Genomic DNA, 57,671 nt, shown 5'->3' on the forward strand with positions numbered 1-57,671 from the left:
CTCTCGGTGTGCAGGCTGCCGTTATTGTGTCGCCTGCCCTCTGTGGAATGTTGGCAATGAAAGCCTGGCACTGGGGTTTTTTGACTGCTGGTCTGGGGATGCTGACTGGGTTGGTTGTCTATCTCTTCGGGCGTCGCTGGCTGCCAGAAGATACGGTTTTCAAGGCTTCATCCCCTCGCCCGCGCCTGACATCCCGCGAGAAAAAAACGAGCGTCCTTCTGCTGGCGTTGCTGCCGGTGCTGGCTTTAGGTGCGCTGCCAAATGATGAGATCTTTGACGGATATCTGTTGTGGGGGCGTGAGCATTATCAACTGACGTTCTTCGGACATCTGTTCCCTGTCAGCAGTCTCGTCTCGTTCGATGGTTTCATCAGCACTTTGATGACAATTTCCGTACTGTGGTTCTGGCGAATATATGCCCGACACAGGCCAGACCCGGCAGAAATCACCAAAGTGGCCATAGGCACTTTTATTGCCTCGTCAGGCCCGGCTGTTCTGGCGCTTGCATCATGGCTTTATCCTGAGCCTCATCAGATCAGCCTATTCTGGGGGCTGGCTTTTCATATTATCAACGATATCGGCTTTAGTATGAGCTATGCCATTGGAATGGCAATGTATTCCCGTGCTGCGCCGGTGAGCTTGAATACGATTTTCGTAGCCTGTTTCTCGCTTCATCTTTTTATGGCCAATCTGACCATCGGTAAGCTCTCAACCCTGATCGGACATATTGGAGATGTTCCTTTCTGGCTCCTTCACAGTGGAGCCAGCTTGGTTGCGGGGGTGATTTTGTTGATGTGCTCAATTGTGTTCCGGAGCCTTTTGGCCCCGGAAAATGTGCCTTCAGGGCGAGACAATCCGTCTCATATCCTGTGACGGAGCCAATCTGACGCCTTCTGCCGTTTGCAGGACGTAAGGGTCCAGCAGTCCGTCTGCCCGCTTATTGCTGCGAGCGATAATAAGCCGTTGGACAATCGGGTAGTCGTGGATCAGACGCTCAAAGACAGGCTTGGGAATGGCCAGCAAGTGGCTGAACTGAAGGGCGCGCACTGTACCGGGCATACGCTCGCTCCGAATGACGCTGGCCGCACCAATAAGATCCCCGCTCCCGAACAGGATTTCCCTTTCAGGTAGGTGAACTTCCGCCAGTCCTGCCACCTGAGCGTAAACGGTTCGGACTTTCTGTCCGCGCTTGAACAGCACTTCCCCTGGAGACACGAAACGCATCGCCACCTTGCGGGAGAGTGTGTGTAAAACACTATCGGGCACGCCATTGAACGCCGGAAAAGCCCTCAAACGTTGCTCGATGCCGCTTTTCAGGTTGAACCGCAAAGGCGCTTCGAGGCGCGCGCTCCGACGTTCGATATCGCGATGGAGTTCCCTATGAAGTTCTTCGGAAATCAGGTTGTCCGCCTGGAGTGCGTCGTACTCCTCGTCTTCGAGACGAAGGGCGATCTGGCGCAGAATCCGGCTCTCCAGGGCTTCTGAGTACCCGGAATAATGGAGACGCAATGTTTCCAGTGCATCGTCGAGCAGCTTGCGCTGACGACCAAGAACTTCAGACACGATTTCCGTAATGCGTGGACCCAGTGTTGGTTCCATGCGCTGACGGACGAAGCGTTGCAGCGACAGGGAGACCAGATGTGCGATGATGAGCATTTCGAAGCGCTCCATCATTGCATACATCAGTGGCTCATCGAAATGGAAGCGACTGTGCAGATCCTGAGCAATTCGGAAGCGTAAAGGTGGCTGGAGGCGGCGCTTCAGGGCTTTGACGTATCCATACCGTCCTTCAAGACGGGCGCCATCAGACATGGCCTCGGCAGTGCGGAGAAGCGTCTCCATCACACGACGTGACAGGCCCTGGATGCGGAAGAGATCCAGAAGTAGAGAGCGTTCCTGATTGGCTATTGTGATAAGCGCGATATTCACGCGGGCCCGGTCACTCAGGGCAGATTCAAAATTATTGGCCGCCCTCTCCTTTTCTGCGCGCTTTTCAATGCGGCTGATGACGCCAATGCGTGTTTGCTCACTGAATCCCAGTTCGTCGGACATGACGCGGGTACGTTCTGCAACTTCGCCCAGACCAATGCCCAGAATTTGCTGACGAATAGCTTGATCAATTGGTGAAAGCTGATCGAGCTTCAGGAACAACACAAGAGAACGCAGCGTCGTGCCATTGACCAGCAGCGTGATCAGAACGAAGCCCGTTGCGATGATACCGATGAAGTGGGCAACCGGGCTGGAGACGCTCTGGTTCTCCGTCACGGCCAGCGCCAACGCCAGCGTGATGGCGCCGCGTAGACCGCCCCAGACCATGGTAGCCTTGAACGGTGTTGGTACTGGTGGGGAAAGCTTTGTGAAAGCAAGGATGGGCAGCAGGCCGAACACAACGGCGCCGCGAGCCAGTAGCCCGGCCACACTGGCGATCAGGATCAGTACACAGTCCCAGCGGGTCATGCCGATCAGCAGGCGTGGTACCAGCATGGACGCCAGCAGGAACACGAGTGAACCGGCCCAGAAGACCAGTTGCTGCCAGAGGTCGTTGAGAAACCGCCAGACCTGCGGACGGAATGTCGAGGGTCCGTAAGCAGAGACTGTCAGGCCAGCAGCAGCTGTTGCCACCACGCCGGAGAAGCCGAGCATTTCGTCACACAGGATATAGACCGTGTAGGGCAAAGCGAGTGTGAGTGTGATTTCTGCGGCAGGTGCGCCACCCAGACCTGCGATCAGGAGCAGTGTCAGCCGACCCAGGCAGACACCCACAACGATTGCGCCGCCGAAGGCAGACGCGAAATCAACAACGGCCTCACCCAGATGGATGTGTCGGTGTGAGGTGACCGAGGCCAGCAGGATGGCGAAGATTGCGATGGCCGCTGCATCGTTCAGGAGTGCCTCGCCTTCAACAAGACGCGTCAGTCGTGACGCAGCGCCGATTTCCCGGAAGATGCCGGCCACTGCAGATGGGTCGGTCGTGGCGACGATAGAGCCTAGTAGAAGACAGACAACAAGGCTCTGACCAGCAAACGGGTAGAGCGCGAAGCCGATCGTCGCGGTTGAAACCACAACCGCGACAACGGCCAGTAGAAGAACAGTGGCCGTTTCATGCGCCAGACGTCTTACGTCAATGGCCATGGCACCCTGAAAGACCAGAATGGGCAGGAAGATCAGTAGGAAGGCTTCGCTGTTGATCGGAAAATAGATCAGGGCTTCAGCCGCTCCATCCAGCAGGTCTGTGGCGGATGAGCGCACAATGAGCGATGCCGCCCCGCCCAGAACAATACCAGCGAGGGCAAGCAGGACCGTTTCGGAAATCTCAAGCCGTTTGGCCAGAGGCTGAATGATGCTGACGAGCGTGAGCAGGAACGCAATTGCGAGAAGAACGGCTGCAAGCCCTGTCACCATCATTGTATTCCGTACCCTTTTAGTTCGAATACCATCCTAGAGAGCGTTTCCGCTGTAAGATAGCGTTGTCTTCAAATTATGTGTCAGCGGCTGCAAGCCACTGTTTCACCTGACTTTCCGGGTCGTCTACGCGAATAAAATCACTGACGGCCGCCACGCTGTCCGCTCCGGCCTTCAGGCAGGATGGCAGACGTTCGAGCGTTATGCCGCCGATGGCGACCAGAGGAACGTCACCGCACAGTTCCCGCCATTCTGTCAGACGTTCAATGCCCTGAGGACCAAACGCCATTTTCTTCAGTTTCGTTTCCCAGATTGGACCAAGCGCAACATAATCCGGCTTGCAGGCCAGAGCGCGTTGCAACTCTTCATGGCTATGGGTCGAGATACCAAGGCGGATGCCTGTCTGTCGGATGGCATCAAGATCAGCGGTATCAAGATCTTCCTGTCCCAGGTGCAGCCATTCATAGCCAAGTTCGATTGCTAGTTCCCAGTAATCGTTCAGCACGAGGGCGACATTATGGCGTACGGCGAGTTCCTGCGCGGTTTCGATCTGGGCGCGTAATTCTTCGGGTGGAAGATCCTTGAGGCGAAGCTGAATGAAGCGTGCACCCGCCCCCCCAAGACGCTCAACCCAGCGGGGATGGTCAACAACCGGATAAATCTTCGAAGGCAAACGGGACATCAGAGCATTTCTCCACCAAGAGTGCGGGCCAGACCCAGTGTCGGGGTCGAGGGCACCGCCATATCACGTTCTTCCATAAGGTCTGCCGCATACCCTGCCAGACCGGCTTCACACGCCAGACGAAAAGCTTTTGCCATCTCTGCCGGATTGCCAGCCTTGGCGACGGCTGTGTTGATCAGTACGGCATCGAACCCCAGTTCGAAGGCGGCGGTCGCATGGGATGGCTTACCGATCCCGGCATCCACGACCATGGGCACATCCGGGAAATGTCCACGCAGAGCCCGCAGGCCGAAAAGGTTGTTCAGGCCCCTGCCCGAGCCAATCGGTGCGCCCCAAGGCATGAGAACTTCCGCACCAGCTCGTAGAAGGCGTTCCGCAACGACCAGATCTTCCGTCGTGTAGGGGAATACCTGAAACCCGTCTTCCGTCAGAATGCGGGTTGCTTCCACAAGTCCGAACACATCTGGCTGGAGCAGGTCGCCCTGCCCGATGACTTCGAGTTTGATCCAGTTGGTTCCAAAGACATCGCGGGCCATCTGGGCCGTTGTGACCGCTTCACGGACACCGTGGCAGCCAGCCGTATTGGGCAGAACGGGGACATCCAGACTTTGGATCAGGGACCAGAACGCCTGCCCCGCCTGAGCGCCCGCAGACTCACGGCGAAGGGATACGGTCACGACGCCAGCCTGAGCGGCTTTAACCGCATCGGCAAGAATGGCCGGACTGTCATATTGTGCTGTCCCCAGCATCAGGCGTGAGGACAGTTCGGTGCCATAGAATTTCATGCGTCAGCCTCCCTGCATCGGGGCCAGAATTTCGAGGACGGCCCCCTCGTCCACAGCCTTGACACTGCGCTGCGTTGCAGGAACGAAAAAACCGTTCAGAGCCGTAGCGACACGGGCTTTCCCGTAGCCGAGTTCATCAAGAATGGCTCCAAGGGTCCGGGCATGAACCTCTCTGGGTTCGTCATTGACGGTGATCTGCATGATGTCTCTCCCATCCAGGGCTGTATGAGGAAGAAAGGGTTCAGGCCCGATCTGTTCCGAAAATGATCTCACAGACTTCCCTTGCACGCGCAGGAGATAACAGGAACCCGTGACGGTACATGCCATTAAGGGAAATCCTGTTGCCCTCTCGCCGGACGCGGGGAACATTATCCGGATAAGCCGGTCTCAGTCCGGCATTGGCTTCCAGCAGTTCAGCCTCGGCGAAGGCTGGATGAAGCGTGTAGGCGGCATTCAGAAGGTCCGTAATGGCGCGGACGGTGATGGCTCGGGTATCATCGCTTTCCACCATCGTTGCGCCGACCATAAAGACCGAATTGTCACGCGGAACGATATAAACCGGAATACGCGGATGCAGCATTCGGATCGGACGGTGAAGTGTGATCTCGGGGCAGCGCAGAAGCACCATCTCTCCACGCATTCCTCGCAGATCTTTCTGCGTCTCCCGTGCGGCGACACCTGTGCAGTCGACGATCCAGTCAAAAGAGGCCGTATTAATCGCAGCGTTGGAGACGATTATTCCACCATGGTGAGCCAGCTTGTCTCCAAGGGCTACCAGCGCTTTGCGCGGATCAACATGTCCTTCTTCCGCGAAAAACAACGCTCTGTCGAAGCGATCTTCCAGATCGGGTTCAAGGGCTCTGATGCGCTCAACGCCGATTGTCTCGAAGTGACTCGTTCTGCGCCCGAAGCGCGTAAGTTCAGGGGTGTCACGCGGAGGAGCTACTACGAGACTCCCGGCCTGCACTACATCCGGGACATGGGTTTTCCACCAGTCTAGCGAGGATAAGCTGTCTTGGGTGACTTCATCGGGAGCTGACTCTGCCTCGCACCATGGAGCAAGCATCCCGCCCGCAAACCAGGAGGCTCCCGCCCCTATGCGACCACCAGCATCATACACAGTGACCTGGGCGCCGCACTCGGCAAGAGCAACGGCGGTGACCATGCCGGCCACCCCGGCTCCACGAACCAGAATGTGAGGTTCTGTCATGTTTGCCCCCTCAGAAAAACCGCGATGGGTGTAACACACCTCTTACGGACGGTCAGGAGGCTCGCGCAGGAAGGTGATCGGCGTTGTAAAGCAAAATGGTGTATCGGCCCTCTGTGACACGGGCTGCGGGAGCGCCGAAAGTTTTGATGGCGCCGGCCTCGTTGAAGGTTTCCTCGGGATGGGGGATGACGATGAAGAACGCTTTGCCATCCAAAGAGTGCCAGTCCATGTGTTTGCGAATATGTACGAATGGAGCAATCGTTCCGTTGCCCTGTATCATCGCCGGATACACATGAATTTTCCCCAGCGATGCCACTTCGAGATTGCCTGAACTCCACCAGGTGCCAATTCCATCAGGAGGGAAGTCTTTTTCCAGCCGGCTGAGAAGCTGGTTATCTTCCGTGCTGAGGATCCCTGTCGAGTATGGTGGGAGAGTTCGGTAATCTGTGATGAGCGTTACCGCCAGCACGGCTATCGAAATACTGATGGCCATACGTCGTGTGGGCCAGACAAGTGCGGTAATGCAGGCTAGATCAAGCCAGAGAGGGAAAAGGTAGCGCGCTATAGCTACCGGGCTTCCGTCAAGCGCAATACGGTTGCTGACGGCCAGTGCGATAAAGTCCAGCAGTGCGGATACAACCAGGAAAGAGCAGAAGGGAGTATTCCGGCCCCCACTCGCCCAGGCTGTCCTGGCCACTCGATAGGCTCCGGCTAGGGCCAGAACGACAAGTGCCAGACGCAGACATTCCGGAAGCACTGCACTAACGACCTGACCAGAAGGATCGGCATCATAGACGAGTAGAATGGAGCGGAATGTTGTGAAAAAATTGCTGCTCAACTGCTCCCAGGGCGCAAATCGGGTCTCCAGCGGTTCGGTTTCAAAACCTCCGGTTGCAGCATTAAGATGCAGGAGGGTTTTTGCCAGCATAACGGCCACAAGTGTGGCGCCTGCCATAAGGAAACGATGTTTCTTGGGGAGTTCTCTTGCCAGAGCGGCATATAAAAGCAGCGATCCTGCTCCCGTGATAGCCAGTAACGGGTCCCCGATAACGCCAAGGCAGAGAAGAAGTGCCATAATGAGCAGCGACCGCCAGGAGCCAGATGACAGGAACCGGTCAGCCCAGTGGAAAGCCCACACTCCATAGATCAGCACGCCCATGTGGATAGCCGAGAGCGTGATGAAATAGGCCGTTGGGGCGCGCAGGAGCGGGAATGCGAGCACTGGCAGAAGAAGTGCAGCGGCTCCCAAGCGGGACTGACGATCCGGGAGCCGCAGAAAAACTACAGCAAAGGCGGAGACTACGACGCCAGTCCAGAGAATGGCGGGTTGTACCATCAGCAGAAACGGGCTTCTCGCGGGATGGCCAAGAGCATACCAGAACGCGGCTAAGGTTGCGCTCAGGGGAATATCTGACGTCCAGAAATCGGGAGGTGTCAGAACCCAGCCCTTGAGACGCCAGTTCCCCCGGAGTGCATCCAGGCCCGCGAGAAAATAAGAAGCCTGATCAGATGTTTTCGGCCAGAGGGATGAAACCCGAATGGCCAGTAGAAGGTACAGCAAGGATAAAGTTGAAAAAGATAGGGTAGAAGAGAGCTTTTTGTAGCCAATAAAATTATTTAATTTCATATGTTTGTTTGGCTTTTTGTTGTCTTGTTGTGAAGTTGTGCGGAGAGAATTTCCACGGGATGTGCAGGGCGTTTTCCTGCAAGCCTCTTTCCTTGGCAGCGACAAGAGAAACCTGTCGCCAGAACATCGCCTTTCGCTGCCCAGTTCTGCTCGAAAATGGCTGCCGAAAGATCTGCATGCTCTCGTTCGTGGCCGAACAGACCAGCCATACCGCAACAGCCAGCTTTGCCAGCCTGAGCCCGTACACCAAGATGTTGCAAAACTGTGGCCCAGTCCTGCGCACTGCCGGGGCGAACGGCTTGTTCCGTACAATGCGAAATAACAGTCAAAGGCGCCTTGTCTCCTGCAGGCGACTTCTCTGCCAGTATGCCTTTGTCGATTTGGCGTTTTAGGAAACCTTCCAGGGAGAGCACCGCAGGAACGGGCTCCATGCCTGCAACGTCTTGATATTCCTGCTCGAACATCAATCCCGTTGCGGCATCAAGGGCAACAACGGCCACATTATGGCGGCTGATGTTACGGAGTTGCCGCAGGGTTTCGCGTGCCGTGGAGGCAAATCCCTTGCGAAAGCCCCGGACATGCCGTGCCTTGCCGTTATCCCACACGGGCGTGATCCGCACGTCCATGCCAAGGGACGACAAAAGCTGGTATGCACTTTCGATGACGCCACCATCGAAGCTACCGGTAAAGGAATCCTGAATCAGCACGACAGAGCGATCATTCTTTGTGGCTTGTCGAAGCCAGTTCTGTGTCAGACGTGCTGTGCGTGGGAGAGTGGCCGGTTTGAGTGCTGGCAAATCGACCAGCCCAATTCTTTTGAGAAGGCTGGTTGAAATTGGATTTTGCATCAGGACGTTGGCGATTTGTGGCATCCGTCGCCCAATCCCAAGAAGTGGCTCCAGCCAGTACACCAGATAATCTCGCATCGGGCGTTGCCGTGTCTGGAAATACAGATCCAGAAACTTGGAGCGCATGGAGGGAATATCCACGCGGATCGGACACTGGGTCGCACAGGCCTTGCAGGACAGACAGGTGTCAAGCGAGGCTTTAAGTTCTGCCGTCAGTTCTGGCAGAGCATTCTTGTCGGAAGCATCATCTGGCAGTGCGTTCAGGCGTGCCCAACTCCGCAGAAGTGTTGCGCGGCCTTTAGGCGACTGGGTTCTGTCCTTCGTTGCCTTGTAAGACGGACACATCGCCATATCTGGCTCACGATTGTAACAGGCGCCATTCCCGTTACAGCTAACGGCAAGGCCAAAATTTTCTCTGAAATCATCAGAGATTTGCTCGTCGAATTCACCTTTGAATGGGACGCCATCGATGCGGTCCACGGGATGAAGTTTTCCGACTGGGGCGAGCTTTCCACGGTTGAAAATATCTTCAGGATCAAAGGCCTCCTTAATCCGGCACAACTCTTTGAAAAGCGTTTCCCCGAAGAACAAAGGAGAGAACTCTCCGCGATAACCTCGCCCGTGTTCCCCCCATAGCAATCCGCCATGTTTCTTGGTGAGGTTTGCGACAGCGTCTGAAATTGGTCGGATCAGGGCCCGATCTTTTTCGGAAAGCATATCTAGGAAGGGTCGAACGTGCAGACATCCAACATCAGCATGTCCGAACATGCCATAGGACAGATCATACCGGTCGAGGATCGCGCGGAATTCAGCGACATAATCTGCAAGGGCTTCAGGCGGAACGGCTGTGTCCTCGACAAAAGCCACGCCCTGTTTGTGACCATCCGGTTGCCCCAGGAGCCCAACGGATTTTTCCCGCAGAGTCCAGAGTTGATTGATGATCTCCTGATCTGAAACAGGTTTATAATCAATGACCTCAAAGGAAGAATTCTCAAGAAGAGTCACGGCTTCCTGCATCTGCTGATGCAGATGAGCAGCATCATCTCCCACGAATTCGACAAAGCTCATCCCTCGAACCGGGACTTCTGAACGCGCTCCCAGAACACTTTCAAGAGACTGCCAGACGATATCCTGCGCTGCTTTTTCCAGGACCCGGTCATCCAGCACTTCGATAGCCGAAGGGTTGGCTGGCAGGAGGGTCTGCACGTCTCGTAACGTATGATCGAAACTGGCATAGCGGACGACCAGAAGCTGTCTGAACTTTGGGAGACGTCGCACGCGCAGCACCATGCGCTTTGTCAGAGCGAGTGTCCCTTCCGAGCCTGCGAGCAGCCGAGCGAGACTGAACTGTCCGTCTTCAAGCAGAATATTCTGCAGGTTATAGCCTGTGAGCCCACGGTTCATATCCGGGAAAACGCGACGGATTTCGTCAGCCTGTTCCGTGATGACGCGATGAACTTCACGATAGATGCGTCCGGGCAGATCCTCTCGTGATTCAGCCTGTTTCAGGTCGGTTTGTGAAATCTTCCCGACATGTAGGTCAGACCCATCGGACAATACGACGTCCATTGTCTCGATGTAATCGGACGTGCGGCCGTAGAGGCGCGACCCCTTGCCCGACGCGTCAGTAGCGACCATGCCTCCGATCGTAGCGCGGGTTGCGGTTGAAACCGTCGGAGGGAAAAAATAGCCGTGCGGCTTCAGGAATGCATTCAGTCTAGCGAGGACGACACCAGGCTCGACTGTGACCAGGCCGGTTTCGGCATCGAAGTCCAGAATACGGTCAAGATAGCGGGCTACATCAACGATGACCCCGGACGTCAGGGATTGGCCATTGGTGCCTGTCCCGCCACCACGTATCGCAAGTGTCAGATGTCCTCCGGCAGCCGCAAGAACCGCCCGGTTCAGATCTTCAAGAGTTTTGGGATAAATGACCAGAACAGGAAGCTGCTGATAGATGCTGTTGTCAGTGGCTGCCACCAGCCGTGCCGAAACTTGTGGGGTGATGTCCCCTTCAAATCCTTCAGTTCTTAACCGGTTCAGAAAAGTATCACGGGCGGCAATCTCAGATGCGGCCAAGGTGAGACCGGAATGTACGGTTCCACCTGATAAAGCTGCATCGCCACCCATGATTTTTTCTCCCATTCACGTCATGTGTTGAGGGGCTATCCTCCGCGAAATGAACCGTCTTGGAAAGCCCCACCAACCGGAAGAAAATGTCCTTATTCCACCGTGACGGATTTAGCCAGATTGCGAGGCTGGTCCACATCCGTGCCCTTCAGCAATGCGACCTCGTAAGCGAGGATCTGGACGGGGATTGCGTAGAGAATGGGAGCAACAAAAGCATCTACATCCGGCAGTACAACAATATGTTCTGCAATGCCTTCAAGGCGTTTTGCACCCGCCGCATCTGTAAAGGCCAGAATGCGCCCACCACGCGCCTTGGCTTCCTGTAGGTTGGACAGGGTTTTGTCGAACAGGATGGTGGAGGGTGCGATCGCCACGACAGGAACGGTCCGGTCAATCAGGCTGATCGGGCCATGCTTCAGTTCACCCGCAGCATAAGCTTCTGCATGGATGTAGCTGATTTCCTTGAGTTTTAAGGCGCCTTCATAAGCGATTGGCGTGCAAATGCCGCGCCCCAGATACAGGACATCTCTGGCTTCTGCGATAACACGCGCCATGGCCTGAATGGCCTCAACCCGCGTGAAGACTTCAGCTGCACGGGACGGAAGATCGAGGAGGTTTGCTGTTAGGTTTTCTTCGCGAGCCTTATCGATCGTACCCCGTGCGCGTGCGAAGTCGATGGAAAGAGCTGCAAGAACAGACAGTTGTGCTGTAAAAGCTTTAGTGGAAGCTACCGAAATTTCCGGGCCAGCAACCATCCCCAGAACCAGATCGCTCTCACGTCCCATCGTTGAATGTTCGACGTTCAGAACAGACACGATACTTTGCCCGGCCTTCTTCAGGCTACGCAGAACGCCGAGCGTATCTGCCGTTTCACCGGACTGGGAAATGAGGAGTGCAACCCCTTTGTCAGGCTGTGGCGCGTCCCGATAGCGCATCTCGGAAGCTACATCGATTTCGACGGGCACACGGGCCAGAGACTCAAGCCAGTACCGCCCGACCATGCCAGCATAGAAAGCGGAACCGCATGCTGTAATGGTGATGCGAGGAACCTGAGCCGGGTCAAACGGCATGGCCGGTAATGCGATGGTCTTGGAGGCAGGGTCCGTGATGCGCTGAAGCGTCTGGCCGATAGCGACCGGATGCTCGTGCAGTTCCTTCTCCATGTAATGGCGATAGCCATCTTTGCCGACCTGCCCGGCCATGAACGCAATGTTCTGGATCGGGCGGCTGACTTCCTGACCTTCGCCATTGAAGATGATGACATTGCCAGGCGTCAGTTCGCACCAGTCGCCATCGTCCAGATAGGTGATACGGCTTGCCAAGGGAGCGAGAGCCAGACTGTCGGAGCCAAGGAACATCTCGCCTTCGCCGTAGCCTACAGCCAAAGGAGCACCATGACGGGCGCCAATCAGCAGGCCGTCATGGCCCTGAAAAATGATGGCAATCGCATACGCGCCTTCAAGACGCTTGATGGCAGCAAAAGCTGCGTCCCGCGGCGTCTTGCCCTGATCCAGATAAAAATCAACCAGATGGGCGACGGTCTCTGAATCCGTATCAGACAGGAAAATCCGGCCCTGTGCTTCGAGCTCGGCCTTTAGTGTGGCAAAGTTCTCGATAATTCCGTTATGGACGATTGCGACCCGGCCAGCAGCGTGCGGATGAGCGTTGGTTTCTGTCGGTGCGCCGTGAGTGGCCCACCGCGTGTGGCCTATGCCTGTCGTTCCGCTGAGGGGTTCAGCCTTCAGAACAGCTTCGAGATTATCGAGCTTGCCAGCTGCGCGACGGCGATCAATGGTGCCGTCGGCGGACAGGGTCGCGATTCCGGCAGAATCATAACCGCGGTATTCAAGCCGACGCAGCGCTTCGAAAACGATCGGGGTGGCTGGACGATGGCCTACAACGCCACAAATTCCACACATCAGCCCTGCTCCTTTTTGGCTTTAAGGGTCTGTTTGATTTCAAGGCCGCGACCTTGTTTGACAATCTGACGGGCGCGTCCGAACGCCAGACCTTCTGCCGGAACATCTTCCGTAATGGTGCTTCCCGCAGCGATCAGTGCGTCGTCTCCAATCGTGACGGGGGCCACGAGAATGGAGTCCGACCCGATGAAGTTGCGTTCACCGATGATGGTGCGGTGCTTGAAATATCCATCGTAATTGCAGGTCACGGTCCCTGCCCCAACATTGGTTTCCGCGCCGACGGACGCATCCCCGAGATAGGTCAGGTGATTAGCTTTTGCGCCGCGACCGAGATCAACATTCTTGAGTTCGACAAAATTTCCGACATGCGTGTCTGCGGCGCAGACCGTTCCGGGACGCAGACGGGCATAGGGGCCAATCATGGAGCCCTCACCGACTGTGCATCCTTCAAGATGTGAGAACGCCCGAATCAACGCGCCGCTGCGGACTGTCACGCCCGGCCCGAAAAAGACGTTTGGTTCAACCACCACATCCGCTTCCAAAATCGTGTCTGTACTCAAGAAGGTGGTCTCAGGAGAGACAAGCGTTACACCCGCTTCCATGGCAGCGGCCCGGAGGCGTGCTTGGAGTGTGGCTTCTGCCTGTGCCAGTTCACTTCGGGAGTTAACGCCTGCGAGTTCGCTTTCAGGAGCCTCGACACACTGAACACGCCCCTGTGTGGCGGCCATGGCGACAACATCCGTCAGGTAATATTCACCTTGTGCGTTGTTGTTGTCGACGGCTGCAAGCCATGTCCGAAAATCATTGGCACCCGCGCACATGACGCCTGCATTGCACAGCGTAATCTGACGCTCGTCCTCGGTTGCGTCCTTGAATTCGACGATCCGACTGACACGTCCCTGTTCTTCAACGATTCTACCGTAACGACCGGGATTAACAGGACGCATTCCAAGGAGTGCGAGACTTGCCCCGGTCTGGCGGGCTGCCGTGAGCTTGCGCATTGTGTCTGCGGTGATCAGGGGATTGTCGGCGTACAGGACGGCAATGTCACCGTCACCGAACAGGTCTTTTGCCATGTTGGTGGCGTGCGCCGTTCCCAGACGGTCGGTCTGCACGATCGTTCGGTAGGGCAAAACCACTTTTTCAAGTTCGGGCATATCAGGCCCAACCACCACAACCACATCGTCAAAGACTTCGCGGGCAGTCTCGATCAGATGTGTGATCATGGGACGGTTTCCAAGACGTTGCAGAGCCTTGGGAAGGCGGGACTTCATGCGCGTGCCGAGGCCCGCGGCAAGGATGATGGCTGTGGTGTGGCGTGCGATATTGGTCATGTTCCGTCCCGGGTATCCAAACCGCGCCAGTTCGTCAAACGATGGTTGAGCGCTACACCATCACTTCGGATTGCCGTTTATTGCGAAATGGTTGCAGCTGATTTTGAAGGTGGAAGCGGGTTCTGCATAACAACAGTAACATGTCCCAGCTTCGGATGATTGAACTCGATCCGGACGGGGACTAGCCCGATACCTTCAACATTCCTGAACCAGGCCGCTCCAGGCTGAGGGGTGGCCAGTTTCGCCCGATTTGGAGAGTCTTTGATAAACCCTGCGACCTGCTGACCGATAAAATCACAGCGGAGCGACGGATCTCCAGCATAAGCCTGTTTATGCGTTCTCGGGATGTCCGCCTGTGTCGGACCGTGAACCGTCATTTTTGTCAGACGTAGCCCGTCAAAAATGACGGCAGAACCGTCACAATGTCCGGTCTGCGTCAACGTCTCCAGCAGGCGAGCCATGCCACTCAGCGTATCAATCGTATGAGGCAAGTCGCTGTCTGGTATGGGGTCCCGGTCTGTTTCAACGGGTTCCAGAATATCAACATGTGGGGTGTTGCCATTATAGGTGAGCAAAACACGACGATGCTGCCCGCGCGACATGCCCCCGCTATCATACCGAATGGGTTTGACGTTCCCGCCTTCGACGAAATCTCCTTCTACGCGAGAGCGGATATCCATCTTGACGAACCAGCTGATCATACCTGCTGGTCTGATATGGGTGGTTCCGCCGTAGCCCCAGTGCTCGATCTGATAGGATACATCTGTATCAAGCACATGCAGTCCGCGCAGATAAACCGCGTAAGACGTGTTGACCTGACCGGCTGCCGCATGAGCCGTGGAAACGCCGGACAGAAGCAGGAAACCTGCTCCAGCCAGCGCTCGGAGTGTCTTAAACGTCAAGATTGGCCACTTTCAGGGCGTTTCCGACAATGAAGTCACGGCGCGGCTCCACCACGTCTCCCATGAGGGTCGAGAACACCTGCCCCGCTTCTTCGACGTCACCAATCTTCACCTGAAGCAGGGTCCGGGTCGATGGGTCGAGCGTTGTGTGCCAGAGCTGCTCATCGTTCATCTCGCCCAGGCCTTTGAAGCGGTTAATCGTCAGGCCGCGGCGGCCCTGTGCGAAAATCCGGTCCATGACATTGGACGGACCAAACAGCTTCTGCTCGTTCTGATCGAGCCGCAGAATAGCGGGGGTGGCGAAGTCTCGTGCCAGACGTTCCCCTTCCGAGGCCAGCCAGCGGGCTTCTGCGGATTTGAGAACGCTCTGTTCAAGACGATAGATTTCGCTGACGCCACGAACCGAACGCGCACACTCAACCCCGGTGCTGGAAAGAGAGACTTTCCAGCCACGCTCGTTCTCAGCGGATGCTTCGTCAAGGCGGCGCTGGAAGTCGGGGATGCGATCGCCAATTGTTGTCGGGTCAAGTTCCAGAACGCGTGCGATTGCGGCCTGTTCGAGTACCCAGACCGGGATCTTGGTGGCAATATTTTTCAGGTTCTGGGCTGCTGCGATGAGGAAGCGGACTTCCTCCTGAAGGGCATCGCCTGTCAGTTCCAGATTGTCTCCAAAGCGCAGGGAGGCATTTGCCAGCGCTTTATCCAGAAGATACTGCTCAAGAGCGGCATCATCCTTCAGATAACGCTCTTCCTGGCCACGCTTTGCGCGATAGAGCGGCGGCTGAGCGATATAGAGATAACCCTGTTCGATCAGTTCCGGCATCTGGCGGAAGAAGAACGTCAGCAGCAGCGTACGGATATGGGAGCCGTCCACGTCAGCGTCAGTCATGATGACGATCTTGTGGTAGCGCAGCTTTTCGGCTGAGAAACCGCCCTGATCCACTTCGCCACGTCCGATACCGGTGCCTAACGCCGTAATGAGTGTGCCAATTTCGGCCGAGCCCAGCATACGATCGAAGCGTGCGCGTTCAACGTTCAGGATCTTACCGCGCAGAGGCAGAATAGCCTGGAAGCGGCGATCACGCCCCTGCTTTGCCGTACCACCTGCGGAGTCACCCTCAACGATGAAGATTTCGGCCTTGGAGGCGTCGCGTTCCTGGCAGTCTGCCAGTTTTCCCGGCAGCGAGGAGACGTCCAGCACACCCTTGCGGCGCGTCAACTCACGGGCACGGCGCGCAGCCTCACGGGCGCTGGCTGCATCGATGATTTTGGCGACGATCGCCTTGGCTTCCTTGGGATGCGTTTCAAACCAGTGGGCAATCGCATCCGCCGCTGTTGCATGCACAACCGGCTGAACTTCAGAGGAAACCAGCTTGTCTTTGGTCTGGGACGAGAACTTGGGATCCGGCACCTTAACGGAAAGAACTGCCGTCATGCCTTCACGCATGTCTTCGCCCGTCAGGGAGCCTGATTCACGTTTGGCAACGCTCTCAGCGTATTTGCCGACCACGCGCGTCAGGGCCTGACGAAAGCCTGCTAGATGTGTGCCACCATCCCGTTGGGGGATGTTGTTCGTAAAGCACAGCATTGTCTCGTGGTAGCTGTCGTTCCACGTCAGGGCGAACTCGACGCGAATGCCACTTTCGACATGGTCGATCTCACCCGTGATCGGCGGTGTGACGATCGAGGTCTTGGAGGAATCAAGCCACTCTGCGAATGCGCTCAGGCCACCTTCATAGAAGAAGCGGACCTCCTTGCTTTCGGCATGGCGCTCATCACGAAGAATGATTTCCATTCCGGAGTTCAGGAAGGCCAGTTCGCGGACGCGACGTTCCAGAATGGAGAACTCGAACTCCACCTTGGTAAAAGTCTGCTTGCTCGGCTTGAATGTGACGAGTGTTCCGCGGGGTTCGTCAGATGGGCCGACAACGCTTAGGGCTTCGTCACGCTCACCATGCTGAAAGCGGATCTTGTGCTCGAGCCCGTTACGCCAGATCCGAACTTCCATCCATTCTGACAAGGCATTCACGACAGCCGCACCAACACCGTGCAGACCGCCGGAAACTTTGTAGGAGTTTTGGTTGAACTTGCCGCCTGCGTGAAGTTTGGTCAGCACGACTTCGGCTGCGCTGATCCCTTCTTCAGGGTGCATGTCCGTCGGGATACCACGACCATCATCGCGAACAGAGACGGATCCATCTCCGTTCAATGTCAGGATACAGCGGGTAGCGTGACCGGCCTGGGCTTCGTCAACGGCGTTATCGATGATTTCGAACACCATGTGATGAAGGCCGGAACCGTCATCCGTGTCACCGATATACATGCCAGGGCGTTTACGGACAGCGTCCAGTCCCTTCAGTACCGAGATAGAGGAGGCGCCGTAATCTTCACCGTCTGCGCCTGGAATCTCCGGCTGGTTCTGGGTCTCTGACATGCGCGAGGCGGTCTCCGTGGAACTCTGAAAAATTATTGTCTTAATTATAGCGCGTCGAAGCCTGTGAGGCCAGAGCACGCACGCTATGCAGGTTGGATATGCCCATCCTGAACATTGAAAAATCCGGCTTTTCCGGTGAGAGCCGAAAAGGGTTCGGCATCTGTCCCGGTTAATAGGACTGGCGTATTGAGGTTTAGCAGGCTGACAAGAAGAGCATCTCTCCGGGGTTCGTCCAGATGAAGGAGCGGTTCATCCAGAAGGATGACAGGCGCATCCCCCCTGCTCTGCTCGATCAGCGCAGCATGGCTCAGGACAACACCAATCAGCATGGCTTTTTGCTGACCGCTGCTTGAAAGCTCGGCTGAGCGACCGGTTCTTGCGTCAGAAAGAAGGAAATCTGCTTTGTGGGCACCGACGGACGTGCTGCCGCGCGTGCGATCTTCGGTCCGACTGTCGCGCAGTTTTGCCCTTAGCCAGTCTTCCACCTGTAGTGCGGAAGCGCTCATGAGTTTCCGGGTAATGTCGCAATTCAGACTGAGAACGCTCTGCGGGAAGTCGCTACCGGAAAAAGGATGGGCGTTCATGCTTTCCACAAGGGAAAGTCGGGCAGCGCAGGCGGCAACAGCATGTCGAGCGATGGAGTCTTCAAGAGAGGCCAGCCAAAGGGTTTCGTTGGGGCGATCTGCCAGAAGGCGGTTTCGGCTTGAAACCGAGCGTTCATGGGCCGCCATCTGACGTGCATGGTCCGGGGTCAGCGCCATAACCAGACGATCCAGAAAGCGTCTTCTGCCGCTGGCACCTTCCAGGAACAGGCGATCCATTTGTGGTGTCAGCCAGACGCATGAAAATACTTGCGCGATCTCCGCCTGAGATCGGACGCTTGCGCCGTCCAGCCTGAAAGAGCGTCTGCTGTTTTCGGAAAGATCGGCGCCCGTCCCAAGCAGGGTCTGGTCAAGACCATGGTTCAACGTGGCCGCTACGCCCCACTGAGAGGCCTCTGTTCGGCACAGGGATTGAAGGGGCGCATTTCGAAGGCCGCGCCCTGGTGCCAGAAGCGACACAGCTTCCAGCAGGTTAGTTTTCCCTGACCCGTTTTCGCCGGTCAGGATTGAAATGTTTGTCTCAGGCTTCCAGACAGAATGCCGGTAGTTCCGGAAATCCGTCAGGGCCAGGCGTGTCAGTCTCAATGTGGGCCGATCAGACCCGCATCGGCATCAGAACATACAGGGCAGACGGAGACGCCGTATCGCGCACCAGCGTTGGGGCGGAACTATCTGCAAAAGCAAACTCGACTTCAACGTCAATCTGGTCTGTGATGTCCGTCAGGTAACGGGCCTGGAAGCCGATTTCGATCGGTGGCGCATCATAGGTAACTGTGCTGTCGTCCAGTTCCTCGTGTGCCACACCCTGGTCCGGGCTGATGGCGGAAAGCGTCAGCATATTGTGCGTGACGGACAGTTTGACGGGGCGCGAGCGCTCCTGACTGATGGCTGCCACACGACCGACGGCCGCCGCGAAATCTTTCTTCGTCGTGCGGAGGATACGGTCATTGCCCTTGGGAATAACGCGCTCGTATTCAGGGAAGGTGCCGTCGATCAGTTTGGACGTTAACAGGACGGGACCAGCCTGAAACTGGATGCGGGTATCGGACAGGGACACTTCAATGTCCGCAGCACCTTCATCCAGGAGCTTGCGAAGTTCGGCGACTGTCTTGCGCGGAATGATGACGCCCGGCATGCCGAGAGCGCCTTCAGGTAGCTCTGTTTCGACGCGAGCCAGACGATGACCGTCTGTAGCGACAGCTCGCAGCATGGGGAACGTTCCGCCTTCTGCGACATGCAGATAGATACCGTTCAGATAATAACGCGTTTCCTCATTGGAAATCGCAAACTTGGTACGGTCTATCAGCCCGCGGAGTGTCGCCGCTGGAATGCGGAAACGGTGCGGAAGATCTCCTGCCACCATGGCTGGGAAATCATCAACCGGCAGGACGTTCAGGCTGGTGGCGTAGCGGCCGGCGCGCAGGGCAAGCGGCGCATCGCTTTCCGGGTGGTCAAACTCGATTTCCACGCCATCTGGCAGCTTGCGAACGATCTCGAACAACACAGCAGCGGGAACGGTTGTAGAACCAAGGCGCTCACCTGTGGCTACGACGTCTTCGACGACGGCAATTTCCATATCCGTGGCCGTCAGGCGAAGAATATCCCCTTCATAGGACAGCAGGACGTTCGCAAGGATGGGAATGGTGTTCCGCTTTTCTGCAACGCCATGAATATGCGCCAGGGCCCGTTGCAGCAGGGTGCGGTCAACCTTGAATTTCATCGTTTTTTTCCCTGGGTCGGCAATCTTTAAGTTTTGCCGTTTCTTAGCAGACACCCGCTTGCGGTGAAAGGTACCGATAGCGGGTTGTCATTCCTACTCAGCCCTCAAGCATCCGGCGCATCAGTTCGACGTCTTCTGCGAAAGACGTATCCTGCTCCATCAGTTCTGCAACGCGGTTTACGGCGTGCATAACGGTCGTGTGATCACGGTTACCGAATTTGCGCCCGATTTCCGGAAGGGATCGGCTGGTCAGCTGCTTGGCAAGGAACATGGCGACCTGGCGCGGACGGGCTACAGCCCGGGCGCGGCGTGCAGAAGACATGTCCGTCAGGCGGATATTCCAGTGTTCCGCAACCTTGCGCTGAATTTCCTCGATCGTCACGCGACGGTCATGAGCCTTGAGCATGTCCTTCAGGACATCCTGAGTCGTATCGAGTGTAACTGGCCGGCCGACCAGATCAGCATGGGCAATTAGGCGGTTCAGTGCGCCTTCAAGCTCACGCACGTTTGTCGTGATCTTGTGAGCCAGATATTCCAGCACCTTGGATGGAACATGCGTGCCGGACGCCTTGGCCTTCGCTTCCAGAATGGAGATGCGGAGTTCAAAGGTTGTGGCGTGAATGTCCGCAACCATGCCACAGCCAAGGCGTGTTCTCAGGCGATCTTCAAGACCAGACAGATCAGATGGGCTCTTGTCCGCGCTGACGATGATCTGACGTCCGGCATCAACAAGAGCATTGAACGTATGGAAGAATTCTTCCTGCGTGTTGTCCTTGCCTATCAGGAACTGAAGATCGTCGATCATCAGAACGTCAACGGAGCGCAGTTGCTCCTTGAATTCCATGGTGGACTGGGAGCGGATGGCTGCGATGAAGCGATACATGAACTTCTCGGCCGACATATAGGCAACCGAGACATTCCCCGTCTTCGTTAGTTCCGAGCCGATGGCATGCATGAGATGCGTTTTGCCAAGGCCGACACCGCCATAAAGAAAAAGTGGGTTGAAGCCGGGACTGGACGGCTTTTCAGCCACACGGCGGGCGCAGGCATAGGCAAATTCGTTCGGCTTGCCCACGACGAAGCTATCGAAGGAAAACCTTGGATCCAGGGGAACGGCAAGATCGCTGCGAACTTCGTGGCTGACCGCGACCTGAGCTGTGACTTCTTCAACGACGCTGTCGCTTGCAATATCGGCGGACGGGGGAACTTCGGGCAGGCCACGTTTGACCTGGAGTTCAATACCCTGCACATCCGCACGCTCGGTGCGCCAAAGCGTTTGAAGGCGCTCTTCGTACTGGCTGCGAACCCAGTCCCGCAGGAAACGGGTCGGTAGGTACAGGATAAGTTCGCCGTCTTCGATTGGCCCCAGAACGATCTGGCGCAGCCATGTGCGATATTCGACTTCGCCGACTTCGCCCTTCAGCTTTTCACGAACTTTGTGCCAGGAAGCTTCCAGAAGATCCGCCGAGCCGGGGGCGGAGGCGCTGGCGTCCAGATACTGAGCGTTTTCCACCTATGATACCCCCTTTCATTTCTGCCCCAGATACGATGGGGCGTCTGTCATGGTTCCCTGCACGCAGGGTGGATATGCTTCCAACGGAGAACGTCCACACAGGATTGGGTGGCGCTTCAAATAAAGCGAACGCTTACCGGAGAAAACAAAGCCTCTGGCACTGAGCTTGATCTGGCAGGATAGGCTTCTGCCCAGATCGAAGCAAGCTGGAACACGAAAGGTTCAGAGGTGCCGAGGCGAGGTCTTGCAGTATGGTCAAAAAAGAACGCGCTCCCTGAGGGGAGCGCGTTCTTCAGTTCATACCCTGCAAAGAGGCTCAGGCGGTTGCCAGAGCCTTGATGCGGGCAGACAGACGGGACAGCTTGCGGCTGATCGTGTTCTTTGCGACGACGCCCTTGCCAGCAGCGCGCTGCATTTCAGGCTGTGCAACCTTGTATGCTTCGGCAGCAGCCGTCTTGTCGCCAGACTGGATAGCCTGTTCGACCTTCTTGATGAAGGTACGCATACGGGACACGCGGGCCACGTTGCGCTCGCGGCGGCGTTCGTTCTGACGGATGCGCTTACGGGCAGAAGCTGTATTTGCCATGGATCTTTCGGTTCAGTTAGCGGTCTTGTCGCGGAAAATGATTGGCGCCCTCTACCCGTCATGAACGGAGACGTCAAGCGTTTTGCACATTTTATACACACGGGGCGTCTGCGCAGAGTCTTCCTTATTTCTGGCAGTTTGCGCAGTAGAATGTGGATCTACCTGCCTGTGTGATGCGTGAAACAGGATAACCTGTCCCGCACTTTAAGCATGCCTCTCCCTCCCGTCCGTAAACAAGGTGCAGGTCCTGAAAGCCGCCCTTTGTGCCATCGGCCTGAACATAGTCTCTTAAAGACGACCCTCCAGACGCAATGGCCTCTGTCAGAATGGCTTGTATGGAAGCGGCGAGGCTGTTCGCTTCCCTTTTACTAAGAGACATAGCCATGCGGGTGGGGTGGATGTGGCTGCGGAACAGCGCTTCGCAAACATAGATATTGCCGAGACCTACGATGAGCCGCTGATCAAGGAGAGCCGTTTTGATCGGAGTGCGCTTGCCCTGCATGAGGCTGTGCAGATACGGGCCTGTCATGCTTTCCGAGAGCGGCTCAATGCCGAGACCGCTCAGGAGGCGGTGCGCGTTTTCCTGATCTGTTGCAACAAGATCCACCATCCCAAATCGCCTCGGATCCACGAGGCCCGCGCGGGCACCGTTCTCTGTTTCCAGCACCAGATGTTCATGCTTGGACGGAGTCGTGTTCATACCGGACTGTCCAAGGAGCAGTCTGCCGGACATTCCCAGATGCAGCATCATGCTCGTGCCGTTCCCGACGCGCATGAGAATATACTTCGCGCGACGATGAAAGGAGAGCACGTCCTGTCCTTCCAGCCTTTCCCGGAGATCCAAGGGAAATGGCCATCTGAGGTCAGGGCGGTTGACGGTAACGTGACGGATCCGCTGCCCTTGGAAGGCGGTGCGGAACCCACGCATAACGGTTTCGACTTCTGGAAGCTCTGGCATGACTGGACACAAAGATATATCGATTGCCCCATGACCGATAGCGCTGAACATAACGTCCCGCCCTTCCCGTCTTCCGAGCAGACCGGAGACACCACGGATTTTGGTTACCGCAATGTCCCGCGGAACCAGAAGAAGACCATGGTCAGGGAGGTGTTTGAGAGCGTCGCTGGCAAATATGACATCATGAACGATGTCATGTCGTTGGGTATCCATCGCGTCTGGAAGCGGATTTTTGTAGGAATGCTTGGTGCGCGCCCGAACATGAAGCTGCTGGATCTGGCGGGTGGAACGGGTGACATCACGTTTGGCTGGCTGCGCTCCGGTGGTGGTCCGGCCATCCTGTCCGACATCAACTCCGCCATGCTGTCCGTCGGCCGTGACCGCGCCATCAAGGCGGGGCTGATTGGCCAGATCGAAGTCTGCGTTGTAGATGCGGAAGCGATTCCTCTGCCTGACTGCTCCGTTGATCGTGTGACCATTGCTTTTGGTTTGCGCAATTGCACGGACAAGGACGCTGTCCTGCGAGAAGCGCGTCGTGTGCTGAAGCCGGGCGGGCGTTTCTTCTGTCTTGAGTTTTCCCGCGTTGAAATTGCTGCGCTGTCACCTGTTTATGATACGTGGTCTTTCAAGGTTCTGCCGAAGATGGGGCAACTGATCGCCAAGGATGCGGGCAGTTATCAGTATCTTGCGGAAAGCATCCGCATGTTCCCGGATCAGGAGACGCTTGCTCAGATGATGCGTGATGCTGGTCTGGAGCGCGTGCAGTATCGCAATCTCTCTGGTGGAATTGCGGCTATCCATTCCGGATGGCGTCTGTAAGTCATGCGCCGTGTTCTGCTGATTGTTGGTGGAGGCATTGCAGCTTATCGGGCGCTCGAACTTGTGCGCCTTCTGAAAGCTGAGAACATTGCCGTCACCCCGGTCATGACAGACGCGGCCAAGGCGTTCATTACACCTCTCAGTCTGGAGGCCCTGTCTGGGGAGCGCGCGCATGACGCGCTTTTTGCCCCTACGCAGGAAAGCGAAATCGGCCATATTGCGCTTGCGAGAAGCGCGGATCTCGTCGTGGTCTGCCCGGCTACGGCCAATCTCATGGCGCGTATGGCGCATGGCATTGCTGATGATCTGGCAACGACGCTGCTTCTGGCAACGACGACCCCCATCCTGCTTGCGCCTGCCATGAATGTGCGCATGTGGGAGCACCCGGCAACGCAGGCCAATCTCACACTTCTTCGGCAACGTGGCGTGCAGGTGGTTGGGCCGGATGAGGGCAGTATGGCCTGTGGTGAGTTTGGACCGGGGCGCCTGAGCCAACCTGATGTGCTGCGGGATGCGATTGTGGCTGCCCTCACGCCAGACCAGTCTTTGGCTGGACTTCATGCGCTTGTGACGGCTGGACCCACTGTCGAACCTCTCGATCCTGTTCGGTTCATATCCAATCATTCCTCCGGCAAGCAGGGATATGCTATTGCAGAAGCCCTTGCGGCCCTTGGAGCGCGGGTCACGCTTGTCACCGGCCCAGTCTCGATTCCTGCTCCTGATGGTGTGGCCTGCGTAAAAGTCCAGACTGCCGAGGAAATGCTGGCGGCTTGTGAGGCCGCGCTTCCCGCAGATATCGCCGTGTGTACGGCTGCTGTCAGTGACTGGCGCGCCAGCGTTCCGGCTGGAAGCAAGATCAAGAAGACGGGCGATGGCCCCCCAACCCTCAGTCTTGTCGAGAACCCGGATATTCTAGCCACGCTGTGCCATCATGTTAGACGCCCCAAGCTGGTTGTCGGCTTTGCGGCGGAAACAGATGACGTTCTGGAAAATGCGCTCGCCAAGCGTCAGCGTAAGGGCTGTGACTGGTTGGTGGCCAATGATGTTCGTAGTGGGGTTTTCGGCGCAGACAGGAATTTTGTCAGCCTGATTGACGTCAATGGTGTGGAGACATGGCCGGAGATGGACAAGTCAGCCGTCGCCGGGAAATTGGCGGAACGGATCGCTGAAACCTTCAGGTCTTCAACCGCCTGAAAATCCGGGATAAGAGAAGCATCATGACGACCGATCTGATTGATGTCCGCATTACGCGTCTTCCTCATGCGGAAGGGCTTTCTCTTCCATCCTATGCCACCTCCGGAGCCGCTGGCTTCGACTTTGTTGCGGCTATTTCGGCCCCGGTGACGATTGAACCAGGCGGTCGTGCACTTGTCCCGACTGGTTTGTGCATCGCCCTGCCCTCAGCTTATGAGCTTCAGATACGCCCGCGGTCTGGTCTGGCTCTGAAGCATGGCATTACGCTGCCGAATTCTCCTGGGACGATCGATGAAGACTACCGTGGCGAGATTGGCATCATTGTCATGAATGCCGGGACGGAACCTTTCACGATCGAACGAGGCACACGGATTGCGCAGGGGGTGCTGGCTCCTGTGTCCAGACTACGGTGGCAGGAAGTTCCGTCTCTGGATGAAACGGAACGTGGTGCAGGTGGTTTTGGCAGTACTGGCCACTGAGACGTTCCGGGACATGCAGAAAACACTTGAGCCACCGGAAGAACCTTCCTTACTCTCGGTTCCTCTGAAACCGGGAGGACAACAGTCATCATGACGGGCAGCCCTCTGGCCATGCCCATCCGTGTCATGCATCGCTGGCGACAGCGCATGAGCGGTATTGAACTTTCGATCCTGTTTGCCGGGGCTGCCCTGTGCCTTTTTCTCGTGAAAAAGGCGGTCTGGGTGCCTGCTTCTGTGGTGCTGCCAGAGAGGCCCGCGGTTCCAATGTGGCAAGAGTTTTTATTCACGCTTCTGCATGCGTTTCTGGCTCTGATCACGGTCGGTGCCGTCTCTCTGGCTCTGGCTGGTTTGTCCCGCCAGTTTCCACGCTTTCGTCGATTGCTGGTGCCTGCGCTGTCCGTGGCGCGATCCATTCCCGGGCTGGGGCTGGTGGGACTTCTGGCGCTGGCTCTGCCGCCTGTCGCCGTCATCGTGAGTGTGGCAGCTTTCAACATGATATGGCGTGTTCTTACCGCTATTCTGGATGCTGAAGAAACGCTTCCGCCCGAACTGAACGAAGTTGCAACAGGTCTTCACATGACGGGATGGCAGCATTTCTGGCGTTTGCAGCTGCCGGTTGCCATTCCTCTTGTAACGTTCCGTGCGTCTCAGGCCATGCCGGGCTTATGGTTCCGCCTTTTATGTGTGGAAGGCCTTGCGACGCTCCTGATGCGTCATGATGTCGGCGGCTTGGGAGCGCAGGCTCTGATTGGCCTCGAAACGCATCACGCTTTCTGGTTTCTGGCGGCCGGTAGCCTGGCCGTCCTGCTCATCCTGATCGTCGATCAGTGCCTGACGCGCCCGATGATGGGGTGGGCACAGCGCTACAGGCTGGATGGTCCGCAACCCCAGAAAAATCGTGGAAGATCCTGGGTTCTTCAGTTCTGGCGTGAGTCTGCGATCCTGAATGGGTGCAGTGTCGGGCTGCACAGGCTGATTGGCGGGATTGGAAACTGGCGTGTGGGTCGAGTGCGCCGGCATGTGCCTGCGCTGTCCTCCGTCTCTGTGCCTGTGCCGGACTGGCTTGTGCCTTTGGCGTCTCTGTTTCTTCTGGGATTAGCGGTCGCGCAAAGTCACCTCACAGACCGGCTTCCTTATGATTTGCTCGAGAGTCTTCTTACGCTTTCGCATGTCTGTGGCGCGCTGGTACTGTGTGGGTTGCTCTGGCTGCCCCTGGCCCTGTTCTTTTTTGATGCAAGCGAGCGCGTCTTCCGATTTGCAAGACTGTTTGTGCTTGCGGGTGCACTGTTCCCGGCTGTTCTGCTGTATCCTCTTTTCCGTAAGCTTGAGATTATCCCTGCAGCAGTCCTGCTGTTCGTGGGCGCGCACTGGTTGACGGGTGGGACGGTTCTGGATGCCATGCAGGCTATTCCGGGACCTTTCCGTCAGGTGGCGCGAGGTCTGCGCCTTAAAGGCGTTCTGCTCTGGAAGCGGCTTATCCTTCCCGCCGTGGCCCCTGACCTGTGTGGCGGACTTCTGCTGGCGGCCGTCCCCATCTGGGATGCCGTCATGATTGCGGAGGCATTTGTGCCGTCAGACACTGGTCTGGGGGCAACGCTGCTGGCTGATATGCTTCAGGGGCAGATTGCCGCTCAGGTTGTTGTCCTCATGCTTCTCACGCTTTTGTCCATGTTGCTGGACCGTCTCGTTCTTCAGCCCCTTGCGGTTCATGCCGCTCAGAAATACGCGATCCAATGACCCGAACCCTGCTCAGTCTCCAGAATTGTCGTCAGACCTATCTGAAAGACAGCAATGCTGATCTCGTTGTTTTCGATCAGGTGAGCTTTGATGTCCGTGCCGGAGAAATTCTTGGCCTCCTTGGGCGTTCCGGTTCAGGCAAATCATCTCTTCTGCGTGTGATGTCCGGATTGATGCCGCCTGTGGAAGGAAAGGTTTTCTGGCAGGGAAAGCCCGTTAACGGGCCGCTCGATGGCGTTGCTACGGTTTTTCAGTCCGGAGCGCTCTTTCCATGGCTGACCCTGCGGCAGAATGTGCTTCTCGGGCTTGAGGCGCGTCGTTTATCGCGGGCGGATCGTGAGAGCCAGGCCAGTGCGGCGATTGCGGTCATGGGATTGGAAGGATACGAAAACGCTTATCCCAAGGAGCTGTCGGAGGCGTTGAGTCAGCGTGCGTCCCTTGCACGAGCGCTCGCGTTGCAGCCGTCTCTGCTTCTGCTTGATGAGCCTTTCTCGGCTCTCGATGTTCTGAGTGCTGAAAACCTTCGCACGGACCTGATTGAACTCTGGGCAGAAAAGAGACTGTCTTCCCTTCATGCCATGTTGCTGGCGACACATGGCATTGAAGAAGCGGTGCTGATGTGTGACCGGATTCTGATTTTTTCTTCCAGCCCCGGGCGCGTGACCCACGAAATCAATGTCCCCTTCCCACACCCCAGAAACCGTGAGGATGCGGATTTTCGACGGTTTGTGGATCAGATCTATACGTTGATGACACGCCGGGCCCCGATCGTTTCTGAAGCCGAGACAACAGTTGGTCTGTCTCCTGCGGCGTTGCCACCGCTCTCCATTGTGTTGCCTGATCTTCCTGTGGAGGTTCTTGTCGGGCTGATGGAAGTGCTGAATGGCGCGCCTCTATCCGGTCGTGCGGACCTTCCCGAACTGGCGCAGCGTCTTCAGATGACGCTTGATGATCTGCTTTCGCTCGGTGAGTCGCTACAGCTTCTGGAACTGGCGGAGCTTGAGGATGGCGATATTCTTTTGACGGATGAAGGACGCCTGTTTGTCGAAGGGGACGCTGATGCACGACGTGACATAATGCGCACGGCCTTGTTGCATTATCTGCCACTTCTTCGCGCCATCCGCAGTACGCTCGATGAGCGGTCTAACCATGTCGTGGATGCCAATCGTTTTCGAAAGGCGCTGGAAGAAAGCATGTCTCCCGATTATGCCCAACAGACGCTGACAACAGCGATCGGTTGGGCACGGTATGCGGAACTCTTCGATTACGATGAAGAGTCAGACCGCTTTCATTTGGAAACCGAAGAGTAAGGTCTCAGGCTGGGTTTTTCAGTCGATCCCGGTATAGTTTGCGGGCCTTTGCGACCTTGGGAGCGACAACCGCTGCGCAGTAAGCGGTTTCCGGGTTGCGAGCAAAATAATCGAGGTGCTTTTCCTCTGCGCGCCAGAAATGGGCGGGACCTTCGATGGTTGTGACAATCAGTGCAGGCCAGATCTGTTCTGCCGTAATTTCATCTTTGACGGCCTGGGCAACACGTTGCTGCTCTGCGTCTCCGAAAATAACAGACCTGTACTGTGTGCCGATGTCATTACCCTGACGGTTAAGCTGGGTTGGGTCATGGGTCGTGAAAAAGACACGCAGAATATCGTGCAGGGAAATTTCCTGAGGGTCGAAAACGACCTTCACGACTTCCGCGTGACCGGTATTCCCTGTGCAGACGGCTTCGTAGGACGGATTGTCCAAATGGCCGCCCGCGTATCCCGGATCAGCCGAAATGATTCCGCGTAGACCGGTAAAAACCGCCTCTACGCACCAGAAGCAGCCTGCGCCAAGAAGAATGGAAGAGTGTGTACTCATGAGCGGGATCTCCTGAGGGAGGTGAGCCTCCCCATATAGGGAGGCGCTTTCCTTATTTCACGACCGGTAGCCAGATGGCGCTGGCCGCATTGCCGCCTCGGTGAATAGTCTGAGTGGCGGTGTGGTAATCCGATGGCTTGGCATCGAAGATATTCTGCACATAGGTCTGCGGGTTCCGATCATAGAGCGGGAACCAGCTCGACTGGATCTGGATCATGATGCGATGCCCTTTCTGGAACACATGGTTCACGGCTGGCAGCGTGAACTTGTATTCCTGAACCTGCCCTGCCGGAATAGCGGATGGGTGGGCGAAGTCATTGCGGTAACGTCCGCGGAAGATATCCATGGAAATCGGGAGTTCGTATCCGCCCATCTCTGGCCGGTCCGGTGTAACGCCGGGCTGAACGTCGATGATTTTTACGATCCAGTCTGCATCTGTGCCTGTTGTGGATGCAAAAATGTCTGCGGTTGGAACGCCGGAGACGCGGACAGGCGCATCAAGAACGGGTGTCTCGTACGTCAGAACATCGGGACGGCTTTCTGCAAAACGCTGATCCGTGACAAGCCAGGGTTTCCAGCGTGGATCGTTGGCGGTGTAAGGCCGTGGCATGAACGGAACCGGATGAGACGGGTCAGAGATATAAGCATCCGTTCCCGGCAACGTCCGCTTGAACGACAAGCCGTGATCGGGCTGGAGGTAGAGACGCTCGCCTCGCATCAGGCAGGTCGTATCACACTCGGCAAGCCAGTTGCGGAAACGGTCCCAATGATTCTCGCCTGTATTGTAGATGATCGCTTCATCAAGATGCGGATCGGCGCCGTCTCTCAGATAGTGATCAAAGAACGGACGCATGACGTTGGAACGATACCAGAGTGCGGTATCACCATCGAAATGGAGCGGGCCAAGCGTTGAGCCATCATAATTGACGCCACTATGGCGCCATGGTCCCATGACAAGGACATTTGGGACCTGCGTGTGATGGGCTTTGAGGTTCATCCACGAATGGATCGCCCCCCACATATCTTCCTGATCCCACAGACCCTGTTCCCAGATTGTTGGAACCTTCAGAGGCTTGCGGACGAGAATCTGATCCAGAGCCTGTTCCTGCCAGAACGCATCATAGGCCGGGTGCGCTTTCAGGCGATTCCACCAGGGATATTGATCAAGACCTGCTTTGGTCGCGAAAGCTCCGGTTGAGCCGGCTCGCAGGAAGTTGGTGTAATCATCGGCATCTGGCCTGGGGATGGTTGGTCCTTCACCGGCTTCGCTCATCTGCATGGTGAAGTAGTCGAGGCCAGTCTGACGGAAGGCGCCGTAATGGAACCAGTCGTCACCCATCCAGCCATCCACCATCGGGCTTTCCGGAGCAGCGACCTTGAGAGCTGGATGCGGGTCCAGGAGGGCCATCACAACGGTCCAGCCTTCATAAGAAGAGCCGGTCATGCCAACGCGACCGTTGCTTTCGTGAAGATTTTTCACAAGCCAGTCGATCGTGTCCCACGCATCGGTGGTGTCGTCTGTCTTGGTCGGGTTAAGCGGGCCCATCGGAGGGCGCGTCATGATGTAATCGCCTTCAGATCCGTATTTTCCACGGATATCCTGAAAGACGCGGATATAGCCTTCCTCAACAAAAACGCCATCGCCCTGAGGGCAGATCTCACGCATGGTTGGCGCGTTGGGAATGCGATTCAGGCGTTCACTGGCATGATACGGTGTCCGCGTGAGTAGGATTGGTGCGTTTTTTGCTCCCTTGGGGATGACAATCACGGTATGGAGCTTCACGCCATCCCGCATGGGAATCATGACGTCACGCTTGATGTAATCCTGCTGATCAGTTGGCAGGGAGGCATGAACTGGAATGTCATTTCCGGTCTGGATCATGTCTGGCGTAACGGCCGGCCCAGCAGATGCTGGAGCAGCCAGTGCGGCGGGACTACAGACAAGGGAAAGAGCCGTTCCAAGGCTGAGAAGATAACGTTTCACAAAAGGCTCCTGATCTTTGAATGGATTTTGGCCTCCTGTGTTCCCATCTAGCAAGAGCGGGAAAGAATGCTTTTCATATCTTTCCTGTGCTGGTCTTTTTTTGTTTGATTCGCTATGGAGCATGGCTCCTTCTGATATGAAAGTTCTGTTCTGATGCCTACCTATCGTTCCCGTACTACGACCCATGGCCGCAACATGGCTGGCGCGCGTGCCCTCTGGCGTGCGACGGGGATGACAGATGGGGATTTCGGAAAGCCCATTATCGCGATTGCAAATTCATTCACCCAGTTTGTTCCGGGCCATGTCCATCTTAAGGACATGGGGTCACTCGTTGCTTCTGCAATTGAGGAAGCTGGCGGTGTTGCCAAGGAATTCAACACGATTGCCGTTGATGATGGTATCGCGATGGGTCATGGGGGAATGCTGTATTCCCTGCCCTCCCGTGAGCTGATTGCTGACTCCGTCGAGTACATGGTCAATGCGCATTGCGCGGATGCCATTGTCTGCATCAGCAACTGCGACAAGATCACGCCAGGTATGTTGATGGCCTCCCTGCGCCTGAACATTCCTGTCGTGTTTGTTTCCGGCGGTCCGATGGAAGCCGGCAAGCTCAACGGTCCGGGCATCGAGCGCAAGCTGGATCTCGTGGATTCCATGGTGGCAGCTGCTAACCCGAATGTGTCGGACAGTGAGTCCGAGCAGATCGAGCGCTCTGCCTGCCCAACCTGCGGATCATGCTCCGGCATGTTTACGGCCAATTCCATGAACTGCCTCGTGGAAGCTCTGGGTCTTGCCCTGCCGGGTAATGGTTCCCTGCTGGCCACGCATGCGGATCGTCGTGATCTGTTCCTGCGCGCGGGCCGTCTTTCTGTGGAATTGGCACGTCGCTGGTATGAGCAGGATGATGCTTCTGTTCTGCCCCGCAGCATCGCGACGCGAAGTGCGTTTGAAAATGCAATGACGCTGGATATCGCCATGGGCGGGTCCACAAATACGGTTCTTCACCTTCTGGCGGCAGCGCGTGAAGGCGAAGTCGATTTCCATATGGCGGATATCGACCGTCTGTCTCGCAAGGTGCCGCACCTGTGCAAGGTGGCACCAGCCAAGGCCGATGTTCACATGGAAGACGTGCATCGTGCTGGCGGCATCCCGGCCATTCTCGGTGAGCTGGACCGTGCTGGACTGATTAAAACATCAGTTCCGACTGTTCATGCGCCCACCATGGCCGATGTCCTGCAGAAATGGGACATCGCGAACGGGGATGAAGAAGCCCGTCACATGTTCAGCGCCGCTCCGGGCGGTGTGCGCACTGTTCATGCCTTCTCGCAGTCCAGCCGGTATCATGATCTGGATCTGGATCGTGAAGCGGGTGTTCTGCGCAACAAACCAAACGCCTTCTCACAGGATGGTGGACTGGCTGTTCTGTACGGCAACCTTGCCGAGGATGGGGCCATTGTGAAGACGGCCAGCGTCGCAAAAGATATTCTGACCTTCACGGGTGTTGCCCGCGTGTTCGAAAGTCAGGATGATGCTGTTGCCGCTATTCTGGGTAACAAGATCGTCGCCGGAGATGTTGTGGTCATCCGCTATGAAGGGCCGCGCGGTGGTCCGGGGATGCAGGAAATGCTGTACCCGACCAGCTATCTGAAATCCAAGGGGCTGGCCGAGGTTTGTGCCCTCATTACGGATGGTCGATTCTCAGGCGGTAGTTCTGGCCTTTCGATCGGTCATGTCTCGCCAGAGGCTGCTGAAGGTGGTCTGATCGGACTGGTGGAAGATGGCGATCGTATCGTGATCGATATCCCGAACCGTGGTATGCATCTGGATGTTTCGGATGCAGAGCTTTCCAGCCGTCGTGAAGCCATGCACAATCGCGGTGAACTTTCCTGGAAGCCGAACCGGACGCGCTACGTCTCCCGTGCTCTGCAAGCGTATGCCGCCATGACGACCAGTGCGGCCAATGGCGCTGTTCGTGATCTTTCCCAGATTATTGTGAAGACACGCGGCTGATCACGCGCTCTACGGCCTCTCTTAGCTCGGGAGAGGCCATCATCTTCTGGCCGTCATGGCCAGTATTTGGAACAATATCGATGTTCCAGTTGAAGGGAACATCCAGACGGTAAGCCTGTTCCCGAGCCTGTGCAAAAGCCCATTGCCCTCGTTCCAGACGATTGCGTCCCTGTCCCATAGCCTGCGCAATGCGGCCCGCTCCGAGCGTAGTTTCCACATCGTCTGATCCCAGAAGAATGGTCAGGTGCTCGGACAGGTAATGCTTGAGGGAGGTCTGGTGGATATTCTCTGGCCAGCCATTAAAGCCATATGGCACGGGGCTGTCCGTTTCAGGCTCTACATAAGTGGCGGGGTTCATGAGAATGATTTCGGCTTCATCGGCCGAGGCATAAGCCGCAACACGATCCAGAAACTGGGCGCCAGCAGAGTGGCCGATCAGAATGATAGGCAGCTGAGGAAGATCGGTTTCCTGCCATGCCCATTGCTCCAGGGGTTTGACCAATGCGGCGGCTGGAAGTTCGTTATTTCGGGCAGGAAAACCACCTCGCTGGTATTGCCAGGTTGGAAACTGTTTTTCAGGAAATGTAGGAGAAAAAACAACGCCGCAGACAGCGTTGGCGAGAGGAACACTGTCGTCCCGGTACGCCCCACTGTTGCGGTCTTTGGCTGCCATAACGAGCAGAATGGCTCGCAAACGACAGTCTGGCGGCCGGAAGGCCAGCACGTCCATGGTCTGGCCAAACAGAACAGCTTTCTGTGTGCTTGAGCCTGTTGGGAGTTCTGAGGCTCCGGCAGGTGACACTTGGAAAAGTGTCACAGCCAGAGCAAGGCGAGTAAAATGTAGAGGGTTAGCCAAGCCGTGCCAAAGCGGCCTTGAGGCGTTCAAGATCGTGCTCGAAAGTTTCGAGACGCTGGCGGTTTTCTTCAACCACTTCAGGCTTTGCGCGTGCAACAAAATCGGCGTTGTCCAGTTTGCGGCGGACCTTAACAATTTCACCTTCGTTCTTGCTGATCTCTTTTGCAAGACGTGCACGCTCTGCATCGAGATCAATAAGGCCTTCCAGTGGAATAAAAATTGTTGCTTCGTCCAGAACGATCTGGGCTGCATTGCGAGGAATGTCACCCGTCAGAACGTCAACTTCTGAAACACGTGCCATGCGGCCGATAGCCTCTTCCCAGGTTTTGGCACGAGCCAGATTTTCCGATGACACATCACGGAAAATCAAAGGAGCCTTCTGGGACGGCGGAATATTCATTTCCGAACGAACGGTCCGAATTTCACCGATGAGGCGGACCACCCAATTGAGCTCCGCCCGCGCCTGATCTGCATCCTGAACGACCATAGCCTCCGGCCAACGGATGGCCGTGAAGTCACCAATATAGCCGAGCTGCTCCCAGAGCGTTGCCGTGACAAATGGTATCACGGGCTGCATCAGGCGCAGAATCAGACCCAGAACATGGGCACTGACGGCGCGTAGTTCTGCTGTTTCTTCGTTTTCGGCGGCAAAAACCGGTTTTGAGAACTCAACGAACCAGTCACAGAAGCAGCTCCAGACGAAGCGATAACAGCAGTTTGCATATTCATCGAAGCGATAGGCTGACAAAGCCTGCTGTGCTTCGGCAATCGCTGCATTGGCTTCCGTCAAAATCCAACGACTGAGGCTGCCTTGAACCTTGGCGGGGTCAAAGTCTGCTACGGGGGCGGCACCATTCATCTCGAGGAAGCGCGCTGCATTCCAGAGTTTGGTGACAAACGCGCGATGCTCTTCGACGCGTTTTCTGCCCAACTTGATGTCTCGACCTGGACCGGTTCCTGCACAGATTGCAAGACGGGTCGCATCAGCGCCAAATTCTGCAATCAGGTCCAGAGGATCAAGGCCATTGCCTTTGGACTTGGACATTTTCTGGCCTTTTTCGTCCCGGACGAGGCCATGAATCAAAACCGTGCGGAATGGCACATCGTCCATGAAATGCAGGCCCATCATCATCATTCTGGCAACCCAGAAGAAAATGATATCAAAACCCGTCACCAAGACGCTTGTCGGGTAGTAGCGGGCAAGTTCGGGCGTTTTATCGGGCCAGCCAAGGGTCGTGAACGGCCAAAGACCAGAACTGAACCACGTATCCAGAACGTCTTCGTCCTGTGTCAGGACAACACCAGCGCCTGCTTGTGCCTGTGCTTCAGCCTCGTTTTCTGCAACGAAAACACTGCCATCTGGTGCGTACCAGGCCGGAATGCGATGGCCCCACCAAAGCTGGCGACTGATACACCATGGCTGAAGATCCCGCATCCAGGCGAAGAACGTATTCTGCCACTGACGAGGCTCAAAAACGATTTTACCACTTTCGACAGCGTCTACGGCCGGGCCAGACAATTTCTGGGCATCGCAGTACCACTGGAGTGTGAGGCGCGGCTCGACGATAGCGCCACCGCGCTCGGCATATGGGACCTGAAGTTTATGAGGCTCGATTTTTTCAAGCCATTCCAGGCGCTCGAGTTCCGAGACGATGCGCTTGCGTCCCTCTTCCCGGCTTAATCCAGCCAGAGAATTTACAAATTCTACGGATGCGAGACCGTCAATGTCCTGCAATTCATTGCGTATTTCTTCAAGCCAGATGCAGGCAGTTTCATCAAGCATGGTCGGCGCGGGAAGGTCATGGCGCTTCCCGACTTCGAAGTCATTGAAATCATGGGCTGGCGTGATTTTGACCGCACCTGTCCCTTTTTCAGGATCGGAATACAGGTCCGCAACAACAGGAATGCGGCGGCCTGTTAAGGGGAGCGTGACAAATTTCCCGATCATATCTGCATAACGCTCATCCTCGGGATGAACGGCAACAGCGACGTCTGCCAGCATCGTTTCCGGACGTGTGGTCGCTACCGTAATGGTGCGACCATCCTCGAGCGGGTAACGAATGTACCACATCGACCCGTTGGTCTCGCGGTTTTCGACTTCCAGATCCGAAATTGCTGAACGGAAGTTGGGGTCCCAGTTTACCAGGCGGCGATCACGGTAGATGATGCCTTCCTGATGAAGCTGCACAAAGACCTTGCGAACTGCCTTCGACAGGCCTTCATCCATCGTGAATCGCTCACGCTCCCAGTCGGCAGAGGCTCCGAGTTTCCGAAGCTGCTGAACGATTTCACCGCCAGACTGCTGCTTCCAGTCCCAGACACGCTCCAGAAAACCTTCACGCCCCAAAGCTGTCCGGCTGATGCCTTCCTTATCCAAGGCGCGCTCGACAACCATTTGGGTGGCGATACCCGCATGGTCGGTTCCCGGCTGCCAGAGGACATTAAACCCTTCCTGTCGCTTCCAGCGGATCAGGATGTCCTGAAGGGTGAAGGTCAGGGCATGACCGAGATGAAGAGTTCCCGTGACATTCGGGGGTGGAAACATGATCGAAAAAGGTGTGCCTGATGCGTTTGGGTCGGCACGGAAAGCCCCGCTTTTCTCCCAGTTTTCGTAAAGGGAGGTTTCGTGTTCGGCGGGAACAAAACTTTTTTCGAGCATGATAATCCAGAGAGGTCAGCGAAGGCTGTCAAAGTGAAAGAAAGATGCGAGCTTTTCAGCTGTTGGGGCGAAGGCGCGCGATCTCGGCACGGACGAGGATTTCTACCAGAGACGGGAGATGGGCGTCCATCCAGGTCCGGACCATCGCCCTAACTTCGGTTCTTACCATATCCTCAATCGTCATGCCGCTGCCATTGCTGATGACGGTATCCGAAGGAATGGCCTTGTTTCCGGATACACTGAAGGCTGTCTGAAGATCTTTCAGAGAATGCTCAGCCGCGGCGATGGTCTGTGCTCCCATGAGATCGTCTGACGAGGCATTCTCAACTGTTTTCTGCTCCGATGACGGTGTGACGGCCGGGGCGGAAACCATCATGGAGGGATCGAGGGTAAGCTCATCCTGAGGTGTGGTTGATGTCATAACCTGATCCTTCTTGTTCGTGTTCAGTGTCTCGTCATGCAGGATCTGGCGGATCGAGCGGAGGACGGTTTCAATTGTTTCGTCATCATCGCCCGTTTGGAGGGGCGGCCGTACTGAGGAGGTCATGAACTGCAAAATTATCCGCGGCTTATAGGAAAATTTTTAACGCCCGGGCTGGTTGATTGCGTAATCGCTTGTTCCCCACAGCTTGTTTTTAACGGCGTTGTAATAAGCTTTTTCATCATAAAGGGGGACGCCAAGCTTCAGGTCAGAAGCAGTCAGTCGGCCAATGGACGCCGCTACGGAGTAGGACGACCGCACCAGGCTGGAGAGATGCTGCACCAGTGCTTGCTGCGCTGACAGGAGTGTTTGCTGCTGCTGCAGGACGGCAAGGGTCGTACTAGTGCCAACAAGAGCCTGTCGTTCCACGCCATCCAATGCGATCACGTTTGCTGAAATGGCTATCCGGTCGCTGGCAATAGATTGCTTATAGGCCACCATCTGCTGCCAACTGGAGGCAGCCTTTTGAAGAGCCTGACGGCGTTGCACATCGACTTCTCTGTGAGCTGCCTGGGTTTGCTGACGTGCACTCCGAATGGCGGAATATTCCGACCCCCCTTGATAAATGGGGATCTGGAAAGCAATGACGCCGTATTTATTGTCTGTCAGGGAGCGGCTGTAACCTTGGTTGACGGAGTGTTGGTAATTTAGCTCCGCCGAGACCTTGGGCATGATCGCTGAGATCTGGACAGAGACATTGTCTTTCTGCTGCGCTTCCGTGAAGAGAGCATTGACGACAGTGGGATTATTCTGAACTGCCAGCGCAACCGCTTCTTTTTCGCTTTTTACCGGTAGATTGAGAGGCTGAGGCGGCTCAAGGTTAGGAGCCGCTGCGATGCCAACAATCTGCAGGTATGTGGCCTGGGCACTCTGAAGTGTGCCTTCTGCCTGCTGGCGTTGTGCGGTCGCGCTCGCCAGAGCTGCCTGTGCCTGTGCGACGTCTGTACGGGTGATTTCGCCAACATGAAAACGTTCTTCCGTCGCCTGAAGCTGCTGCTGAAGAACGCGCTCGTTGTTGATGGCCAACTGTAGAAGTTGTTCATCTTCAATAACGCCGACATAGGCATTGACGACGTTCGTGAATACGTCCTGCTCTGTTGCAATCAGTTTCGCACGCTCAGCCATAACCTGATTGGTTGCTGCATGGATGCTGGCGAGTGTTTTGCCGCCCTGATAGAGAGGCTGGGAAATATTTACGCCGCCATTATAACCAGGGGTCTTGTAAGTGACATTGCTCCCCAAAGACCCACCTGTTGATGCGTAGTTGGTTCGGCCGTCGTAATAGCTCAGATTCATTGTGGTCTGGATTGTCGGGTGCCACCCGGCCATGGCTGTTGGCACCTGCTCATCCGTCGCCCGGAGATGCGCACGCTCTTCCCTGAGGGTCGGGTTGGTCAGATAGGCGGTAGCAAGAGCTTCCTGCAACGTATGCGGAACAAAGGTGGGCGAACCGCTCCCATCATATTTCTGAGCAAGAGCGGTGCCGCTCAGGAGAAAGGTCAGAAGACCCAGCCCAAGAGGACCAGTAATTGTCTTTGCGCCGTTGCGTCCTGAAGTCATGAGATATCCTGCCGTCTGAACACTGTATCGCAGCGTTTCGTGAATCAGATCTTAATAGCCTGTTCATTCCAAGAAGAAAAATCCTCTTCCGGATTGAAATATCTCTCTTGACCAAAAGCTTCTGAAAGACGATACAGCGCCTGTCTCCCCGAGGTCCGGTGGCAGAATGGTGATGTAGCGGACTGCAAATCCGCGAATGTGGGTTCGATTCCCGCCCGGACCTCCAGGAGACCTTATTTTGTCCCCATGAAAATCCGGATGTTTCGCTCACCCCGTTAGGAGTGAGCTTCTGCATAGGCTGCTGCTGCCCCGAATAGGCCGGGCTGCGGATGTGTGATGATCTTGACGGGCATTTCGCTCATCATGGTCTCAAAGCGTCCTTTGGCGACGAAGCGCTCCGCAAATCCGGACTCTCCAAGAATTCCTGCCAGACGCAGACCCAGGCCTCCTGCAATGACAACGCCCTGTGCTCCGTGTGCGAGAGCCAGGTCGCCCGAAATTGCGCCAAGGCTCAGGCAGAATCGTTCGAGAGCGGCAGCGGCAATCGTGTCTGAGCCTTCCATTGCATTTTGCCAGAGGGTCTTGTTGTCCCGCAGGGTAATGGGTAGCCCCTGCTGCTCGGCAATCACTTCATAAAGATTTGTCAGACCTGGCCCGGACACGATCCGTTCGGCCGAGACGCGGCGGAAGCGTTGACGCAGGGCCTTCAGAATCCGGTCTTCTACATCATCGAGCGGCGGGTAGTCCAAATGGCCACCTTCTGTCTCCATGACAAAGTACTTTGAGCCGCGTCGAAGAAGGCATGCAGCGCCAAGTCCCGTACCAGGACCAACGATTGTGATGGCACCTTGGGGGGGCAGATCGATATTCGGTCCGCAGAGATGCTGCATGAAGGAAGAATCAACCTGCGCGACTGCGTGAGCGACAGCACCGAAATCGTTCACAAGAACAAAATTGTCCAGATGCAACCGCTGAGCGAGTTGGGACGGGTGGATGATCCATGGATTGTTGGTCATCTTCAGGATTTCGCCTGTGACTGGACAGGCGACGGCAATTCCCGCTTCTTTAGGCATTGGTTGGTCAAGAGAACGACCAAAAGCTTCCCATGCAAGCGCAAGACTGGCGTGTTCGGCGCATTTCAGGGTAACGGCTTCTCCCAGCTCGATGACCTTCCCGTCCTCGATGCTTGCAATCGCAAAACGGGCATGGGTGCCTCCGATGTCGACTGCAACGATTTCCCTCATGACAACTTTCCTCTGGCCTGTCTGGCGGGTTCAATGTGGAAGCAGTCGCTTACCGGCTGCGTGACGTCAAGTTAACGAGATGCTGCTTTTCCTAATTTGACGCACTCTGTCGCACTTCTGCAGAGCGCAGCAGGCGATGAGCGATGGGACGGGGCACCAGCATTTCCAGTAGTCGAGCAAGTGCAAACGGCCATGGGAACAGGAGATGGGCCCTGCCCTGGCCGATCGCACGAGCGATCATGCGCGCAGCTTTGCGGGAGGAAACGAGGAAAGGTCGCGCGCCTTCCAGGCGTTGGCTCATCGGTGTGTCCACATAGCCGGGAGAGACTAGCGTGATATGGACGTTATGCGGGGTCATAGCTGCGTGAAGGGCAGTGCTGAACCGGGCCAGGCCGGCTTTGGAGCCGCTATAGGCCGTAGCAATGGGCAGATCATGGAATGCCGCTACAGAGCCTATCAGGGCAATGTTTCCGCCTCCCCGTGTGACCATTCTCCGGGCCATTTCGGTCGCCAGTGTGACGGGCGTTGTGAAGTTGACCAGAGAGATTGTCTTTACCTGCTCGGGAAGTTCCGTGAGTTCACCTTCCGGTCGGATATCGCCTAGGCCTGCGGCCAGAATGAGAATATCGACTGGAGTGGTGTCATCCGCGGAGCGAAGCGCCTGAAGCGCTGCCTCAGGGTCGCAGAGGTCCAGCGCCAGAGTTTCTGTTGTCGCCCCGTGTTTGGCGGCCTGTGCTGCGACACGATCCAGACGCGTCTGATTCCGTCCCCATAGAACAAGATGTGTGCCAGCCCGTGCATAATGAAGCGCAAGGGCTTCTCCGATGCCGCTTGAGGCCCCGGTGATCAGGATGCGGGATTGAAGACCGGGCCGGTTGGGCGGTGTCGATGTCATGGAAGAAAGATCCATATATTGAAAGTCATGGTCGGATTGGTGGTGGAAAGGTATAGCCTTCCCGTGCCAGAAGATGCGACCCCGTGTCTGAACAGCACGCTACCCTTTATTCCGGAACCTGTTTTCCAACCAGAGGTGCAAGGCCCGACCCTATGACATCGCCCGCTCCGCAAGATGATCTAGTAGTCCGTCCAGTTACGACGCGGGCACATCTGAAGCTCTTCATTACCCTGCCCCGCCGTATTTACGCGGGAATGGCGGGATTTGTTCCTTCCCTGGATCTGGAACAGAACGATCTCCTTAACCCTCGTAAGGCGGCGATTTTTCGTCACTCCAGCATCCGTTACTTTCTGGCATGGCGCGGTAATGTCCCGGTCGGGCGAATTGCTGCAATCGTAGACCATCGTGCAATCGAGTTTTGGGGTGAGAAAATCGGGTCCTTCGGGGCGCTGGATGCTGTACCGGAAGCGTCTGTTGTGGCTGCTCTGCTGGATGCCGCCCGGCACTGGCTGCGGTTGCAGGGTATGGAGCGCGTTCGTGGTCCTGTGACACTGAGCGGAAATGGTGAGTCCGGTCTTATGATCGAGGGGCAGGATCAGCCCTTGATGATTGCGATGCCGTGGCACCCCAAGCTGCTTGGTCAACTCGTGGAAGCCGCAGGTTATGAGCGCACGGAAGACCTGCTGAGTTACAAGCTGGATCTGACGGACGACAGCGAGTCGATTTTCCGGGTCCCAGGTGACCTTACGATTGGCGAAGGACGTCTTGGGTCAATTTCCCTGACTCGCCTCTCCAAGAAGCAGATTGCGGATCAGGGGGAGGTTCTGCGGACGCTTTATAATGATGCCTGGAGCGGTAAGTACAACTTTGTGCCTCTTCAGGACTATGAAATGAAGGCTATGATCGATCAGCTCAAGCCGCTGCTACGGCCTGAGCATTATGTACAGATCGATCAGGATGGAGAGCCTGTTGCCATGGCTCTGGTTGTCCCAAATCTCTACGATATTGCTGGCGATTTGGGCGGTGATCCTTCACCGTTGGGCTGGGTGAAGCTTGGTGTTCGCCTTGGGCTGCATCGGTTCCACTCTGCGCGCGTGATCCTGTTGGGGGTAACCCGCAAGCTGCACGGGACCATGCTCGGGTCTCTGCTGCCATCTCTGGCGATTTCAGAGCTGCTCCGTCGTGGTCAGTCTCTTCCCTACAAATGGGTCGAGCTTGGGTGGATTCAGGAATCCGATACGCGGATGAAGAATCTTGCAGAAGCCGTCGTGCCGCATCCTTACAAGCGGTATCGCCTCTATGAGCGTGCGATCGAAGGCTGAAGTACCACAGGCGCTGGTAGCATTCAGAAGTGCTGCCAGCCGCCTTTCAAAAATTGGATGGCCTGCCCGTTCTGATCCAGCACACGCACACCGTTTCCTGAATGCACAGTCCCTATTCTTGTTATGGGTGTGTAAGCTTTCTGACTGATTTCAATCAGGGCGTTTTCCTGCTCAGGTGCACAGGCCAGAAGCAGTTCGTAATCATCCCCCCCTGTCAGCCGTTGCTCCAACCACTCCGGTCCCAACGACTTTGCTTCTGATGACGCTGGCACGGCTTCAGCCAGAACATCAATGGCCACTTCAGATTCTTCAGCAATATGCTGGCAATCCTGGATAAGCCCGTCTGAAATATCCATCGCTGCATGCACGATACCGTTCAGGGTCAATCCTGTTCTTGGTTGCGGTAACCGATAGCGATCAGCCAGAAATCCTGACGAGTCAGAAATTTTCCCCTGAAGTGCCAACAAGCCGAGAGCGGCGTCTCCTATCGTGCCTGTGACCCATAAGCTGTCGCCCGGCCTGGCGCCATTTCGCCGCAGCGCAGTTCCCTTGTGCAAACGTCCAAACACCGTAGCCGAGAGAACCAGAGGTCCGGATATGGAGGTTGTATCTCCGCCTAAAAGCGTCACGCCGTATCGGGCCTGATCCTCTGATAACCCTGCTACAAAGGCGCTGAACCAGCTATCGTTGTAACGTGAGTTTCGGGGAATGGTGACGTTCAGGGTGTAGGCGTAGGGCGTTGCTCCCATGGCTGCGATATCTGACAGATTGCAGCGCAGGAGCTTTCGTCCGAGCGTTTCCGGCAGATCATCCGACAGGAAATGGACGTTCTCGACCATTGTGTCGGTTGAAATGGCCAGTTCCTGCCCAAGGGGGCAGGAGATCAGGGCGCAGTCGTCTCTAAGGTCGAGACTTTCCGGACCTGCGAGGGGCCGGAAGTGTCGGGCGATGAAACTGAATTCGCCCGACATGGATCAGGCGTTGCCTTCACCGCGACGGCTGAGGGTATCCAGAATGCCGTTTACCATCTTCGGCTCGTCACCGAAGAAGAAACCATGGGCCACGTCCATATATTCGTTGATGACAATGCGGTCTGGCGTATCGGTCTCTGCGATCTCAAAAACGGCCGCACGCAGCAGGCTGCGTAGGACCGGATCAAGACGGGCCATCGGCCACTGTTCTGGCAGCAGGTCGCTGAGTGTGTGATCCACCTTGTCCTGCTTCAGTGTGACACCACGAACGATTTCCTGCATCAGGGTGAGGTCTGCATCAGGGATATGGCCGTCTTCGAAAGATGCCGTCGGACTGACGCGGCGGTGGCGGAGGAACTGGTTGAGAACGGTTTCCGCATTGTCGCCAGACTGTTCGCACTGGAACAGGGCCTGAACAGCGGCAACGCGGGCGATTGTCCGGCTGCGGCGCGTCGGGTGGCTCGTGGGCGCGTCGGATGCGGTCATGGTGTCTCCTGGGAGTCTTTGGTCGGCAGGGACGCGTGTGCGTCCCCGGGAATGGGGTTCATGTCGGCGAGGATCTTCGAGAAAGCCTCGACTTCACGGAAGTCGCGATAGACGCTGGCGAAGCGGACATAAGCCACACCGTCCACCTCACGCAATGCGTCCATGGCAAGTTCGCCGATACGATGTGAAGAAATATCCTGTTCTCCGGAGGCTTCAAGCTGTCGGACCAGTCCGTTGACCAGTCGTTCCTGACGCTCCTCCTCAACCGGGCGCTTGCGCAGTGCCACGCGAATGGAGCGGGCGAGCTTGTCCCGATCAAACGGTGCGCGGCGACCATCGGCCTTGATGACAGTCAGTTCCCGGAGTTGAACGCGCTCAACGGTCGTGAAGCGCTGGGTGCAGGCGGAACAGACGCGACGGCGGCGGATGGCCGTTCCATCTTCGCTGGACCGGCTGTCCTTCACCTGAGTGTCTTCATGTCCGCAGAAAGGGCAACGCATGGACGGTCCTGATTGTTCGGGCCTTGTGGTGGCCGGGGAATTGGAGGCAGTTTACCGGATCATACGTTCCGACCCAAACGGGCCTGTCTGTTTTTAGGAGACTGTCGTTGAAACGGGTATCTGCCGCTTTTGCTGTCCTGTTGTCGTTTTCTGCGGTTCCGGGCTTTGCCCAGGATGCCGGTGCGCTTCCTGCTGCCCAGCATAACCGCCAGAAAATCGTTGTTCTGGACGGAACGCTCTCGCCCTCGTCACACAGCACGTCATACGCCAGCGGCTATTTTACGATTCGCAATGACGATGGTGCGGATCATCTGCTGAAAGGGGTGTCCTCTCCGGTCTGCTCCAGCATCACCGCACATCACACCAATCAGGAACAGACTCAGGCAACGAATGATCTGTTTTCCCATCTGTCCCTTCCCCATAATTCGGAAATGATTTTTCCACCCTCAGGGTATCACCTGCTGTGCGGCGGCATTACGAAGCCTTTGCAACAGGGAGAGAAAATCCCGTTTACTTTCCAGTTCCTCGATGGGGACAGCATTACGATCGGGTTCACGGTCAAGCCCGTATAATCAATTCCGGGAAATCTCAGGCCATGATTTTGGCCGAGATTTCCTTGATGACTGCCAGAACCGATTCGCCATACCGGTCGAGCTTGGATGTTCCTACGCCTTTGATGCTGGCAAGCTCCTGATGGCTCACCGGATGCTCCCGGGCAATGTCCCGTAGAACAGAGTCATGGAAAATGACGTAAGGCGGGATTTCCTGTTCCCGGGCTTCTGAAAGTCTCCATTGGCGTAGTGCATCGAACACGGTTTTTTCTTCAGCCGATAGACTCTCGTTTTCCTGATTGCTGGACGGTGTGCGGGCGATCAGGCTCTGGCGCGTATCCTGACGTAGCCGAATTCTCTCGTCTCCGCGCAGGATCGGGCGTGCGATGTCTGTCTGAAGGGCCAGACTGCCATGTTCGCCATGGGTGCGGATGGCACCCCGCGCAATCAGTTGCCTGACAACCGCTCGCCACCAGTTTTCCGTCTGATCCTTCCCGATCCCGAAGACGGATAAATGCTGATAGGCGTGGCGTTCGATGGTTTCGTTCGTCTTGCCTCGAAGTACGTTGGTCAGCTGAACGGCTCCAAGACGCTGACCGGTACGGTAAATCGCGGACAGGACTTTCTGGGCCGCCTCTGTCCCATCGAAGGTGGAAACAGGCGTGATGCAGTTGTCGCAATGTCCACAGGGCTCTGACAGATTTTCACCAAAACAGGCCAGGAGAGCCTGTGTTCGGCATCCTGTGGTTTCGGTAAGAGCAATCATGCTTTCCAGCCGGGATTGCATGACACGTTTCTCGTTGTCGGGAGCGTTGGACTGTTCCAGCCAGTGGCGAGCCCGCGCCATATCCTCACCGCCATACAGCAGAAGCGTATCGGACTTTTCTCCGTCACGCCCTGCCCGCCCAATCTGCTGATAATAGGCTTCCGGCGAAGACGGCATATCCAGATGGATCACACAGCGGACGTCTGGCCGGTCAATCCCCATGCCAAACGCAATCGTGGCGACGATCACCATGTCTTCACCGGAGCGAAAGCGCATAAGGGTTGCACGCTTCTCTATGGGAGACAGGCCCGCATGATACGGAAGAGCCGTCAGACCTTTTTCCCGTAGCATGGTTGCGGTGCGCTCGGTTTTGTTCCTGCTGCCGCAGTAGACGATGGCTGCTCCGGTGCGATGGCTTTCCAGCGCTTCAAGCAACTGCTTGCTCTCGCCACCTTTGGGGCGTGCTTCCACAAACAGGTTAGGCCGGTGGAAACTGGCCATCAGAACCCGTGCGTCGGGCATTCCCAGAACATTGAGAATATCATCCCGTGTTCTGGGGTCGGCTGTGGCCGTCAGAGCAATGCGGGGAACATTGGGGAAGAGTTCCGGCAAGGACGCAAGAGCGCGATATTCGGGACGAAATTCATGTCCCCAAGCAGAGACGCAGTGTGCTTCGTCAATTGCGATCAGAGAAATCTGACGCTTTGACAGGAAATTGCCGGTTCCGGGCTGGAGAAGCCTTTCGGGTGAAATGTAGAGGATGTCGATCTTGTTGTTCCGCAGATCGTCGCGCAGGATTTCCCGCTCTTCTGTCTCCAGTTCCGAGTGGAGAGCCGCTGCACGAATACCAAGCTGGCGAAGACCTGCGACCTGATCGTCCATCAAGGCGATTAGGGGAGACACAACGATGCCCATGCCATCTCGGCACAGGGCTGGAACCTGATAGCAGAGACTTTTTCCGCCACCGGTCGGCATGAGAACGAGAACGTCCTCACCGCGCATGACGGTCTCTACGGCTTCTCCCTGAAGGCCGCGGAAACCGGAAAACCCGAACACATCCGACAGGACCTGTTCGGGTTTACGGCCCGGACTGGGCGTAGGGTTCAGAGATCCCTCCGTCACTCCGGACGCCGGATCACTGGCCCGGATTGATGGTGATGGAGACGCGGCGCAGTGCAACATGTGAGGCGTCAATCGTTGTTTCCGGCTCTGGACGGATTTCAATTTTTGCGCCGTTTACACCGTCATTGGCGAGCTGGGTTGCGACGGCCTGTGCACGGCTGTCAGCCAGTTCCTTCAGAACTGCCGGGTCGCCATTCATGCCAGCGGACCCTGCCACACGGATGGTTTTTGCATTTTCATTGCGTGCAGCCGTTGCAGCCTTCGTGACAACAGCCTGAGCAACAGGGCTCAGGGTCACGGAATCACGGTCAAAAAATACGACATAGCTGTCGCGGGAGGGCTGATCCGCGCAGCCAGCCAGAGCGGCGGTCAGGACGAGAGCCGGAGCCGCAAGACGGATGGAAGAAAGAATACGAACCATGGCGTAACGTCCTGAAAGAAAGGATTGAGGCCTCTAGGTGCCTTGTCGGCAAAGGCTGGTCAACCTGCGCTTGAAACAACGTGTCCGTTCTCGAGACGCCAGATTCGGTCCAGCTTCTCAACGCCTGTCAGGCGATGGGCGATCAGTAGCACGCTTCGACCATCTCCAACATTGTTCAGGGTTTCCAGAAAGGCTTTTTCTGTATCTGCGTCCAGGCCGGTGGCTGGTTCGTCCAGAATGAGCACGGGCGCGTCCGAAAGCAGGACGCGGGCGAGTGCAATACGTCGCCCCTGCCCGCCAGAAAGCTTGGAACCACTTTCGCCAATCCACGTGTCCAGACCATCCGGAAGGTTCCGAACCGTATCTGCGATTTTCGCCTGCTCCAGGGCGGTCCACAGCGCATCTTCGGAGAGATCCGTGCGGCCGAGAAGCAGATTATCGCGGATGGTGTCATCAAAGAGATGGCTGGACTGGGAGAGCCACGCGACCTGAGAACGCAGGGTTTCGTTCTGAAGTGTTGCGATATCTGTTCCGCCCAGAAGGATCTTGCCTTTTTCGGGGGCGACGACCTTGAGGAGCAGAGCGGCAAGGCTTGATTTTCCGGCGCCTGAAGGGCCAATCAGAGCAGCGCGTTCCCCTTCACGAAGAGTGAGTGTCAGATCCTGAAAAACGGGTGCCCGGTCGGGCGTCCAGCGGAAGGCCACATTCTCTACGCGGATGTCATGACGAGCAGGTAGGGCTGCTGTTCCTTCAGGAACCTGAGAGCCACGCTCGGCCACTTCCATAATACGTTCTGCCGCGTGTGAGACCTGTCCGTACAGGAGGCCTGCGCGGGACAGGCCTGTGACGCCATCCAGAGCTGTAATGGCGACAAACAGGGCTGCAATACCAACAACTGGTGCGGATTGCTGAAAGATCAGGCCAGCGACGGCGCACAGGATGACGGCGATTCCGGCTTTTGCGATCAGACCTGCTAGCCCGTTTGTCAGTGCCATACGAAGCGCCTGACGCTGCTGCGCGGCAAACAGTGCATCCTGACGTTGCGTTACGGCGTTTGCTAAGACGTCTTCAGCGCCAAAAGCTCTTGCTTCCCGTAAGCCGGAGGCGAGATCGAGAGCTGCTACTCGGAGGTCCGCATCTGCATGAAGAATGTCGGGGCCGAATTTTCTGGACAGGCGTGCGGCGATCCAAGGCAGGACAAATGCCAGAATAGCAAAAAATCCTCCTGTGATCAGGCCAGGTAATAGGCCCGCTTTCAGCCAGACAACAGTTGCGACCGGAAGCGTCAGAACGGCTGCTGCTAATGGAATGAGAATGCGAAGATAAAGATTGTCCAGAGTCTGCACATCAGACACCAGCCGCGACAAAAGATCGCCTGACCTCTGGAAGCCGAGGCCTGCTGCTGCCCCTCCGGCCAATCGGCGGTAAAACCACACACGCAGATCAGACAGTGCGCGGAACATGGCGTCGTGTGTATAGAGCCGTTCAAAATAACGGAGAACGATCTGGGAGGAGCCAGCGATCTGCAGCAGCATTGATCCAGCGGCGACACCGACAGCAGCTGCGGCGACGCGGCTTCCTGCTTGTCCCATCAGAAGCAGGCCGGAGCACACAGCCAGTTCTGCGATAATGCCACCGGTTATCAGGCGGCCGTAATGTGGCTTCCAAATTTGGATGACGCGGGAAAGAGCTGTTCCATTTTGGGGATGCTCGGACTGAAAAGAGGCGCTCATGCGGCTTCCTCCGTGTAGGAGATGGCGTGCCCTTTGTTCAGAACGAGGTGTCGCCCGTGGAACTGTCGAGCCTGTGCGGAGTGTGTACAGAGAACAACTGTTCGCCCCTGCGCCAATGTGTGAAGGCTTTCCAGAATTTCAGCTTCTGTTATCGGGTCAAGGTGGGACGTAGGTTCGTCCAGAAGCAGGATCGGTGCGTTTTTGAGGAATGCCCGCGCAATGGCAATACGCTGTGCCTGCCCCCCGGAGAGACCGAAGCCTCCCTCGCCGATACGTGTTTCAAGTCCTTCCGGCAGCATGGAAAGATAATGGTCGACCGCTGCAGCAGAAATCGCTGCATTCAGTTCCTGATCAGAGGCTTCAGGTTTGGCAAAGAGAATATTTTCCCTGATCGTGCCAGCAAATAGAACAGGTTTCTGCCCAATCCAGCTGATTTGTGCAGAGATTTGACGGGGCGTCATGTTGGCCATGTTCTGGCTGCCGAGGAAGATCGACCCTTCGGATGGTGTAACGAAGCCAAGAAGCAGCTCAAGGAGCGTTGATTTTCCTGATCCGGATGGGCCTTCCAGGATCAGTGTTTCACCAGCGGGAAGTTTAAAGCTGACGTCGTGAATGACGGGGCCGCGGTCTTCGGTCCATGCAAAAGAAAGATTTTCTGCCATAATCGCCAGGCTGGCTGGTGCGTCTGTGGCAGAACAACCCACAACATGGCTTTCTTCCGGCATGGGAGCGAGTGCATGCATGGCTTCTGCTGCGGCTGACGCATGAGCTCTGTCTTGATACGCCGCAGAAAGAGCACGGAAAGACGCGAACGCTTCTGGCACCAACAGGATTGCATAAAGAGCGCGGGTCAGGGTCAATTCTGGCGTCGAACTACTGAGACTATGGCTCTGTGTGATGACAATCAGTACGAGAGCGACAACCATAGCCACATCTGTCGTTGCAGATGCGAGGAAAGCGATGCGGAGCACTTTCATTGTCCGTAGACGCAGATCATCGGCACTGTTGGCCAATGCCTGTGTTTCACGCTCCGTACCACCCGACAGAACGATGGTTGCAATTCCTTTGACGCGGTCCAGAAATCGCGTCTGAAGGCGGGTCATGGCCAGAAACTGCTTGCGGGACGCGACGGCTGTAGCGATGCCAAAAATAGCCTGGAAAACAGGCAGAGTGGCGCAACAGATCGCAAGAAGAATGCCCGCTTGATGATTTTGCCAAAATACGGCCGCAACCACGATCCACTGAGAAACCAGCCAAAGGGCTGAAGCAGGCAGCCAGCGTGCAAAATACCCGTCCAAAGCTTCTATGCGATCGACCAGAGTTGAGGCGATGACGGAGCTATGTTGACGGCGAAGAAGAGCGGGCCCTTCCCCAAGAATACGCGCAAGAATTTCCGAGCGTAACCGACGACGCGCAGAAAGACTTGAACGTGAGGCCATGACTTCCTGAATAACACCCAGTCCTACTCGAAGCAGACTGGCCATTAGAAACATTCCGATCGCTGGTGGTGCACCGGCGGAGTGGGATGTCAGGATGGAAGCAAGTGCCCGGGCCAGAGCCCATGCCTGCAGAAGACCCAGCAGGGTCGAGAGCAGTCCGAGGATCACTACGATGGAAGTGCTGGAACGGCTGGCTCGTCCCTGCGCCTTGATCCACGCTTTTGCGATTGTTTTATCGGCCTTCATGATCCCTGCATATAGGTCGCAAAATTGCTGTAAGACAGCCTTCGACGCATTTCTTGCAGCTTATTTAGATTTTTATGCCCATTTTCAGGAGTCGGAACTCCAGTACGCCTTACGAGATGGGCGAATCGTCTCTGTTGATTGCCTGCTGCGCGATGGCGACCGCGGTCGGAACGGGATCAGCGGGAACAAACTTTAGATTATACCAGGTGCCACCATCATTGTTGATCAACAGGTCCGCGTTGATTTGTCGCGCAAAGCCTCGGATTAACTGAATGCCTATGCCTTCACGTCGCGTGCGGGACTCGGAGGCGCGGGCGGCGTCCAAGCCAATCCCGTTATCTCCAAGTTCAAGTTCAACGAGACCCTCTTTTTCCGGAGGGGGATTGGGGACGCGACGAAGCGAAATACTGATAGCGCCTGATCGGTTTTCAGGGAATGCATACCGAAGAGCATTGCTAACGACTTCTGTGACAATCAGTGCCACCGGAACCGCCTGATCCGGTGAGATCAGAACATGCTCAATGTCCAGCTTCAGCCGAATACGAGTCTGCGTATTCATGTTGTGAGCAGAGAACAGGATGGAACATAATTCTTCGAGGAAGCTCTGAACGTCGAGCGCCGATAAGCCGTTCTCTGAATAAAGATAGCGATGAAGGGTGGCGAGCGCTCTGACCCTGTCCCGCACAAGTCTGAATTCCTCGCGGGCTTCATGGGAACGGATACGACTTGCCTGTAGATTCAGCAGGGATGCAATGACCTGAAGATTGTTTTTAACGCGATGGTGGATTTCCCGAATCAGCATATCCTGATGATGGGCAGATTTTTCGAGTTCCTGCTCATGGCGTGTCAGACGACGTGTTGCACGGAGAAACGCCCGTTCAAGATGGCGGATTTCCAGCGGGATCGAGCGGTTGATACGGGGATCAAACGGGGCGCCCCTCCTCCATTCTGCGACGGCAAGAGCAAGTCGCTCTAGTGGCTCTACAAGAAAGGTACGGGCGGCAAGGGCAACGGCGATCAATTCCAGTGCTAGCAGTCCTGCAATTAACCCCACCCGAATAAGGAAAATATTAAGAGCTCTGCTTTCTTCATGTGTGCGCTCGGTGGCGACAAGGAGGCTGACCGGGCCATAGGCATTCTGAAGAACATAAGTCGTGCCTTTGATCGTGAAGGCATCGTGCAAGGCATGTCTTGTAAAGTCTGTTTTAAGACGCTCGTGAACTGCTGTGGGAAGTTCAGGGATGTCGGGATGATCAGGGAAAAGCGAAAAGATCGCTTGACCCCCCATCAATAGAAGATGACGGGCATTGTCATTGACGCCCAGAAGAAGTCGGCCATCTCCCATTGGCAGGTGGCTTCTTTGCCATCCAAGCGTTCGTACTGCTACGATATAACCGGTAATGGCGCCCTGATTCATCAGTGGGACAACGAAGCGGATGAGTGGGCCGCGTTTGCCCTTCAGAACGTCTACGCCAATATTGGGCCGATGAGCGCCGTCATAAAGAATAGGAAGCAGTTCGCTCGAAGTGCAGATTGCCGGGTCTTGAGATGACGGTGGTGGCAGAACCACGACGGGGCGACCGTCCGCATCCGTAAGAACCAGTGAACAATAGTGGTGCTGGGAGATGGTTTGTACGAGAGCAAATTCCCTGAGAGCATTGTCAGGGGAGATGTTTCCCTCTGCGAGCATATCCAGAGCGGTATGGGTCTGGTCCATATCGCTGGATAGTTCAGAGAGGGCTGTTTGGGCGTCTTTCTCGGTACGAGAAAGCGCATTCCCTACATTTTCCTGATAATTATGCCAGGCAAGCAGTCCCGCAATGGTGGCCAGTGGCAGAGTCGTTGCGACAATGAGCGCCATGACACGGGCACTGACAGTGTCTAGCATTCTCACACTGCGAAAAATCATTCTGCGGTAAGGAATGATCAGGCCCCTTGAGACCGCCGACCCGATATCTCAGGTCGGGCAGCAGATTTTTTCACTTGTTGCGGTCTTCTTCGATAAGCTTGAGGAGCTCGTCAGGAATAGGTTCGTTCGCAACATCGTCAAAGAGCTGATGAAGTCCGCGGCTCAGCCAGATACCAAAAGGAGAATCGTTCTCTTCAACTTTTGGTTTTCCGGATGAGGATTTGGACTTGTCTCCTCCGGTCATTTTATAGTCCTGAGCCTCTCTGTGACAAAGGAGAACAGTCGCTTCTGTCCCTGCGGGCTGCCTGCCATCGGTCGACCTTATCAGAAGCCGATGAATGAGGCAGCGACGGAGTGTTTACAAAATACAGCAGACCCGCCGCAATTGCCTTAATTCCGAAATGGACAATTTTTTAACGTCCGTGCAAGGCTAAAAGTTCATATTCGCTCAGGAAAGAAACAGATCATCCGCAGACTTGCCGTCGCGATGGCGGGCATCAATCGCTTCACGTAGCGCTTTTACCTTGACACGGAGCTTGTCGTTGCTGGGCATTTCTCCCGTCATCCATGCTTCAAGCTGACGACGTGCGCGGAAAACGCGACTTTTTGCTGTACCAACGGCGCAGTCCGTAGCTTCTGCCAGAGCTTCATAGCTCATGCCCTGAATAACAACCATCACGAGCGCTTCCCTCTGATCAGCCGGAAGGCGCGATAGAGCGAGAGAGAGGTCCTTTAATGCAAGACTGTCTTCATGTGTGGCCGGGCTTGCAAAATTGGCTGCTGGCACATCGTCGATATCTGTCGTCTCACGGCGTTTGCGCAGATCGGAGATGAAGCGATTGCGAAGGATACGATGCATCCAGGCAGAAAAATTGGTGCCGGGTATAAAGCTGTTCTGGGCGGCAAGAGCATTGCACACAGCATCCTGAACCAGATCTTCTGCAGCTGCGCGGTTGCGGGTCAGGGAAAGGGCCTGAACGCGAAGCTTCGGAAGAATGGCAATAACCTGGTCATGGAACGTCATGGGAAATACTCCTGATTTCGTCCTGTTTCATGGGATCAATGAACGGAACTTCAGGATCGTTGCATCCAGATGGAAAATTTTTCTATTTTTCTTGAAAATTGCTTTTTAACAATGAGTTACTATTAATTTTCCAATGAGCTGTCTGTTGCTGTTAGAGCCGCTAACTGGCTTCTGGCGCGGGACACCCTTGCTTTCATGGTGCCAGCAGGAACATTGCAAATACAGGCCGCATCTTCATATGAAAGCTCCTGCGCACCGACCAAAATGATGGCTTCCCGCAGAAGGTCTGGCAGTTTCCACAGAATTTCCCCGAGGTCTGTGATGGCATCTCTCGCGCTTTGCATGGAAGGAGCCTCGGAAGAGACGGGCATATCGAGTTCGAAATCCTGCATGATCTCCTGTTCGCGGGAAAAACGCCTGCGTTGCTCGTAAAAGGCATTTCTCTGAATTGTGAACAGCCACGCCTTGAGCGTGGTTCCTGTTTCGAACTGCGTCTGGGCTGCGAGAGCCCGCACGACCGTATCTTGCACAAGATCATCTGCTGCCGTCGCATCACGGGTTAAAAAACGCGCAAAACCGCGAAGGTCGGGGAGTGTTTTGAGGAGTTCCTGATGGAAGGAAGATCCTCTTTTCTCCTGCGGAGCCGGTAGCGTGCCGGAAACAGGGTTTGTCAGAGGATTGTCCTTCCAAAGGAACATGTGAGGTGCGACCGGATAACGAACACTAGGCGCGTCATGCTGGTCGTGTCATGATTAATCAATTGCCGCAAACGGATAGCTCTTCATAAGGTTTCCGTGCGACCATTCTGCAAGAGGCCAAGAACCCATGACTGACACGGCACGTCAGGAACTTATCGCGGCGCTGCCTTATGCCCGTCGTTTTGCTCGTGCGCTGGCCGGGGATCAAGCGCAGGGAGATCGTCTGGTTGCCAGCGCTCTGAAAGATTTACTGGTTGAAGGAGAAGCAGACCTCCCTGCCCGACTGGCTCTCTATGGCAAGCTTGTGCAGGAATTTTCTCACAAGTCTGCCTCGCAGGCCAGTATGACGTTAACGCAGAGAGCTTTGTTGCTTCTGACGTCTCTAGAGGAGCAGTCGCTGGGTTCAGCTGCACGTGCATTGTCCATTTCTGAAGAAGATGCAGCAAGTGAACTTGGAATTGCCCGTCAGGCTTTGCAGGGGATTGCCCAGACATCAGTGCTGATCATTGAGGATGAGCCCATCATTGCGATGGATATTCAGGATCTCGTTGAACGGTGTGGTCACAAGATTGCTGGCGTAGCTCATACAGAGGCCGATGCTGTCAAATTGGCTGCTGAGACTAAACCGGGCTTGATACTCGCCGATATCAATCTGGGAGGCGGTGGAGACGGTATGCATGCTGTCGGTCGTATCCTTAAAACGCATGAAACCCCTGTTATTTTTGTAACGGCCTATCCTGAGCGTCTTTTGACCGGAGAAGCGCACGAGCCTTCCTTCGTGATTACGAAGCCGTTTGAGCCGTTGGCTCTGGCTGTTGCGACGTATCAGGCCGTAACAGGTGGCGTAGAGCCGGTTTGAGTTGAAAACAGGAATTGGGAGCCTTGCGGGCTGACGTCTCCTGCGACACATAGGAGGCATGTCGGCACCCATCCTCCTTCTCCAGAATATTACCTACACTCTTGGCGGGCGCCCGCTCCTTGATGGAGCGGAGCTTGGCGTCCTGCCGGGAGAACGTATTTGCCTTGTCGGGCGGAACGGCTCGGGCAAATCCACGCTCCTCAAAATAGCGGCGGGTGATATCATCGCTGACGACGGAACGCGTTTCGTTCAGCCGGGAGTGAAGGTCCATTATCTGGCCCAGGAGCCGGATCTTTCTGCCTATCCTTCCACATTTCATTATGTCGCTGACGGTCTGGACGAGACAGAGCATTATCGTGCCCGCGGCATGTTGTCCGAACTTGGCATGACAGGTGACGAAGGGTGCGAGCGGCTTTCAGGCGGTGAAGTGCGTCGTTGTGCTCTTGCCCGGGCGCTGGCGGCTGAGCCGGACCTGTTGCTTTTGGATGAACCGACCAACCATCTTGATCTGCCAACAATCACATGGCTCGAAAAAGAACTGGCTGCGTCCCGCTGTGCCATGATTGTCATCAGCCATGACCGTCGTCTTCTGGAAACGCTGTCTCGCAGTGTTGTCTGGCTTGAGCAGGGTAAGACGCGCCGTCTGGATCAGGGGTTTTCTCGCTATGAGACTTGGCGAGACGAGGTTCTGGAGCAGGAAGAGCGCGATGCTCACAAGCTGGATCGCCAGATCGCCCGTGAAGAAGACTGGATGCGATATGGTGTAACAGCTCGGCGAAAGCGGAACGTGCGCCGTGTGGCTGAACTCGCGACATTGAGAATCAACCGTCGGGAAATGGCTTCGCGCGGCACTGGTACGCTTCGGATGGCTGCTACCGAGGCTGATGGCGCGGGGAAAATCACGATTGGTGCCGAGAATCTTGGGTGGTCTTATGATGACCGGCAGATCGTCAAAAATCTTGATCTCAAGATACTTCGTGGAGACCGACTTGGACTGGTCGGGGCGAATGGTGCTGGCAAAACGACCCTTATTCGACTGCTGACGGGTCGAATGGCTCCTCAGGAAGGTTCGGTCTATATTGGACCGTCTGTTGCTATGGTGACGCTGGATCAACAGCGTGAAAGTTTGGATCCCGCTAAAACGCTTTCTGATACCCTGACGGGCGGAAGCGGCGATATGGTTCAGGTCGGAACTGAGAAGCGGCATGTTATTGGATACATGAAGGACTTCATGTTCCGGCCCGAGCAGGCTCGTACGCCCGTTGGAAAGCTGTCGGGTGGAGAGCGTGGCCGTCTGGCTCTTGCGTGCGCTTTGGCCAAACCCTCCAGTCTCATGGTGCTGGATGAGCCAACCAACGATCTCGATCTGGAAACGCTCGATCTGTTGCAGGAGATGCTGGCTGATTATGCGGGTACGGTTCTGCTCGTCAGCCATGACCGTGATTTTCTGGACCGGGTTGCGGGCTCCGTTCTGGTGTCAGAAGGGGATGGTCATTGGATTGAGTATGCAGGTGGATATTCTGACATGCTGGTTCAACGACGTGGCGAAGCCCCCGCAGAGAGAAGTGTTGACGAGAAGTCGTTCGTTAATCCTGACCCTAAAAATATCGTAAAATCAGAAAAGAAGCAGACAAAGCTCAGTTATAACGACAAGCGTGCACTTGACCTTCTTCCCGGAAAAATGGCCAAGCTGGAGAAAGAGATCGTTACGTATAGAGAAGCTCTGGCCGATCCTGCTCTCTACACGCGCGACCCTGCCAAATTTGCGAAAATCAGCGATGCTCTTCAGGCCGCAGAAAATGCTCTGACAGAGGCTGAAGAGCAGTGGCTGGAACTGGAGGTCAAGAAGGAAGAGCTGCAATCTCAATGAGTTGTTAGTGTAATTTCAGGTCTAATCCATCGCAGGGATAAGACCTGAAAGCTCCATGGTTTTGCGGGAGGCATGAATGCTTTCCGTGACGCGGATCGCGGCATCCAGCGCCCGGATGCCAGCCTGTGCGTCTACGAGCACCGGAGTGCCTTCGAGGCATGAGGTTGCAAAAGCCTGATGTTCGACGGTCAGGTTATCATGATCGTTCCAACTAATGGCTTCTCGCCGGAACCCTCCGGTGCCTGGAAGCGGCAGGCCACGTTCACGCCCGATAAAGCTCAGTTTGCGCTCCATGAAGTCAGCAGACAGGTATCCGTCCTGTGAGAAAAGTCTCATACGACGTTCTGTTTTCAAGGAAATTCGGCTTGCCGTAATCGTGGCGACGCAACCGTTTTCGAAGCGGACACGCGCATTCGCAATGTCTTCATGCTCGCTCGAAACCGCGGCACCGATAGCGTCAATGGCAGCGATGGGGCTGTCTACAATCGCCAGAACGAGATCTAGGTCGTGGATCATCAGGTCCAGAATGACTGATACGTCTGTGCCGCGTGGTTTGAAGGGCGCGATGCGGGTCGCTTCGATGTAGAGGGGTTTTGTGATCCGTTCTGTAATAGCTTTGTGTTCTGCGGAATACCTAAGCAGGTGGCCGACCTGAAGAACCTTCCCTGTTCTCGCTGCGACTTCCGCCAATTGGTATGCTTCATCCAGCGTTGCTGCGATCGGTTTTTCCACCAGAACATGACGATCAGCTTCAAGCGCCTTGCTGGCGAGTTTGAAGTGATACTCGGCTGGGGCTGCGATGATGACGGCTTCGACGTCCGCCAGGAGTGCCTCGTAAGTGGGGGCAAGCGCGCATTTTGCTTCATGGGCAACCAACGCCGCCCTAGCTGGGTCAGGGTCGAAGAGCGCCACCAGATGTTCAGCCGGATTTGCCGCTGACTTGAGAGCGTGAAACCGCCCGAAATGACCGGCACCGACGATGCCGACCCGAAGCTGTCGCCGAGTGTTCATGCGTGACAGGATTACCAGCCCGCCGCGCCTTCGCAAAGGCGTCAGGTCCGGAATGGGCGAACAATGTTGGTGAAAGGTTGCATCGGCATTGCGGAAGCGGCATGGTCCCGCGCAAGAAACTCGAACCGTCCAAACCCGCCGAGGACATCTCGACCCGTTATGATGTATTACAGCCGGCTCAGACTGCTGGGCGTCGCAGGCGTTTGCCTGATCGGCCTCCTGCTGTGTCTGCCCAATTTCATGCGTGCCCCCACGCCGTCCCTGCCCTGGCGGCAGATCCATCTTGGCCTTGATCTTCGAGGTGGGTCATACCTGCT

48 protein-coding genes and 1 tRNA gene (2 of these 49 cut by a window edge) are annotated in these 57,671 nt (G+C 56.0%); 13 read left to right on the top strand and 36 right to left on the bottom strand.

What is annotated here, in order from left to right; genetic code table 11:
• Nucleotides 1-872: the 3' portion of a peptide MFS transporter gene (locus HKD32_RS07420; RefSeq protein WP_061933099.1), read on the top strand. Its footprint begins 535 nt before the window's first position; the window shows 872 of its 1,407 coding nt (coding positions 536-1,407); the start codon falls outside the window, past its left edge; its stop codon occupies nt 870-872.
• Here HKD32_RS07420 and HKD32_RS07425 read toward each other — a convergent pair.
• The 16 genes from HKD32_RS07425 to mutM form a co-directional block, all read right to left on the bottom strand.
• Entirely contained in the window at nt 840-3,404 is a 2,565-nt protein-coding gene (locus HKD32_RS07425) for a cation:proton antiporter (RefSeq protein WP_034880361.1), read from the bottom strand. The two genes, HKD32_RS07420 and HKD32_RS07425, sit on opposite strands and share 33 nt — an antisense overlap.
• 73 nt (nt 3,405-3,477) lie before the next feature.
• Entirely contained in the window at nt 3,478-4,083 is a 606-nt protein-coding gene (locus tag HKD32_RS07430) for a thiamine phosphate synthase (RefSeq protein ID WP_010501559.1), read from the bottom strand.
• On the bottom strand, nt 4,083-4,868 hold the full coding sequence (locus HKD32_RS07435; protein WP_061933097.1) for a thiazole synthase: 786 nt from the start codon (nt 4,866-4,868) through the stop codon (nt 4,083-4,085). Before HKD32_RS07435 ends, HKD32_RS07430 begins: the two co-directional genes overlap by 1 nt.
• A 3-nt stretch (nt 4,869-4,871) precedes the next feature.
• Complete coding sequence (gene thiS / locus HKD32_RS07440) at nt 4,872-5,069, bottom strand: sulfur carrier protein ThiS (protein WP_010501562.1); 198 nt, start codon at nt 5,067-5,069, stop codon at nt 4,872-4,874.
• A 40-nt stretch (nt 5,070-5,109) separates the two neighbouring features.
• A complete protein-coding gene (gene thiO, locus HKD32_RS07445; RefSeq protein ID WP_061933095.1) occupies nt 5,110-6,078 on the bottom strand; it encodes a glycine oxidase ThiO in 969 nt (322 codons plus the stop codon).
• Between the two features lie 52 nt (nt 6,079-6,130).
• Nucleotides 6,131-7,639, bottom strand: coding sequence for a hypothetical protein (locus tag HKD32_RS07450; RefSeq protein ID WP_228118860.1), 1,509 nt, complete (start codon nt 7,637-7,639; stop codon nt 6,131-6,133).
• 62 nt (nt 7,640-7,701) lie between these two features.
• Nucleotides 7,702-10,683, bottom strand: coding sequence for an FAD-binding and (Fe-S)-binding domain-containing protein (locus tag HKD32_RS07455; RefSeq protein ID WP_194257789.1), 2,982 nt, complete (start codon nt 10,681-10,683; stop codon nt 7,702-7,704).
• 92 nt (nt 10,684-10,775) lie between these two features.
• Nucleotides 10,776-12,602: a glutamine--fructose-6-phosphate transaminase (isomerizing) gene (glmS, locus tag HKD32_RS07460; protein WP_194257790.1), complete on the bottom strand. Its 1,827-nt coding sequence runs from the start codon at nt 12,600-12,602 to the stop codon at nt 10,776-10,778.
• Nucleotides 12,602-13,936, bottom strand: a complete 1,335-nt coding sequence (gene glmU, locus HKD32_RS07465; protein ID WP_194257791.1) for a bifunctional UDP-N-acetylglucosamine diphosphorylase/glucosamine-1-phosphate N-acetyltransferase GlmU — start codon at nt 13,934-13,936, stop codon at nt 12,602-12,604. The genes glmS and glmU overlap by 1 nt, the downstream gene beginning before the upstream one ends.
• Before the next feature lie 77 nt (nt 13,937-14,013).
• Complete coding sequence (locus tag HKD32_RS07470) at nt 14,014-14,838, bottom strand: DUF3108 domain-containing protein (protein ID WP_061933087.1); 825 nt, start codon at nt 14,836-14,838, stop codon at nt 14,014-14,016.
• Nucleotides 14,828-17,272, bottom strand: coding sequence for a DNA topoisomerase (ATP-hydrolyzing) subunit B (gyrB, locus tag HKD32_RS07475; RefSeq protein WP_061933085.1), 2,445 nt, complete (start codon nt 17,270-17,272; stop codon nt 14,828-14,830). Before gyrB ends, HKD32_RS07470 begins: the two co-directional genes overlap by 11 nt.
• 83 nt (nt 17,273-17,355) lie before the next feature.
• Nucleotides 17,356-18,459, bottom strand: coding sequence for a DNA replication/repair protein RecF (recF, locus tag HKD32_RS07480; RefSeq protein WP_194257792.1), 1,104 nt, complete (start codon nt 18,457-18,459; stop codon nt 17,356-17,358).
• A 10-nt stretch (nt 18,460-18,469) separates the two neighbouring features.
• Nucleotides 18,470-19,594: a DNA polymerase III subunit beta gene (dnaN, locus tag HKD32_RS07485; protein ID WP_194257793.1), complete on the bottom strand. Its 1,125-nt coding sequence runs from the start codon at nt 19,592-19,594 to the stop codon at nt 18,470-18,472.
• Nucleotides 19,595-19,691: 97 nt separating this feature from the next.
• Complete coding sequence (dnaA, locus tag HKD32_RS07490; protein ID WP_010501581.1) at nt 19,692-21,107, bottom strand: chromosomal replication initiator protein DnaA; 1,416 nt, start codon at nt 21,105-21,107, stop codon at nt 19,692-19,694.
• 316 nt (nt 21,108-21,423) lie between these two features.
• A complete protein-coding gene (gene rpsT, locus HKD32_RS07495) occupies nt 21,424-21,693 on the bottom strand; it encodes a 30S ribosomal protein S20 (protein WP_010501582.1) in 270 nt (89 codons plus the stop codon).
• Nucleotides 21,694-21,817: 124 nt separating this feature from the next.
• Nucleotides 21,818-22,651, bottom strand: a complete 834-nt coding sequence (gene mutM / locus HKD32_RS07500) for a bifunctional DNA-formamidopyrimidine glycosylase/DNA-(apurinic or apyrimidinic site) lyase (RefSeq protein WP_082905373.1) — start codon at nt 22,649-22,651, stop codon at nt 21,818-21,820.
• A 30-nt stretch (nt 22,652-22,681) separates the two neighbouring features.
• On the opposite strand from mutM, the gene HKD32_RS07505 reads away from it, so the two are divergent.
• From HKD32_RS07505 to HKD32_RS07525, 5 genes are all read left to right on the top strand, one after another.
• Nucleotides 22,682-23,470, top strand: a complete 789-nt coding sequence (locus tag HKD32_RS07505) for a class I SAM-dependent methyltransferase (protein WP_194257794.1) — start codon at nt 22,682-22,684, stop codon at nt 23,468-23,470.
• A 3-nt stretch (nt 23,471-23,473) separates the two neighbouring features.
• Nucleotides 23,474-24,664 (top strand): bifunctional phosphopantothenoylcysteine decarboxylase/phosphopantothenate--cysteine ligase CoaBC, encoded by a 1,191-nt coding sequence (gene coaBC / locus HKD32_RS07510; protein WP_061933081.1) that lies wholly within the window; start codon nt 23,474-23,476, stop codon nt 24,662-24,664.
• A gap of 23 nt (nt 24,665-24,687) precedes the next feature.
• Nucleotides 24,688-25,143: a dUTP diphosphatase gene (gene dut, locus HKD32_RS07515; protein WP_061933079.1), complete on the top strand. Its 456-nt coding sequence runs from the start codon at nt 24,688-24,690 to the stop codon at nt 25,141-25,143.
• Nucleotides 25,144-25,233: 90 nt separating this feature from the next.
• Nucleotides 25,234-26,880: an ABC transporter permease subunit gene (locus tag HKD32_RS07520; RefSeq protein WP_061933077.1), complete on the top strand. Its 1,647-nt coding sequence runs from the start codon at nt 25,234-25,236 to the stop codon at nt 26,878-26,880.
• On the top strand, nt 26,877-28,190 hold the full coding sequence (locus HKD32_RS07525; RefSeq protein WP_010501588.1) for an ABC transporter ATP-binding protein: 1,314 nt from the start codon (nt 26,877-26,879) through the stop codon (nt 28,188-28,190). The genes HKD32_RS07520 and HKD32_RS07525 overlap by 4 nt, the downstream gene beginning before the upstream one ends.
• Before the next feature lie 4 nt (nt 28,191-28,194).
• On the opposite strand, the gene msrA is transcribed toward HKD32_RS07525, so the two are convergent.
• Complete coding sequence (gene msrA, locus HKD32_RS07530) at nt 28,195-28,737, bottom strand: peptide-methionine (S)-S-oxide reductase MsrA (protein ID WP_061933075.1); 543 nt, start codon at nt 28,735-28,737, stop codon at nt 28,195-28,197.
• Nucleotides 28,738-28,789: 52 nt separating this feature from the next.
• On the bottom strand, nt 28,790-30,721 hold the full coding sequence (locus tag HKD32_RS07535) for a CocE/NonD family hydrolase (RefSeq protein ID WP_194257795.1): 1,932 nt from the start codon (nt 30,719-30,721) through the stop codon (nt 28,790-28,792).
• 153 nt (nt 30,722-30,874) lie between these two features.
• On the opposite strand from HKD32_RS07535, the gene ilvD reads away from it, so the two are divergent.
• Nucleotides 30,875-32,731 carry a dihydroxy-acid dehydratase gene (ilvD, locus tag HKD32_RS07540; RefSeq protein WP_194257796.1) on the top strand — a complete coding sequence of 619 codons (1,857 nt, stop codon included), beginning with the start codon at nt 30,875-30,877 and terminating at the stop codon, nt 32,729-32,731.
• Here ilvD and HKD32_RS07545 read toward each other — a convergent pair.
• From HKD32_RS07545 to HKD32_RS07560, 4 genes are read right to left on the bottom strand one after another with little or no spacing between them, the layout of a single operon-like run.
• Nucleotides 32,709-33,587, bottom strand: coding sequence for a hypothetical protein (locus tag HKD32_RS07545; protein WP_228118862.1), 879 nt, complete (start codon nt 33,585-33,587; stop codon nt 32,709-32,711). The genes ilvD and HKD32_RS07545 overlap by 23 nt on opposite strands.
• Nucleotides 33,580-36,246: a valine--tRNA ligase gene (locus tag HKD32_RS07550; RefSeq protein WP_061933071.1), complete on the bottom strand. Its 2,667-nt coding sequence runs from the start codon at nt 36,244-36,246 to the stop codon at nt 33,580-33,582. Before HKD32_RS07550 ends, HKD32_RS07545 begins: the two co-directional genes overlap by 8 nt.
• A 55-nt stretch (nt 36,247-36,301) precedes the next feature.
• Nucleotides 36,302-36,793: a DUF2497 domain-containing protein gene (locus HKD32_RS07555; protein ID WP_061933069.1), complete on the bottom strand. Its 492-nt coding sequence runs from the start codon at nt 36,791-36,793 to the stop codon at nt 36,302-36,304.
• 36 nt (nt 36,794-36,829) lie between these two features.
• Nucleotides 36,830-38,287 carry a TolC family outer membrane protein gene (locus tag HKD32_RS07560; protein ID WP_194257797.1) on the bottom strand — a complete coding sequence of 486 codons (1,458 nt, stop codon included), beginning with the start codon at nt 38,285-38,287 and terminating at the stop codon, nt 36,830-36,832.
• A gap of 152 nt (nt 38,288-38,439) precedes the next feature.
• On the opposite strand from HKD32_RS07560, the gene HKD32_RS07565 reads away from it, so the two are divergent.
• Nucleotides 38,440-38,513: transfer RNA gene (locus tag HKD32_RS07565), tRNA-Cys, on the top strand.
• A gap of 49 nt (nt 38,514-38,562) precedes the next feature.
• Here HKD32_RS07565 and glk read toward each other — a convergent pair.
• Nucleotides 38,563-39,531 (bottom strand): glucokinase, encoded by a 969-nt coding sequence (glk, locus tag HKD32_RS07570; protein ID WP_194257798.1) that lies wholly within the window; start codon nt 39,529-39,531, stop codon nt 38,563-38,565.
• 91 nt (nt 39,532-39,622) lie between these two features.
• Nucleotides 39,623-40,426 (bottom strand): SDR family NAD(P)-dependent oxidoreductase, encoded by an 804-nt coding sequence (locus tag HKD32_RS07575; RefSeq protein WP_061933359.1) that lies wholly within the window; start codon nt 40,424-40,426, stop codon nt 39,623-39,625.
• Nucleotides 40,427-40,578: 152 nt separating this feature from the next.
• Here HKD32_RS07575 and HKD32_RS07580 point away from each other — a divergent pair, with 152 nt between their 5' ends.
• A complete protein-coding gene (locus HKD32_RS07580; RefSeq protein ID WP_062503087.1) occupies nt 40,579-41,748 on the top strand; it encodes a hypothetical protein in 1,170 nt (389 codons plus the stop codon).
• A 23-nt stretch (nt 41,749-41,771) separates the two neighbouring features.
• Here HKD32_RS07580 and thiL read toward each other — a convergent pair whose 3' ends face one another.
• The 3 genes from thiL to nrdR are packed head-to-tail and all read right to left on the bottom strand — an operon-like array spanning nt 41,772 to nt 43,705.
• On the bottom strand, nt 41,772-42,719 hold the full coding sequence (gene thiL / locus HKD32_RS07585) for a thiamine-phosphate kinase (RefSeq protein WP_194257799.1): 948 nt from the start codon (nt 42,717-42,719) through the stop codon (nt 41,772-41,774).
• Nucleotides 42,720-42,722: 3 nt separating this feature from the next.
• Complete coding sequence (gene nusB / locus HKD32_RS07590) at nt 42,723-43,205, bottom strand: transcription antitermination factor NusB (RefSeq protein ID WP_063904675.1); 483 nt, start codon at nt 43,203-43,205, stop codon at nt 42,723-42,725.
• Entirely contained in the window at nt 43,202-43,705 is a 504-nt protein-coding gene (gene nrdR, locus HKD32_RS07595) for a transcriptional regulator NrdR (protein WP_010501613.1), read from the bottom strand. Before nrdR ends, nusB begins: the two co-directional genes overlap by 4 nt.
• A gap of 107 nt (nt 43,706-43,812) precedes the next feature.
• Here nrdR and HKD32_RS07600 point away from each other — a divergent pair, with 107 nt between their 5' ends.
• Nucleotides 43,813-44,277, top strand: coding sequence for a copper chaperone PCu(A)C (locus tag HKD32_RS07600; protein ID WP_061933057.1), 465 nt, complete (start codon nt 43,813-43,815; stop codon nt 44,275-44,277).
• A gap of 16 nt (nt 44,278-44,293) precedes the next feature.
• Here the strand turns inward: HKD32_RS07600 and recQ are convergent, their stop codons facing one another.
• The 8 genes from recQ to HKD32_RS07640 form a co-directional block, all read right to left on the bottom strand.
• Entirely contained in the window at nt 44,294-46,204 is a 1,911-nt protein-coding gene (gene recQ / locus HKD32_RS07605; protein ID WP_228118863.1) for a DNA helicase RecQ, read from the bottom strand.
• On the bottom strand, nt 46,158-46,565 hold the full coding sequence (locus HKD32_RS07610; protein ID WP_010501619.1) for an OmpA family protein: 408 nt from the start codon (nt 46,563-46,565) through the stop codon (nt 46,158-46,160). Before HKD32_RS07610 ends, recQ begins: the two co-directional genes overlap by 47 nt.
• A gap of 59 nt (nt 46,566-46,624) precedes the next feature.
• Nucleotides 46,625-48,298: a thiol reductant ABC exporter subunit CydC gene (gene cydC, locus HKD32_RS07615; RefSeq protein WP_061933049.1), complete on the bottom strand. Its 1,674-nt coding sequence runs from the start codon at nt 48,296-48,298 to the stop codon at nt 46,625-46,627.
• The gene (gene cydD / locus HKD32_RS07620) at nt 48,295-49,983 is read right to left on the bottom strand and encodes a thiol reductant ABC exporter subunit CydD (protein ID WP_061933048.1); all 1,689 of its coding nucleotides are present in this window, start codon (nt 49,981-49,983) and stop codon (nt 48,295-48,297) included. The genes cydC and cydD overlap by 4 nt, the downstream gene beginning before the upstream one ends.
• A 109-nt stretch (nt 49,984-50,092) precedes the next feature.
• Complete coding sequence (locus HKD32_RS07625) at nt 50,093-51,871, bottom strand: sensor histidine kinase (RefSeq protein ID WP_228118864.1); 1,779 nt, start codon at nt 51,869-51,871, stop codon at nt 50,093-50,095.
• Between the two features lie 91 nt (nt 51,872-51,962).
• On the bottom strand, nt 51,963-52,136 hold the full coding sequence (locus HKD32_RS07630; RefSeq protein WP_194257801.1) for a NepR family anti-sigma factor: 174 nt from the start codon (nt 52,134-52,136) through the stop codon (nt 51,963-51,965).
• 204 nt (nt 52,137-52,340) lie between these two features.
• The gene (locus HKD32_RS07635; RefSeq protein WP_010501628.1) at nt 52,341-52,916 is read right to left on the bottom strand and encodes a sigma-70 family RNA polymerase sigma factor; all 576 of its coding nucleotides are present in this window, start codon (nt 52,914-52,916) and stop codon (nt 52,341-52,343) included.
• Between the two features lie 122 nt (nt 52,917-53,038).
• Nucleotides 53,039-53,614, bottom strand: a complete 576-nt coding sequence (locus tag HKD32_RS07640; protein WP_082785239.1) for a sigma-70 family RNA polymerase sigma factor — start codon at nt 53,612-53,614, stop codon at nt 53,039-53,041.
• Between the two features lie 127 nt (nt 53,615-53,741).
• Here HKD32_RS07640 and HKD32_RS07645 point away from each other — a divergent pair, with 127 nt between their 5' ends.
• Together HKD32_RS07645 and HKD32_RS07650 are read left to right on the top strand one after the other, a co-directional pair.
• Nucleotides 53,742-54,473, top strand: a complete 732-nt coding sequence (locus HKD32_RS07645; RefSeq protein WP_194257802.1) for a response regulator — start codon at nt 53,742-53,744, stop codon at nt 54,471-54,473.
• Nucleotides 54,474-54,531: 58 nt separating this feature from the next.
• A complete protein-coding gene (locus HKD32_RS07650) occupies nt 54,532-56,343 on the top strand; it encodes an ABC-F family ATP-binding cassette domain-containing protein (protein ID WP_194257803.1) in 1,812 nt (603 codons plus the stop codon).
• A gap of 21 nt (nt 56,344-56,364) precedes the next feature.
• Here HKD32_RS07650 and HKD32_RS07655 read toward each other — a convergent pair whose 3' ends face one another.
• The gene (locus HKD32_RS07655; RefSeq protein ID WP_194257804.1) at nt 56,365-57,354 is read right to left on the bottom strand and encodes a Gfo/Idh/MocA family protein; all 990 of its coding nucleotides are present in this window, start codon (nt 57,352-57,354) and stop codon (nt 56,365-56,367) included.
• A 162-nt stretch (nt 57,355-57,516) separates the two neighbouring features.
• Between HKD32_RS07655 and secD the strand changes: the two genes are divergently transcribed.
• On the top strand, nt 57,517-57,671 hold the start of the coding sequence (gene secD / locus HKD32_RS07660) for a protein translocase subunit SecD (RefSeq protein WP_026017428.1). It continues 1,387 nt past the right edge of the window; only the first 155 of its 1,542 coding nucleotides appear in the window; it begins with the start codon at nt 57,517-57,519; its stop codon lies beyond the right edge, outside the window.

This window comes from Gluconobacter japonicus, from assembly GCF_015244665.1.
Lineage (GTDB): Bacteria > Pseudomonadota > Alphaproteobacteria > Acetobacterales > Acetobacteraceae > Gluconobacter > Gluconobacter japonicus.

Excerpts from the sequence above, each read along its gene's own strand:
- HKD32_RS07425 (WP_034880361.1), bottom strand. The coding sequence starts at position 3,404 with ATGATGGTGACAGGGCTTGCAGCCGTTCTTCTCGCAATTGCGTTCCTG.
- HKD32_RS07430 (WP_010501559.1), bottom strand. The coding sequence starts at position 4,083 with ATGTCCCGTTTGCCTTCGAAGATTTATCCGGTTGTTGACCATCCCCGC.
- HKD32_RS07435 (WP_061933097.1), bottom strand. The coding sequence starts at position 4,868 with ATGAAATTCTATGGCACCGAACTGTCCTCACGCCTGATGCTGGGGACA.
- thiS (WP_010501562.1), bottom strand. The coding sequence starts at position 5,069 with ATGCAGATCACCGTCAATGACGAACCCAGAGAGGTTCATGCCCGGACC.
- thiO (WP_061933095.1), bottom strand. The coding sequence starts at position 6,078 with ATGACAGAACCTCACATTCTGGTTCGTGGAGCCGGGGTGGCCGGCATG.
- HKD32_RS07455 (WP_194257789.1), bottom strand. The coding sequence starts at position 10,683 with ATGGGTGGCGATGCAGCTTTATCAGGTGGAACCGTACATTCCGGTCTC.
- glmS (WP_194257790.1), bottom strand. The coding sequence starts at position 12,602 with ATGTGTGGAATTTGTGGCGTTGTAGGCCATCGTCCAGCCACCCCGATC.
- glmU (WP_194257791.1), bottom strand. The coding sequence starts at position 13,936 with ATGACCAATATCGCACGCCACACCACAGCCATCATCCTTGCCGCGGGC.
- gyrB (WP_061933085.1), bottom strand. The coding sequence starts at position 17,272 with ATGTCAGAGACCCAGAACCAGCCGGAGATTCCAGGCGCAGACGGTGAA.
- dnaN (WP_194257793.1), bottom strand. The coding sequence starts at position 19,594 with ATGAAATTCAAGGTTGACCGCACCCTGCTGCAACGGGCCCTGGCGCAT.
- rpsT (WP_010501582.1), bottom strand. The coding sequence starts at position 21,693 with ATGGCAAATACAGCTTCTGCCCGTAAGCGCATCCGTCAGAACGAACGC.
- mutM (WP_082905373.1), bottom strand. The coding sequence starts at position 22,651 with ATGCCAGAGCTTCCAGAAGTCGAAACCGTTATGCGTGGGTTCCGCACC.
- HKD32_RS07505 (WP_194257794.1), top strand. The coding sequence starts at position 22,682 with ATGACCGATAGCGCTGAACATAACGTCCCGCCCTTCCCGTCTTCCGAG.
- coaBC (WP_061933081.1), top strand. The coding sequence starts at position 23,474 with ATGCGCCGTGTTCTGCTGATTGTTGGTGGAGGCATTGCAGCTTATCGG.
- dut (WP_061933079.1), top strand. The coding sequence starts at position 24,688 with ATGACGACCGATCTGATTGATGTCCGCATTACGCGTCTTCCTCATGCG.
- HKD32_RS07520 (WP_061933077.1), top strand. The coding sequence starts at position 25,234 with ATGACGGGCAGCCCTCTGGCCATGCCCATCCGTGTCATGCATCGCTGG.
- HKD32_RS07525 (WP_010501588.1), top strand. The coding sequence starts at position 26,877 with ATGACCCGAACCCTGCTCAGTCTCCAGAATTGTCGTCAGACCTATCTG.
- msrA (WP_061933075.1), bottom strand. The coding sequence starts at position 28,737 with ATGAGTACACACTCTTCCATTCTTCTTGGCGCAGGCTGCTTCTGGTGC.
- ilvD (WP_194257796.1), top strand. The coding sequence starts at position 30,875 with ATGCCTACCTATCGTTCCCGTACTACGACCCATGGCCGCAACATGGCT.
- HKD32_RS07550 (WP_061933071.1), bottom strand. The coding sequence starts at position 36,246 with ATGCTCGAAAAAAGTTTTGTTCCCGCCGAACACGAAACCTCCCTTTAC.
- HKD32_RS07555 (WP_061933069.1), bottom strand. The coding sequence starts at position 36,793 with ATGACCTCCTCAGTACGGCCGCCCCTCCAAACGGGCGATGATGACGAA.
- HKD32_RS07560 (WP_194257797.1), bottom strand. The coding sequence starts at position 38,287 with ATGACTTCAGGACGCAACGGCGCAAAGACAATTACTGGTCCTCTTGGG.
- glk (WP_194257798.1), bottom strand. The coding sequence starts at position 39,531 with ATGAGGGAAATCGTTGCAGTCGACATCGGAGGCACCCATGCCCGTTTT.
- HKD32_RS07575 (WP_061933359.1), bottom strand. The coding sequence starts at position 40,426 with ATGACATCGACACCGCCCAACCGGCCCGGTCTTCAATCCCGCATCCTG.
- HKD32_RS07580 (WP_062503087.1), top strand. The coding sequence starts at position 40,579 with ATGACATCGCCCGCTCCGCAAGATGATCTAGTAGTCCGTCCAGTTACG.
- thiL (WP_194257799.1), bottom strand. The coding sequence starts at position 42,719 with ATGTCGGGCGAATTCAGTTTCATCGCCCGACACTTCCGGCCCCTCGCA.
- nusB (WP_063904675.1), bottom strand. The coding sequence starts at position 43,205 with ATGACCGCATCCGACGCGCCCACGAGCCACCCGACGCGCCGCAGCCGG.
- nrdR (WP_010501613.1), bottom strand. The coding sequence starts at position 43,705 with ATGCGTTGCCCTTTCTGCGGACATGAAGACACTCAGGTGAAGGACAGC.
- recQ (WP_228118863.1), bottom strand. The coding sequence starts at position 46,204 with ATGTTGCACTGCGCCGCGTCTCCATCACCATCAATCCGGGCCAGTGAT.
- HKD32_RS07610 (WP_010501619.1), bottom strand. The coding sequence starts at position 46,565 with ATGGTTCGTATTCTTTCTTCCATCCGTCTTGCGGCTCCGGCTCTCGTC.
- cydC (WP_061933049.1), bottom strand. The coding sequence starts at position 48,298 with ATGAGCGCCTCTTTTCAGTCCGAGCATCCCCAAAATGGAACAGCTCTT.
- cydD (WP_061933048.1), bottom strand. The coding sequence starts at position 49,983 with ATGAAGGCCGATAAAACAATCGCAAAAGCGTGGATCAAGGCGCAGGGA.
- HKD32_RS07625 (WP_228118864.1), bottom strand. The coding sequence starts at position 51,871 with ATGCTAGACACTGTCAGTGCCCGTGTCATGGCGCTCATTGTCGCAACG.
- HKD32_RS07630 (WP_194257801.1), bottom strand. The coding sequence starts at position 52,136 with ATGACCGGAGGAGACAAGTCCAAATCCTCATCCGGAAAACCAAAAGTT.
- HKD32_RS07635 (WP_010501628.1), bottom strand. The coding sequence starts at position 52,916 with ATGACGTTCCATGACCAGGTTATTGCCATTCTTCCGAAGCTTCGCGTT.
- HKD32_RS07640 (WP_082785239.1), bottom strand. The coding sequence starts at position 53,614 with ATGTTCCTTTGGAAGGACAATCCTCTGACAAACCCTGTTTCCGGCACG.
- HKD32_RS07645 (WP_194257802.1), top strand. The coding sequence starts at position 53,742 with ATGACTGACACGGCACGTCAGGAACTTATCGCGGCGCTGCCTTATGCC.
- HKD32_RS07650 (WP_194257803.1), top strand. The coding sequence starts at position 54,532 with ATGTCGGCACCCATCCTCCTTCTCCAGAATATTACCTACACTCTTGGC.
- HKD32_RS07655 (WP_194257804.1), bottom strand. The coding sequence starts at position 57,354 with ATGAACACTCGGCGACAGCTTCGGGTCGGCATCGTCGGTGCCGGTCAT.